The sequence below is a fragment of the Streptomyces sp. NPDC040622 genome (assembly GCF_055593965.1).
In genome coordinates this window covers 445,205-502,875 of the sequence record NZ_JBVIXD010000005.1, presented here as the reverse complement: position 1 = coordinate 502,875, position 57,671 = coordinate 445,205, and the positions used below count along the sequence as shown (strand labels likewise).

Genomic DNA, 57,671 nt, shown 5'->3' with positions numbered 1-57,671 from the left:
GTAGTCGTGGCCCCACACGCGCGGGTCGAACTTCTCCGAGGGCACCCGCCAGCCGCCCTTGGCGTCCTTGCCCTGGAAGAAGCCGGGGTCGGTGCCCGCCCCCGCCGCCTTGCCGTCGAAGAGGTTCACGTAGTCACGGGCGCGGTTGAGGAAGTACTCCGACTCCTCCTTGTAGCGCTTCTTGCCCGTCTTCTTGTAGAGGGCCTCGCCCATGCGGGAGATGCCGTAGTCGTTGAGGTAGCCCTCCAGCGCCCACGACAGGCCCTCGTGGGTCTCGCTGCTGGTGTAGCCGAGGAACGGCGAGGTCTTCATGCCCTTGCGGCCGACGCCCGAACTCGGCGGCACCACCGTCGCGTTCTTCACCGCCGCGTCGTAGGCGTCCTCGGCGTCGAACTTCACGCCCTTGACGTACGCGTCGGCGAACGCGACGTCCGAGGAGGTGCCCGTCATCAGGTCCGCGTAGCCGGGCGAGGACCAGCGCGAGGTCCAGCCGCCGTCCTTGTACTGCTGCACGAAGCCGTCGACCAGCTCGCCCGCCTTCTTCGGCGTGAGCAGCGAGTAGGCGGGCCACGTCGTGCGATACGTGTCCCAGAAGCCGTTGTTGACGTACGGCTTGCCCTCGACGATCTTCGCGCCGGTGTGGGTCGGGGTGTCCGGGCCCGTCTGCGGCGAGAAGGGCGAGGCGTACTTGTACGTCGGCTTCCCGTTCTGACCGCCGACCTTCTCGAAGCCCGAGTTGGGGTACAGGTAGAGGCGGTACAGGCTGGAGTAGAGGGACGTGCGCTGGCCCTCGCTCGCGCCCTCGACCTCCACCTTGCCGAGGATGTCGTCCCACTGCTTCTGGGCGCGGTTCTTGACGCGCTCGAAGGACGAGCCGGACGGGATCTCCTGGCCGAGGTTGGCCTTCGCCTGGTCCTGGCTGATCAGCGAGGTGGCCAGGCGCAGGTTGACCGTGCGGTCCTTGCCGGGCTTGAAGCGGAGGTAGCCGGTCACGTCACCGCCGCCACCGCCCTCCAGCTTGCCGCCCGCGGTCACGGGGGAGTCGAAGACGCCGTAGACGAACAGGCGCGTGGCCCCCGTGGACAGGCCCGACTTCACGTCCGAGAAGCCGGTCACGACGCCCTTGTCCTCGTCGAGGGTCAGACCGCCCTTCTCGGAGACGTTGTCGAAGATCACGCTCGCGTCGTCACCGGGATAGGTGAACCGCATCATCGCGGCGTGGTCGGTCGGCGTCATCTCGGCCTTCAGGCCGTTCTCGAACGTCACGCCGTAGTAGTGCGGGCGCGCCGTCTCCTTCTCGTGCTTGAAGGGCAGCGCGCGCTTGGTGCGGGACGCGGACGGGGTGTCCTTGTCGACCGACGGCATCATCTGGAACGTCTGACGGTCACCCATCCACGGGCTCGGCTCGTGGCTGGCGCTGAACGCCTGGATGGTCGGCAGGTTGTCCTCGTTGTTGCCGCGCGCGTAGTCGTACAGCCAGCTCAGGGAGCCCGCGTTGGTCACCGGCGTCCAGAAGTTGAAGCCGTGCGGGACGGCCGTGGCCGGGAAGGTGTTGCCGCGCGAGAAGCCGCCGCTGGAGTTGGTGCCGCGGGTGGTGTCGGCGTAGTCGGAGGGGTGCGCCTTCGGCTTCGCCGGGGCCTTCTCCTTCAGCGACACGTCGTCGAGCCAGCCGCGGAACTTCGCCGGGCCCTTGGGGGAGTCGTACGCCAGCAGGATCCGGTCGACCGTCTTGCCCGCGGCGACCTGGCCGACGCGGGAGGCGACGTCGTTCCACTGGTTCACGTACAGCGCCTTGGACGCGCCCTGGCCCTGCGGGTTCAGCGGGAAGCCGTGCTGGTCGACGGCCTTCAGGTCGCTGAGGTAGGTGCCGTCGGTGAAGGCGAGGTCCACGGCGACGTTCGTCGCCGCGTAGTCGAGGTCGCCCTCGGCCATCGAGGGGAAGACGCGGTAACCGAGCTCGGTGTTCCGTGCCACCTCGACGTCGACGTCGAAGACCTTGTTGTACGAGTAGCCGCGCCCGTCCGCCTGGTGGCTGCCCGCGTAGCGCAGGGCGTGCTTGCCGGTGAACCCGGCGCGGGACTTGGCGGTGGGGGAGCCGCTGGGACCGCGGTCCACCAGGCTCAGCATGTCCTCGGGCGCGGGGGCGTCCGCGCCGCCCACCGACAGCTGCACGTCGGCGAGCTGGAGGGCGTCGTCGGCGCCGTTGTTCGCGGTGACGTCCAGGCGGTAGTGCGCGTAGGCCGTGGTGCCGTCAGCGTTCTCGATGTCGTACTTCTTCGTCTTGTGGCGGCCGTCGAACGTCTCGCCCTCGCGCTCGTCGAGGACCTTCCAGTCCTTGCCGTCGGTGGAGCCCTTGAGGGTCCAGTCCTTCGGGTCGCGCTCGGCGTGGTCGTTGGCCGAGGTGAGCGCGTACGTCACGACCTTGGCGGGCTCGTCGAGGTCGAACTCGGCCCAGCCGTCCTTCGCGAACGTCAGCCACTTGCTCGTCGCCTCGCCGTCGACGAGGTTCGCCGCGACCTCGCCGGAGCCGCTGTTCTCGCCGCTCGCCCGGACCTCGGTCACGTGGTCGTTCACGCTGCCGGGCAGCCCGGAGCTGAACGCGCCGTTGACGCCGGACGCCTTCTTCTTGCCGTCGGGGCCGGTCTCGACGGTGTTCAGCCAGTCGGGCGTGGCCTCGCCCGCCTCGAAGGAGGAGGCGAACTCCTTCTCGGCGCGCGGCCCTCGCTCGGGCCCGGCGACGGCGGCCCCCTGTGCCGCCACGACGAGCGCGAGGACCAGCGTCCCGACGGCCGTGGCCGAACGGGGTCGTGGACCGGGCGGACGGTGGTGTCTGTAACGAGGTCTGCGTGCCCTGTGCGGCATCCCCGAGCCCCTCCCTGCGAGTTGGACAACGTTGTCACGGTCGCTGCGCAAGGTCTAGTAGGGCGTCAAGTGTCGAGCGGTGTCAAGGCTGTTGACGGGCTTCCTGATGGTGTAGAGGCGGCCGTGCGCGGAGGTCCTGACGGGGGTGGCGGGAATCGTGCGCGTGCTGCCGTGCCGGGCGTCGGCCGACGGTGGAGTCCGGCGCGGGGCTCCGGGGTGCCCTCGCTCTTCCGCCGACCCGTCGCCGGCCGGTCGCCTGTCCGCCGTCGGGCGCCGCGCCGGAAAGTCCATGGAAACCGCCACGAAAGTCCTCGCCTTCGTGCGGGGAGGTGCGAGAGGTTTCGAGGGGAACGTCGCAGGTCTCGCCGAGGAGAACACCGCAGGTCTCAACTCGGAAAAGCCTGCGGGGCAAACGTGTATTCGATCTTGCCCACCCGGCCGCAAGTGGACTATACCTGTCGGCGTCCGCGCAGGTAATTCCACCGGCCGCGGGCCCGGGGGCGCCGGGGCGGAAAGCACGGGGAAGCCAACTGCCTTTTCCGGCATTCGAATTCCGTCGTTCCACCGCTGTATCGCACGACCCCAGCTTCACACCACCGCGGTGCCGGGGAGGGTCCGGTTCACCGCCTGAGTCCTGGAGAAGGCGAGGACTTGAGCATGGGATCCACCAGCGTCAACCGTCGTGATGTCATGAAGAGGGCGGCCGCCGCGTCTCTGCTCGCGGTGCCGGCCGTCGGGGCGCTCAGCTCCTGCGCCAGCGGAGGCGGCGACGAGAACAAGGCCGAAAAGGGCAAGAAGTCCAAGAAGAACCCGCTCGGCGTGAAAGAGGACGCGGGTCTGACGGTCTACATCTTCAACGGCGGATACGGCGACAAGTACGCCCAGTTCGTCACGGACATGTATGCCAAGAAGTACCCGAAGGCCTCGCCGGACCAGAAGCCGACCGAGAAGATCGCCACCCAGGTCCAGCCGAAGATCGTCCGTGGCAAGCCCACGGCCGACGTCGTCAACAACTCCGGCGCCGACCAGATGAACCCGGGCAAGCTGGTGCACAACAAGCAGGTCGCCGACCTCGGTGAGGTCCTCGACGCGCCCTCGTGGGACGACCCGGACGTCACCGTGCGCGAGACCCTGGTGCCGATCGTCGAGCAGATGGGCCGCTTCGGCGGCAAGGAGTGTTATCAGCTGAACATCGCACTGACGGTGTACGGCAACTGGTACTCCAAGAAGCTCCTCGAGGACGGCCTGGACGCCGAGTACCCCAAGACGTGGGACGAGATGCTCGCGCTCTGCAAGAAGGCCAAGGCCAAGGGCATCCACGGCTGGAGCTACCCCGGAGGCCACCCGCGGTACATGTTCTTCAGCATGTACGCGATGTTCGCCCAGCGCGGCGGGCGCGACGTCACCACGGCGATGGACTACCTGGAGCCGAACGCCTGGAAGCACGACGCGGTCAAGGAGGTGTTCGAGGCCTGGGAGGAACTGGTCGCCAAGAAGTACGTGCTGACCGGCTTCGACGGCACCGAGGCGCACACCGAGATGCAGACCGCGTGGACGAAGGAGGGCAAGTGCCTCTTCGTGCCCAACGGTTCCTGGGTGGAGAACGAGGCCAAGGACACCACGCCCAAGGACTTCGCGATGACGGTGGGCGCGACGCCCTCCCTCGACTCCGGCGACAAGATGCCCTTCGGCACGCTCTACGCCCCGGCCGGTGAGCCCTTCATCATCCCGGCCAAGGCCCAGAACCGCCAGGGCGGCCTGGAGTGGATGCGGATGATGTACAGCAAGGAAGCCGCGGTCAACCTCTTCAAGGAGATCGGCTCCATGCCCGTCGTCAAGGGCGCCATCGACGGGCTCAAGCTCCCCTCGGGCGCGGCGAGCGCGCAGGCGGCGATCAAGGCGGCCGGCGAGAACGTCGTCATCCCCCAGTTCATGGACTGGTACAACGAGCTGTTCCGCGAGGACTTCAACAACATGATCCACAAGTTCATGCAGGGCCAGATCGGCGCCAAGCAGGCCATGGACACCATGCAGAAGGCCTCGGACCGGATCCAGAAGGACCCCGACATCACCAAGATCAAGAAGGCCTGATCCTCCGGCGGGTCCGGGGCCTCGCCGCCCCGGACCCGTACAAGCGAACCGAGCACGTAGGCATGTGAACGAGCGGGCGGGGCTGAGCTGTGAAGACCGACACCCGGGTGGACAATCCCCCACCTCCGAAGAAGCAGGCGGGCAGGACGCCCGCACCGGGCGCACCGAGCCTGCTGTTGTTCGTGGTCGCGGTGGTGCTGCCACCCCGCTTCACCCCCGAACGCGTCCGCTACGACCGGCGCTACCGCACGCTCGACAAGTACCGCTTCATCGTGGGCTTCCTGGCCGTGCCGCTCGCGTTCTACGCGCTGTTCGTCGTCTCGCCCTTCCTCCAGGCGATCTACTACTCGTTCACCGACTGGTCGGGCGGCCCGGTCGCGAACTTCGTCGGGTTCGACAACTACCAGAAGATGTGGAACGACGACCGCTTCTGGGACTCGCTGCAGATCAGCACGCTCCTGCTGCTCATCGCCCCGTTCGTGACGCTGGTCCTCGGCATGTTCTTCGCCTACATGATCACCTCGGGCGGCCGGCACCGCAGGGGACAGGCCATCGCGGGCGTCGCGGGCTCCTCGATCTACAAGGTCGTCTACTTCTTCCCGCAGGTCCTGTCCGTCGCGATCATCGCGGTGGTGTGGGGGCGCGTCTTCAACACCAACAGCGGCCTGATCAACGGCGGGTTGGACAAGGCCGGCATCGACGGACCCGCCTGGCTCGGCGGTGACCAGACCCTCGCCCTCATCGCGCTGCTCACCGTGATCAGCTGGAGCTTCGTCGGCTTCTACGTGGTGCTCTTCTCCGCGGCGATGGGCTCGGTCCCCAAGGAGATCTACGAGGCGTCGCTGCTCGACGGCGCGGGCCGCGCCCGCACCTTCTTCAGCGTGACGCTCCCGCTGATCTGGGACACCGTGCGCACCGGCTGGATCTACATGGGCATCCAGGCCCTGGACACCTTCGCGATCTGCCTGGTCATGGTGCCGCCGCACGTCCTGAAGGTCACCCCGGTCTTCCTCTACGAACGGTTCCGAGATGGCCAGTACGGCTACGCCACGTCCATCGGCGTCGTCCTTCTCCTCCTGAGCATGGCGTTCTCCCTGATCGTCATGCGGGTGGGGAACCGCGACCGGATCGAATACTGAGACCGCGGGAGCCACAGCATCATGACCACGACCACCACCACCGCGCCCGGCCCCGAGACGACCGCCGCGCCCCGCCGCAAGAAGGAGTCGGGCGGCACGCTCAACGTCTTCTCGCACGCCTTCCTCGTCCTGTGGGTCATCCTCGCCGCCGGACCCCTGATCTGGGTCGCGCTCACCGCGTTCCGCCCCTCGGCCGAGATCCTCAGCGACCCGATGGGCTGGCCCGCCTCCTTCCACTGGGAGAACTTCAGCAACGCCTGGAACAAGGCCAGCATCGGCCAGTACACCCTCAACTCGCTGATCATTCTCGCGGGTTCACTGACCGGCACCATGCTGCTCGGCTCGATGGCCGCCTACGTCATCGCCCGCTTCACCTTCCCCGGCAACCGCGTCATCTTCATGCTGTTCGCCGGCGGCATGATGTTCCCGGTCATCCTCGCCCTGGTCCCGCTCTTCGCGGTCATGGAGAACTTCGGTCTCCTCGACACCCGGCCCGGCCTCATGATCGCCTACATCGCGTACTCGCTGCCCTTCACGACCTTCTTCCTGACCTCCTTCTTCCGCACGCTGCCCACCGGCGTGCAGGAGGCGGCGATGGTCGACGGGGCCTCGCACACCCGCACCTTCTTCCAGATCATGCTGCCGATGGCCAAGCCCGGCCTGGTCAGCATCGGCATCTTCAACTTCCTCGGCCAGTGGAACCAGTACCTGCTCCCGCTGCTGCTCAACAACGAGGACGAGAAGAGCTACGTGCTGCCGCAGGGCCTCGCCTCGCTCGCGGTCTCCCAGGGCTACCGCGGCGACTGGGGCGCGCTCTTCGCGGGCCTGACGATCGCCATGCTCCCTGTGCTCGTCGTCTACGCGGTCTTCCAACGACAGGTACAGGCCGGTCTGACCGCGGGTGCCCTCAAGTGACCTGGTGAGGCGGGTGATTTCAGCTTGGCCACGAAAGTGGTCTAGGCCTGTCGAGGCGAATCGGGCCGTGAGTAGTGTCGGCGCCACGGCGCCGAGGGGTGCGGCTGGACGCGCTCAAGTCGACACCGATGTCGAAGGGTTGAATCAGGATGAGGAATCGAATAGTCGCCACCGGTGCGGCAACGCTGGCCATGGCGCTGGGACTCAGCGCCTGCAGCGGTGACAGCGACAGCGGCGACAGCAAGACCATCAAGCTCGTCGCCGCGGACTACGGCGACAAGGCCTCCAACGCCTCCAAGGTGTACTGGGCCGAGGTCAAGAAGGAATTCGAGAAGGCCAACAAGGGCTACAAGGTCGACGTCCAGGTCATCAACTGGAACGAGATCGACAAGTCCGTCAAGAACATGATCCAGGCAGGCAACGAGCCCGACCTGCTGCAGACCGGCGGTTATGCCGACAAGGTCGCCGACGACCTGCTCTACAAGGCGGACGAGGTGATGTCCGCGAAGACCCGCGACAACCTCATCCCGACCTTCGCCAAGGCCGGCGAGGTCGACGGCACCCAGTACGGCATTCCGTGGGTCTCCTCCAGCCGCGTGATGTTCTACAACAAGGCCGTGTTCAAGAAGGCCGGCATCAAGTCCGCGCCGAAGACCTGGGACGAACTGGCCGCCGCCGCAAAGAAGATCAAGTCCTCCAAGGCCGCCGAGACGCCCTACGCGCTGCCGCTCGGCCCCGAGGAGACCCAGGGCGAGTCGATGATGTGGGAGCTCGGCAACGGCGGTGGCTTCACCGACGCGGGCGGCAAGTACACGATCAACAGCCCGCAGAACGCGGAGACCTTCGACTGGCTCAAGACCAACCTGGTCAAGCCCGGCCTGACGTACTCCAACCCCGCCTCCACCGACCGCAAGACGGCCTTCGCGGACTTCGCGGCCGGCAAGGTCGGCATGCTCAACGGCCACCCGAGCCTCATCCAGATGGCCAAGGAGGGCAAGGTCGACTACGGCGTCGCCCCCATCCCCGGCAAGGACGGGCCGCTCAAGAGCACCCTCGGCGTGGCCGACTGGATGATGGCGTTCAAGGACGGCGGCGCGGAGAAGGAGGGCGTGAAGAAGTTCCTGGACTTCACGTACTCCAAGAAGATGCTGGCGTTCGACGAGATGTACAACCTCATGCCGGTCACCCAGGACACCCTCAAGACCATGCAGACCAACGGCAAGCACAAGGACCTGGAGCCGTTCTTCGAGGTGCTGCCGAACGCCAAGTTCTACCCGCTGGGCGACACCTCGTGGGACCTCGTCTCCGCCGAGATCAAGAAGACCGGCGGCAAGGCCGTCTCGGACGACCCGAAGCAGGTGCTCGGCGACCTCCAGAAGAAGGCGGAGTCGGCGGCGGCCGAGGCCAAGTAACTCCCGCACCTCGTCCCGCTCCGCCACGTCCTTACGTTCACAAGGAGTTCGTGTGTCGCTGAAGGCCCCTCCGTCCCCGGCCGAGCCCGGCCGGGGACGGAGCGGGCGCGCAACCAGGCCGGTGAGCCGCCGCAGCGGCATCGCCAGGCTCGGCCCGCTGCCCTGGATCGCGCCCGTCATCCTGCTGATCCTCGCCGTGGTCGTCTGGCCCGTCGTCGAGCTGATCCGCACCTCGTTCCTCAACATCTCCATCGCCGGCAAGGTGCGCGGCAGCGCCGGGACCGACAAGTTCAAGAAGCTCTTCGAGGAGAGCGACTTCAGCGCCGTCCTGATCTGGACGGTCGTGTGGACGGTCGTCGTCGTCACCGTGACGATGCTGCTCTCGCTGGCCCTGGCACAGCTCTTCAACCAGAAGTTCCCCGGCCGCCGCATCACCCGCTGGGCGCTCATCGCGCCCTGGGCGGCATCCGTCCTGATGACCGCCATCGGCTTCAAATGGATGCTGAACCAGACCGCGGGCGTGCTCAACACGCTGATGCTCGACCTCGGGCTGATCGACAGCTCCAAGGACTGGCTGGGCAAGCCGGAGACCGCGTGGCCCTGGATGATGGCCGTCGCGGTCTTCGTCTCCCTCCCCTTCACCACGTACACGCTCCTGGCGGGCCTGCAGACGATCCCGCAGGACGTCTACGAGGCCTCGCGCATCGACGGGGCGAGCCCCTGGCAGACGTACCGCCACATCACGCTCCCGATGCTGCGGCCCGCCTTCCTCGTCGGTGTCGTCATCAACCTCATCAACGTCTTCAACTCCTTCCCGATCATCTGGGCCATGACCCAGGGCGGTCCGGGCTACGACACCTCCACGTCGATGGTGTTCATGTACAAGCTCAAGGAGACCGACATCGGTGAGTCCGCGGCCATGTCGGTCGTCAACTTCCTGATGGTCGTGGTGCTCGTGCTGATCTTCCTGAAGGTCAGCCGGTGGAACGAGGAGGACTGATGGCCACCGCGACGGCGACCCGCCCCGCGCCCCGGAAGGACGGCGGGCCGAAGAAGGCCCGGCGTACGTTCCGGCCCCGCACCCTGGTCATCACGGCCTGCGCCTGGCTCCTCGCGGCGATCTTCCTCGCGCCGTACCTGGAGATGATCGTCACCGCGCTCCGGCCCAAGGAGGAGCTGCGGGACCGCACGTACCTGCCGCAGAATCTGGAGTGGGCCAACTTCATCGACGTGTGGAAGGAGTCGGACCTCGGCCAGAACCTGCAGGTGACCCTGCTGGTGGCCGGTGGCGCCACGCTCCTGGTCCTGCTCGTCTCGCTGCCGGCCGCGTACTACACGGCCCGCATGCGCTACCGGGGCCGCAAGCTCTTCCTCCTGCTCGTCCTGGTCACCCAGATGTTCCAGCCCACGGCCCTCCTGGTCGGTCTCTACCGGGAGTTCCACCAGCTGGACATGCTCAACTCGGTCTGGACCCTGATCCTCACCAACGCGGCGTTCAACCTCGCCTTCGCGGTGTGGATCCTGACGGCCTACATCAGCTCCATCCCCCCGGAGCTGGAGGAGGCCGCGATGGTGGACGGCACGAGCCGCTTCGGCGCGATGATCAAGGTGACCCTGCCACTCGCGCTGCCGGGCGTGGTCACGGCCGTGATCTTCACCTTCATCACGTCGTGGAACGAGTTCGTGATGGGCCTGACCCTGACCACGGAGCCGGACAAGCAGCCGCTGACGGTCGGCATCAACAACTTCATCGGCAACTACACGGTCCAGTGGAACTACCTGTTCGCCGCGTCCGTCGTCGCTATCGTTCCGGTCATCGTGCTGTTCGCCTTCATCGAGCGGCACGTGGTGTCGGGACTCACGGCGGGGTCGGTGAAGTAGGCACGACAGGAGCCGGGTTGCCGCGCACCGCACCGGGTCGGGCGGGGGGACGATCTTGAAGATGGTCCCCCCGTCCGGCCTGTCCGTCACCTCTTGGACGCACGAGCCCGGAACGAGTACCCCGCCGCCGATCCGCGCAGGTCACCTCACCCGGGTCACACGCGTCGTCCCGCGTCCGAACACCGTGCTCGTGGCGATCGTCGGGGCCGCTGCCGACCCGGTCGGATTTCCGTCAACGACTTGACTGCGGCAGCTCCTTCAGCGGAGTTTGGAGTTCACAACTTGTACATGGCCCGGTAGCCGTTTCCGGGGCCGGCGTCACGGGTGGCTACGGGGCGCCCGAAATAGGGCAAAGGGTGAGAGTCAATGGAGACTCCGGGGTCGCAGTCGTCTCTGCACCGGGCCAATCTCGAACGGGTCGTACGTGCCGTGCGCCTCGCCGGGTCGCTCACGCAGGCGGAGATCGCGAGGACGACGGGCCTGTCGGCCGCGACGGTCTCCAACATCGTCCGGGAACTGAAGGACGGCGGAACGGTCGAGGTCACGCCCACCTCGGCGGGCGGCAGGCGGGCCCGCAGCGTCTCGCTCAGCGGTGACGCGGGCATCGTCATCGGCGTCGACTTCGGCCATACGCACCTGCGCGTCGCCATCGGGAACCTCGCCCACCAGGTGCTGGCGGAGGAGTCCGAGCCGCTGGACGTCGACGCGTCCGCCGCGCAGGGCTTCGACCGGGCCGAGCAGCTGGTCAGCAGGCTGATCGAGGCCACGGGCGTGGACCGTACGAAGATCGCCGGCGTGGGGCTCGGCGTGCCGGGCCCCATCGACGTGGAGTCCGGCACCCTCGGCTCGACGTCCATCCTGCCGGGCTGGACCGGCACCAAGCCCGCCGAGGAGCTCCAGGGCCGCCTCGGCGTGCCCGTGCACGTGGACAACGACGCCAACCTCGGCGCGCTCGGCGAGCTGGTCTGGGGGAGCGGCCGGGGCGTCAAGGACCTCGCGTACATCAAGGTCGCCAGCGGTGTCGGCGCCGGGCTCGTGATCAGCGGGCGGATCTACCGGGGGCCCGGCGGCACCGCGGGGGAGATCGGGCACATCACGCTCGACGAGTCGGGGCCGGTCTGCCGCTGCGGCAACCGAGGGTGCCTGGAGACCTTCACCGCCGCCCGTTATGTCCTGCCGCTGCTCCGATCGAGCCACGGCACCGACCTGACCATGGAGCGCGTGGTCGGCCTCGCGCGGGACGGCGACCCGGGCTGCCGGCGCGTGATCGCCGACGTCGGGCGGCACATCGGCAGCGGCGTCGCGAATCTCTGCAACCTCCTCAACCCCTCCCGTGTCGTGCTCGGCGGAGACCTCGCGGAGGCCGGTGAGCTGGTGCTCGGGCCCATCAGGGAGTCGGTGGGGCGGTACGCGATCCCGAGCGCGGCGCGTCAACTGACCGTGCTTCCCGGGGCACTTGGCGGGCGCGCCGAGGTCCTCGGCGCGCTGGCCCTCGCGCTGAGCGAGATGGGCGATTCGACCCTTTTGGACGGAACGCTGACGGCGGGCGCACCTGCCTTCACTTAGATAACGCATGGCACCGTTGTCATCTCGTTAAGGATTTACTCCTTGACGCTGGTGTGGCGGCCGAGTTGACTTCGAGCCACCTCGGCCGCAACGACGCGGCCTCGTCAGGGAGGCACCCCACCATGAACGCAATGACGCGTCGCGTCGTCATAGGCACGGCCGCGGTTTCGATGGCACTGGCCATGACCGCGTGCGGCAAGGCCGGCGACGGCGACGACGACAAGGGCAGCGGCGGCGACAACAAGACCATCGGTCTGCTGCTCCCCGAGAACAAGACCACGCGGTACGAGACCTTCGACAAGCCGATCATGCAGGCGAAGATCAAGGAACTCTGCTCGGACTGCAACGTCAAGTACAACAACGCCGCGCAGGACATCGAGACGCAGAAGAAGCAGTTCGACGCCCTCGTCACCCAGGGCATCAAGGTCATCATCCTGGACGCGGTCGACTACAAGTCGACCAAGTCGTGGGTCAAGCAGGCCGACAAGCAGGGCGTGAAGGTCGTCGCCTACGACCGCCTCGCCGAGGGCCCGCTCTCCGCCTACGTCTCGTACGACAACGAGAAGATCGGCCGCCTGCAGGGCGGGGCCCTGGTCAAGGCCCTCGGCTCGAAGGCCGCGGACGCCAACGTTGTCATGATCAACGGCTCTCCGACCGACCCGAACGCCCCCTTCTTCAAGAAGGGCGCCCACTCGGTGCTCGACAAGAAGGTCAAGAAGATCGCGTACGAGCAGGACATCCCGGACTGGTCGCCGGACGAGGCGAGCCGCAAGATGTCCTCCGCCATCGACAAGCTCGGCAAGGACGGCATCCAGGGCGTCTACGCCGCCAATGACAGCATGGCGGGCGCCGCCATCACCGCCCTGAAGGGCCGCGGCATCAAGGTCCCTGTCGGCGGCCAGGACGCCGAACTCGCGGGCATCCAGCGCCTGCTGAACGGCACCCAGGACTACACGATCTACAAGCAGATCAAGCCGGAGGCCGAGACCACCGCCGAGATCGCCGTCCGCCTGCTCCAGGGCAAGAGCATCGACGACGTCACCGACCGGAAGGTCGACTCGCTGAGCGGCGACTTCAAGGGCATCCCCGCGAAGCTCTACGACGCCCAGGCGATCACCAAGGACGAGGTCGCCGACACGATCGTCAAGGACAAGGTCTACAAGGTCAGCGAGATCTGCACGCCCCAGTACAAGAAGGCCTGCGACGCCGCGGGTGTCAAGTAACTCCCGCTTGCGGTAAGTCCGTTCGTACGGGATGAGCCCCCGGGGGCGCGCGAGAGCGCTCCCGGGGCGCCTGTACGGGACGGACTCCGGAACCGGTTCGGTGCCCGCCCCATCAACCGCCCCGCAAACGGGGGGCGGGCGCCGGACTCGCCTTGTGGAGCACTGCTCTCCCCGGTGAGCGCCGCTTCTTCCGGCGAGTGTCGCCCTCTTTCGAGAGCGCCGCTCTCCTTCAGAAGCGCCGATCTCCTCGGTGAGCACCGCTCTGTGGGCACTGTCCTTCTGCACCACCATCCCCGCCGGTCAGGCGGCGAAGGAGATGATTCACGTGTCCGCTACGCCCGTGCTGGCGTTGCGCGGGGTCTCCAAGCGGTTCGGCGCCGTCCAGGCGCTCACGGACGTAGACCTCGAAATCCACACCGGTGAGGTGGTCGCCCTCGTCGGCGACAACGGCGCCGGCAAGTCCACGCTCGTCAAGACGATCTCGGGCGTTCACCCGATCGACGACGGCACCATCGAGTGGGAGGGCAAGGGGGTCCGCATCGGGCGCCCGCACGACGCCCAGAACCTCGGCGTGGCCACCGTCTACCAGGACCTCGCTCTCTGCGACAACCTCGATGTCGTCGCCAACCTCTTCCTGGGCAGCGAGCTGAAGACCGCTTCCGTCCTCGACGAGATCAAGATGGAGAAGCGGGCCAAGGAACTGCTCGACACCCTCTCCATCCGCATACCCAGCGTCCGCATCCCGGTCGCGGCGCTCTCCGGCGGTCAGCGCCAGGTCGTCGCCATCGCCCGTGCGCTGGTCGGCGATCCCAAGGTCGTCATCCTCGACGAGCCCACCGCCGCCCTCGGTGTCGAGCAGACCGCCCAGGTCCTCGACCTGGTGGAGCGGCTGCGCGAGCGGGGTCACGGCGTCATCCTCATCAGCCACAACATGGCCGACGTGAAGGCCGTCGCCGACCGGGTCGCGGTCCTGCGGCTCGGCCGCAACAACGGCACCTTCACGGTCGCCGACACCAGCAACGAAGAGGTCATCGCCGCTATCACCGGCGCCACGGACAACGCCGTGACCCGCCGCAAGGCGCGCTCGGCCTCGGTCACGAAGGAGGACGCGAAGTGAGCGACCTCGCCAAGAACCCGAAGCCCGTCACCGACGAGCCCGCCGGGGCCACCGTGCCCGGCCAGGCGGACAAGTCGGCGGCGCCGGTCCCGGCCGTGGACCCGCGCCTGCTCGTCCGCGAGGAGGGCCTGGCCGGCTACTGGACCGAGTTCAAGCGCAAGATGCGCGGCGGCGAGCTCGGCTCGCTGCCCGTCGTCGTCGGCCTGATCCTCATCGCGATCATCTTCCAGCTGAAGAACGAGCACTTCCTGGACGCGAGCAGCCTCGCGAACATCGCCGTCTTCACCTCCGGCCTCGGCATCATGGCCGTCGGCATCGTCTTCGTCCTGCTGCTCGGCGAGATCGACCTCTCGGTCGGCTCGGTGGCCGGCATGGGCGCGGCCGTCTGGGCCGTGCTGAACGTCACGCACGAGATGAACGACTGGCTCTCGGTGCTCATCGCCGTGCTGACCGGCATGGTCATCGGCGGTCTGCACGGCTTCTTCTTCGCCAAGATCGGCGTGCCGGCCTTCGTGGTCACCCTCGCGGGCTTCCTCGGCTGGAGCGGCGTTCAGATCTGGCTGATGGGCGGCGAGGGCAGCATCAACACGCCCGAGGGCAGTGTCGTCGAGGACCTCACCGGGCACTTCTTCGCGGAGAAGGGCGCGGCCTACGGCCTCGCGGCCGTCGCGATCATCGGGTACGCGGCCTCCCTGCTGCTGGACAGCCGTCGCCGCAAGGCCGCGGCCCTCCCGTCCCGTCCGGTCAGCGAGATCGTGCTGCGCACGGTCGTCGTCGCCGTCCTCGCGGGCGGTGCCGCCTACGAGCTGAACGAGCCCGTCGGCGCCCGCGGCCTGCCGCTGGCCCTGGTGCTCTTCCTCGCCGTCCTGGTCATCGCGGACTTCGTGGCCCGGCGCACCACCTTCGGCCGCCAGGTCTTCGCGGTCGGCGGCAACGCGGAGGCCGCCCGCCGGGCGGGCATCAACGTCGACCGCATCCGGATCACCGTCTTCGCCATCTCCGGCATGCTCGCCGCCTTCGGCGGGCTCTTCATCGCGAGCCTCTCCGGCGGCGCCACGAAGAGCCTCGGCGGCGGCAACACCCTGATGATGGTGATCGCGGCGGCGGTCATCGGCGGCACCAGCCTCTTCGGCGGGCGCGGCAAGGTCTGGTCGGCGCTGCTGGGCATGCTGGTCATCCAGTCCATCCAGCAGGGCCTGAACATGCTCGGCATGGCGAGCGAGATCCAGTTCATGATCACCGGCGCGGTGCTGCTGGCCGCGGTGGTCATCGACTCGGTTTCGCGGCGGACGCAGAAGTCGGCGGGGCGCGCGTAGCGTTTCCCTGGACCGTTCGGGCCTCGGCCCCCTGGACCGTTCGGACCGTTCGGACCGTTTGGTCCTTGGTCCCTGCGGCCGTTCGGTCTTCGGCCGCGGCAGCGTCGTGGCCGGTCGCGCAGTTCCCCGCGCCCCTCGACGGGCGCACCCAGCGCACCGGCTGGGGAACACATGTTCCCCAGCCGGTGCGCTGTTCGTGTGACCGGGAACGCACCTCCCGGGCGCGCCCGGCAGAGGCGGAACATTAGACTCGACAGACCCGGCAACGCTCGAACAGCACATCTCAGCTCTACTGCAAGGAGGCACGGGTGCCGCTGCTGACCCGCATCACGGGACCGCGCGATCTTGACCGGCTCAGCCCCGAGGAGCTGAACCAGCTGGCGGGAGAGATCCGTGGCTTCCTCGTCGACGCAGTCTCCAAGACCGGCGGCCACCTCGGCCCCAACCTGGGCGTGGTCGAGCTCACCATCGCCCTGCACCGCGTCTTCGAGTCCCCCCAGGACAAGGTCCTCTTCGACACCGGCCACCAGAGCTACGTGCACAAGCTGCTCACCGGTCGCCAGGACTTCGGGAAGCTGCGCAGCAAGGGCGGCCTCTCCGGCTACCCCTCGCGTGCCGAGTCCGAGCACGACGTGATCGAGAACAGCCACGCCTCCACGGTCCTCGGCTGGGCCGACGGCCTCGCCAAGGCCAACCAGGTGCGCGGCAAGGACGACCACGTCGTCGCGGTCATCGGTGACGGCGCGCTGACCGGCGGCATGGCCTGGGAGGCGCTGAACAACATCGCCGCCGCCAAGGACCGCCCGCTCGTCATCGTCGTCAACGACAACGAGCGCTCGTACGCCCCCACGATCGGCGGCCTCGCCGACCACCTGGCGACCCTGCGCACCACCGACGGCTACGAGCGGTTCCTGGCCCGCGGGAAGGACCTCCTGGAGCGCACGCCCGTCGTCGGCAGGCCGCTCTACGAGACCCTGCACGGCGCCAAGAAGGGCCTGAAGGACTTCATCGCCCCGCAGGGCATGTTCGAGGACCTCGGCCTGAAGTACGTCGGCCCGATCGACGGCCACGACCTGGAGGCCCTGGAGTCCGCGCTGCAGCGCGCCAAGCGCTTCGGCGGCCCCGTCATCGTGCACTGCATCACGGAGAAGGGCCGCGGCTACAAGCCCGCCCTGGAGGACGAGGCCGACCACTTCCACGCCGTCGGCGTCATCCACCCCGACACGGGCCTGCCCATCGCCGCCTCCGGCATGGACTGGACGTCCGTCTTCGGCGAGGAGATGGTCAAGCTCGGCCGGGAGCGCGAGGACATCGTCGCGATCACGGCCGCCATGCTCCAGCCGGTCGGACTGAAGAAGTTCGCCGAGGAGTTCCCCGACCGGGTCTACGACGTCGGCATCGCCGAGCAGCACGCGGCCGTCTCGGCGGCGGGCCTGGCCAGCGGCGGCCTGCACCCCGTCTTCGCCGTCTACGCGACCTTCCTGAACCGCGCCTTCGACCAGCTCCTGATGGACGTGGCCCTGCACAAGTGCGGCGTCACCTTCGTCCTGGACCGGGCGGGCGTCACCGGCACGGACGGCGCCTCGCACAACGGAATGTGGGACATGTCGATCCTGCAGTGCGTGCCGACCCTGCGGATCGCCGCACCGCGCGACGCCGACCAGGTCCGCCTGCAGCTGCGCGAGGCCGTCGAGGTCGACGACGCCCCGACCGTCGTGCGCTACTCCAAGGGCGCGGTCGGCCCGGCGGTCACGGCCGTCGGCAAGGTCGGCGGCATGGACGTGCTGCGCAAGGCGGACACCCACCGCCCCGACGTGCTCCTCGTCTCCGTCGGCGCGCTCGCCCCGATGTGCCTGGAGATCGCCGATCTGCTCGACAAGCAGGGCATCACGACGACCGTCGTCGACCCGCGCTGGGTCAAGCCGGTCGACGAGGCCCTGGCGCCGCTCGCCGAGAAGCACCGCGTCGTGGTCACCGTGGAGGACAACTCCCGGGCCGGCGGCGTCGGTTCGGCGATCGCCCAGTCCCTGCGCGACGCGGGCGTCGACGTCCCGCTGCGCGACTTCGGCATCCCGCCGCGCTTCCTCGACCACGCCTCCCGCAAGGAGATCCTGGCCGAGATCGGCCTGACCGCCCCGGACGTCGCCCGTCAGGTGACGGGCCTGGTGGCCAAGCTGGACGGCCGGTTCGAGCGCGGCACCGCCGCGGTGGACTCCGTGGAGCCCGCCCGCGACTGACGTCAACGCGCACCGCCGACGGGCCGGTCCCAGCACCCTGTACGGGTGGTGGGACCGGCCCATTCGCGTGAATGGGCCCGTCCCGGGGCTTACGGGGTACTCGGCCTCTCGATCATGTCGAGCACGACAACGTGGGAGGTACGCCCGTGAGCAGCACCCTCTTCAGGACGAAGAGCGTCGAGCAGTCCATCAAGGACACCGAGGAACCGGAGCACGCTCTCAAGAAGTCGCTGTCCGCCCTCGACCTCACGGTCTTCGGGGTCGGCGTCATCATCGGCACCGGAATCTTCGTGCTGACCGGAAAGATCGCCAAGGAGACGGCCGGGCCCTCGGTGGCCCTGGCCTTCGTCGTCGCCGGACTCGTCTGCGCGCTCGCGGCGCTCTGCTACGCCGAGTTCGCCTCGACCGTGCCGGTCGCCGGGTCCGCGTACACCTTCTCGTACGCCTCGCTCGGCGAGTTCCCGGCCTGGATCATCGGCTGGGACCTGATCCTGGAGCTCGCGCTCGGCTGTGCCGTGGTCGCCGTCGGCTGGTCCGGCTACATGCGCTCGCTGCTCGACACGGCGGGCATGCACCTGCCGCAGGCGCTCAGCGGCACGCACGGGGGGAAGTTCGGCTTCGACCTGCTGGCCGCCGTGCTGGTGCTGGTCCTGACCGCCATCCTCGTCGCCGGGATGAAGCTGTCCTCGCGGGTCACCAACGTCATCGTCGCGGTCAAGGTGACCGTGGTGCTGCTCGTCATCATCGTCGGCGCCTTCCTCATCACGGGCGCCAACTACGACCCGTTCGTCCCGCCGGCCGAGCACGTCGACGGTGGTGGCGGCATCACCGCACCCCTGGTCCAGCTGATCTTCGGCTTCACGCCCTCGCACTTCGGCGTGATGGGCATCTTCACCGCCGCGGCCGTCGTCTTCTTCGCGTTCATCGGCTTCGACATCGTCGCCACCGCCGCCGAGGAGACCCACAACCCGCAGCGCGACGTGCCCCGCGGCATCCTCGGCTCGCTCCTGGTCTGCACGATCCTGTACGTCGCCGTCTCCGTGGTCGTCACCGGCATGCAGAAGTACAGCGAGCTCTCCACGGACGCCCCGCTCGCGGACGCCTTCAAGGCCGTCGGGCACCCCTTCTGGGCGGGCGTGATCAGCTTCGGCGCGGCCGTCGGCCTCACCTCCGTCTGCATGATCCTGCTGCTCGGCCAGACCCGCGTCTTCTTCGCCATGAGCCGCGACGGGCTGCTGCCCACGACGTTCTCCAAGGTCCACCCCACGTTCGGCACCCCCTACCGCTCCACGGTCCTGCTCGGCGTGATCGTGGCGGTCGTCGCGGGCTTCACCTCCATCGACGAGCTCGCCGAATTGGTCAACATCGGCACGCTGTTCGCGTTCGTCGTCGTCGCCCTCGGCGTCATCCTGCTCCGAAAGCAGCGCCCCGACCTGCCCCGCGCCTTCCGCACCCCGCTGGTGCCCTTCGTGCCGGTCCTGTCCGTGCTCGCCTCGCTCTGGCTGATGCTGAACCTGCCGGCGGAGACCTGGCTGCGCTTCGGCGTCTGGATGGTGCTCGGCGTCGTCATCTACTTCGCCTACGGCCGCTCGCACAGCCGCCTGCACGTGCGCGACCCGCACACCGACGACGCACGGTAGTCGACCGGCTTTCGCCAGGTCTTCTTCCCCGGCCCCGTATGTCCCGATCCGATGGGGACTGCGGGGCCGGATAGCGTGCACCGTATGCCCGCCCCGCCCTCCGCATCACTACGCTCCGTACACAAGCCACAGGTGCCGGGCCCGCGCAAGGAGTACGTCCCCGACGGGGGCGTCCGGGGCCCGTACTGGGCCCGCCTGCTCCCGCTGCTCGCCGCCCTGGCGTGCGTGACCCGGCTGCCCTCCTTCCGGTGGCCGCTGTGGAACCCCGACGAGGGCTATCTCGCCGTCCAGGCACGGATGCTGGCGCACGGCGGTGAGCTCTACGACACGGTCGTCGACCGCAAGCCGCCGCTCGTGCCCTGGCTGTACGCGGGCGCCTTCGCGCTCTTCGGCGACGATTCGCTGCTCCCGCTGAAGGTCCTCGCGGTCGGCGCACAGCTCCTGACGGCGGTGCTCCTGGTCTCGGTGGCCCGGCGCCGCTGGGGGGACGGCGCGGGCCGCACCGCCGGCGTCCTGTACCTCCTGCTCTCCATCGGCCTGAACCCGGAGGACACCCAGGCGGCCGCCTTCGAGGTCTTCATGCTGCCGTGCACGGCGGCCGCCATGTGGTGCGCCGACCGTCGCAGGTGGGGCGCCGCGGGGGTGGCGGTGGCCGCGGCCTTCCTCGCCAAGCAGACCGGCGGCGCGGTCCTGCTGCCGGTCGTCCACCTGCTCCTCCGGTACGGGGCGCCGCGCCGGGACGCGGTGCGCCTGGCGGCCGGGCTCGGCGGGCCGATCCTCGCCGCGGCGCTCCTGACGACCCCCTCGGGCTTCCTGTTCTGGACGGTGACGGGCTCGGGCGCCTACGCCTCCTTCGCCGGTTCCGAACTCCACGTCCTGGTGCGGGGCTTGGTGAACGCGGCGCTCCTCGCGGTGGCCTGCGCGGGCATCATTCCGCCGGTCGTACGCGTCCTGCGCGTCGCCCGCACCGGGGCGGGGGAGCTGTGGCTCTGGCTCGCTTCCTCGGTCGCCGCGGTCCTCGTCGGCTTCCACTTCTTCGGCCACTACTACCTCCAACTCACCCCGCCGCTGGCGTTGTTGGGGGCGGGGGCGCTGCAGATCCTGCCGCACGAACGGACGGTGCGGGCGGTCGTCGCCTCCGGTTGCGCGTGCGCGGCCTTCCTCGCCTGGGGCCTGTGCGCGCCGCGCCCCGAACTCGCGCACGCCACCCGTCTGGCGCAGACGGTCCGCGCGCACACCGGCCCGCAGGACCGGGTCCTGTTCTGGGGCATACACCCCGAGGCGTACTGGCTCGCCGGCCGCCCGCCCGCGAGCCGCTACCTCACGGCCGGCCTGCTCACCAACTACAGCGGAGGGCGCAACGGCCCGCAGGTCGGCGAGAAGTACGCGGTCGAGGGCGCCTGGCCGGTCTTCCGCGAGGAACTGCGGACCCACCCGCCGGCCCTCGTGATCGACGACTCCCGGGGCGAGCCGTACGCCCCCGCCCGGGTCCCCTCGCTGCGACGGATCCTCGCGGCCGGGTACGAGCCGGTGCGGTGGGTGGAGGGAGCGGTGGTGTACGTGCGGGTGGCGGGTCGGTGAGGACGGCGCGGGACGTGGTGGGCGGGCTACGACTTCGGGCGGGCGCCCCTGTCCCACGCGCGCGTGACCTTCACCAGCTCGCCCACCACGTCCCGCGCGTGCCCCGGTTTCTCGCGGATCGCGGGCCCGAACTCGACGTGCAGGAAGGGCACGTCGTGCGCCGACGCGGTCCGCCCCTGGATGTTGGAGCGGCCTGCCAGCGGGCACGACCTGGCCCAGGCGCGGCAGACGTCGTAGCCGCGCCCGCGCAGGGCGTCCGCGAGGTCGCGGCCCTCGGCGACGGCCTCCCTGCCCCGGCCCGTGGAGGCGACGACGTCGTGGCGCGGCGCCGAGTCGTCGGCCATGCCGTGCAGTTGGAGGCCGGGCAGGCCGCGCCGGACCAGTTCGTCGCAGACGGCGTCGAACACGGTGTCCCTGCGGTGCGCGACGTCCGCCTCGTCGCCGCGTCCCGCGTCGCGGTGCGCGCCCGCCAGGACGAGGACGCCGCCGGGGGAGCGGCGCATCAGCTCCGCGCCGAGCCGCTCGGTGTTCCGGTCGGCCACCGGGTGCGGCACCTGCACGGACCAGCGGGCCGGGGCGTCGAGGTCGACGTAGACACGGCCCCAGCCGCGCGGGGCCGCCCCGCTCTCGGAGCGGTCGGCGATCTCCGCGTACCGGCGCCCCGCGCCCTCGTCGGTGACCGTGCGGACCGCCAGGTCCACGTCGGCCAGGCGCTCTTCGGCCTGCGAGCGCCGGCCGTCGAGGAGGAGGGCGAGGCCCGCGGCGACCGTGCGCCGGTCGGTGCGCGAGGGACGGCGGTATCCGCTGTCCTCGTGGAAACCGTCGGTGTAGGTGGTGATCAGCTCCGTGAGACCTTCGTCGCCCTGGTCGTCCTGGCCGCCTTCGTCGCTCCCGCCGTCGGGCGCCGAGGCGGACGATTCCCCGTCCGGCCTGGACTTCTCGCCGTCCCGGGAGGAGTCGGCCGAACACTGCGCGAGGCTGAGGACGGCGGCGGTGACGAGGCCGAGAACCCCGAGCTTTTGTGTGATCGCCGACGGCCGGGTGCGGAAGATCTTCATGATTGTATAAAGATAGCCCTGTGATGACACGTCCCTTCCGCAGGCATTTCCTGACCTGTGCAGCCTCCTCGCTCCTGTTGCTGGCAGGTACCGCCTGCGGTCCTTTCGGCGGCGACGACAAGCCCGCCGCCGACGGTGGCCCCTCGTTCACCGTCGCCGCCGCGGGCGACATCCTCATCCATCCCCAGCTCACCGAGCAGGCCCGCAAGGATGCCAAGACCACGGGCAAGGGGGAGAAGGGGCTCGACTTCCGGCCCATGATGGCCGGGATCAAGCCGGTGATCAGCAAGGCCGACCTCGGCATCTGCCACTTCGAGCCGGTGGTGGGCAAGCCCGGCGGCCCCTTCCAGAGCTACCCCGACTTCCTGGTGCCGCCGCAGATCGCCACGGCGGTCAAGGACGTCGGCTACGACCAGTGCTCGACCGCGTCCAACCACACGCTCGACCACGGTCCCGGCGGGGTCACCCGCACCCTGAACACCCTCGACAAGGCGGGCCTGCGGCACACCGGGTCGGCGCGGAGCGCGGCGGAGGCGAACAAGCCGCTCATCACCGAGGTGAAGGGCGTCAAGGTCGCGCAGATAGCCTTCGCCTTCGGGTTCAACGGCCGCGAGGTCCCCAAGAACAAGCCGTGGATCGTCAACCAGAACGACTTCGACGCGATCGCCGCCGCCGAGAAGAAGGCCCGCGGCGCGGGCGCGGAGGTCGTGATCCTGAGCATCCACTGGGGTCGTGAGAACCAGCCCAACGCCAGCGGCCCGCAGATCGGGCTCGCCCGCAAGATCGCCGAGAAGACCGGGATCAACCTGGTCATCGGCCACCACGCGCACGTCGTCCAGCCGATGGAGAAGGTCGACGGCACCTGGATCGCGTACGGACTCGGCAATCAGATCGCCCGGCACGACGTGCCCAGCGGGCTGACCGAGGAGGGCGTCGTCGGCTGGTTCGAGTTCGTCAAGCGCGGCGGGAAGTGGGACGTCGACGCCAAGTACGTCCCCACCTTCACGGACATCCCGCCGGACCCCGACGAGACCGGCGCCCTGCCGAAGGGCGCGGTCAAGGACCACCGGCTGCTCGACATCGCCGCGACGCTCAAGGACGGCAAGGACCTCAGCGAGCAGCAGCGCTCCCGCTACCGCCTGGCCTTCGAGCGCACCCAGGGCACGCTCCTGAACCGGGGTGCGGGCCACGACGGCCTTGAGCCGTTGGAGGCGCTCCCCGCCGACTGAGGCGGAGCCGTCGCCCGGCCCGGACGCGTGGGAACGCCTGTCCGAGCCGGGCGTTAAACGCGGCTTCAACGCGATCTAGCTCACATTCGCCTTACTTCGTACATCCCTCTCCCGGGGTCGCGTGTCACACCTTTCCGGAGCGCATCACTGTGTGCATCCACACCCCGCGTCACTCCAGGAGAGGAGCCCCCCTTGGCCGCTTCGCGTTCGAAGCGGCGGCACAAGGTCCGCCGAAGGACCGACATGTCACTGCTGGGCGGTATACGTCCCCCCATCGCCGTGTTGTCGGTCCTGCTCCTCGCCCTCGCGGGCATCACCGCCCTCACGCTCGGAAGAGCCGGTCAGGAGGCCGTCCCCAAGGCGGTCAAGTCGTCCCAGCAGCACTTCGCCGAGGACGGCGCCATCGCGTTGCGCGCCTCCATCGACGAGTCCGTCACCGACCTGACCCGCACCGCCGAGCTGTTCAGCGCGGGCGAGCCGGTGCCCGCCGATGCCGTCCTGGACAAGACCGGCAGCGTCTACCAGAAGTGGATGGGCACCGCGATCGTCGAGATCGCCTCGGGCAAGCTCCTCGCCGCCCGCGGCGAGAACCTGCCGCTGACCGCCATCGACCGCGGCGAGCTCGCGGACAAGGACGGTCTCGCCCCGCGCATGGTGCGCCTGGAGAACGGCGAGACCCGCCTCCTCTCCTTCGCCCTGCTCACCTGGAAGGGACAGCCGCAGCAGCTCCTGGTCGCCTCGAGCAGCCTGCGCTTCCCCGGCATCAGCCTCGGCAAGTTCCGCTCCATCGCCGTCGTCGACCAGGACGGCCACGTCCTGAGCACCGACGGCATCCCCGAGCCCGAGCAGGTCCTCACCGACCTGCAGCGCGAAGAGGTCGCCCAGTCCAACAAGCAGCTCAAGTCGTTCGCCGCGACCGCCGCCAAGAAGTCCCGCAAGCACCCGCTGATGTCCAAGGAGCCCGGCTCCGGCGGATTCCTCGGCGTCAGCGGCAACCTCACCGGCGAGCGCTACCTCGGTGAGCGCGCGGTCGCCGGGTACGCGAACCTCGCGGGCCCCGAGGCCGGCGAGTCCACCGTGGCCACCCGGCTCGGCCTCACCGTCGTCGCGATGGTCCCGGTCGCCGAGGACCCGACCGCCAAGAGCGACTCCGCCTTCGGCCTGATCGCCGCGGGCGCCCTGCTGCTCATCGGCGGCCTCACCGTCTTCCTGCTCCTGCGCACCGTGCAACGGCCGCTGATCCAGCTCTTCCTGGAGGGCCGCCGCCTCACCCGCGGCGACGTCGACCGGCCCGTCTCCGTACCCCGGTACGGGGAGGCCGCCCGCATCGGCACCGCCCTGGAGCGCCTGCGCCGCCAGCTCACCGGCGAGCCCGCGGCCCGGCAGGACAAGCCCGTCCGCCGCCGCAGGTTCGGCACCCGCACCCTGATCGCGGTCTGCGGGGTGATCCTGCTCGCCTGGTCCGCGCCGCTCCTGCTGCTGCTCAACCGGGCCGGCGACACCGTCGTCGTACCGCAGCAGATGGTCAACGACCAGCGCGAGCGCACCGACACCCTCACCGACCGGGTCCGCCGCGCCCTCAACGAGGGCCACGCCGACCTCACCTCGGTGGCCTCCCTCATGGGCGACCGCACCGAGGCCTCGGACATGGGCAAGGTCCTCGAGAGCACCCTGAACCAGCACACCCGCTACCAGTCCCTGTACGTCATGGACGCCGACGGCAAGATCCTCGCCCAGGCCGGCCACGACCCCCGCAGCCCCTCGGGCAAGGGCCCCTCGAACAAGCCCATCCGGGTCATCGACGAGGGCGGCAAGGAACCGGTGATCATCGGTACGGCCGAGGTGCCGGGCCGCGAAGGGGCCGCCGTCGTCGGTGAGCTCCGCATCGACTTCCTCAACTCGCTGCTCAGGCGCCCGGGCCTCGGCGAGGTCCGCGTGATCGACGGCGAGCGCCGGGTCATCGGCGCCAACACCGGCTACCGCGAGTTCGAGGACCTGCCGGGCGGACGCCTCAACGCCCTCGCCGAGGGCACCGGGCAGAAGGTCGGCCTCAGCCCGCGCCCGAGCGGTGTGCTCTACCGCGACGGCGACGACATCCAGATCGCGGCCGCGGCCCCGTTCGTCGGCGGCGGCGCGGCCGCCAAGCTGGGCTGGACCGTGGTCAGCTGGCAGCCCGCGTCCGGCCTCGCCATCCCCGAGTACAGCTACCAGAACCGCACGGTCCTCGCGGGCCTGCTCGGCATCACCGCCGCCGCGGCGTGCCTCGGCTGGCTGCACATCGTCGTCGTACGACCGCTGCGACACCTCGCGGACCAGGCGGAGGCGCTCGCCGACGGCGACCGCCGCACCGTCCTGTACCCGCGCCACCACGACGAGGTCGGTGCCGTCACCCGCAGCCTCGAACTCATCAGGCAGCAGCTGCCGACGGGCACGCAGCGCAAGCGGGACGGCGTGACGGCCGGCCTCGCCGGAAGGAACTGAACCCCCGTGCTCTTCCTCTACACCGTTCTCGTGGTGTGCTGCGCCGTGCTGCTCGCCGCGGGCGTCGTCGAACAGCGACGGCACTTCGCCAGCCTGGAGCACATCCCCACCCGGGTGCTGGTCAACGGCATCCGCGGCAAGTCCTCCATCACCCGCCTGTGCGCGGGCGCGCTGCGCGGCGGCGAGCTCGTCACGGTCGCCAAGACCACCGGCACCGCGGCCCGGTTCATCCACCCGGACGCCACCGAGGAGCCCGTCTACCGCAAGTTCGGCATCGCCAACGTCGTCGAGCAGATCGGCATCGTGCGGCGCGCCGCCGCCTACGACCCGGACGCCCTGGTCATCGAGTGCATGGCCGTCATGCCCGCGCTCCAGGAGATCAACCAGTCCAAGCTGATCCGCTCCACGATCGGCGTGCTCTGCAACGTCCGCGAGGACCACCTCGCCGAGATGGGCCCCACCCTGGACGACGTGGCGCGCTCGCTCTGCCGCTCCATGCCGGAGGGCGGCATCTGCGTCACGGCGGAGCAGGACCGCTTCGACATCCTCCAGGAGGAGGCCGACGCCCGTAACTGCGAGCTGATCTACGCCGACCCCGAGACGGTGAGCGACGAGGAGCTGCGCGGCTTCAGCTGGTTCACCTTCAAGGAGAACGTGGCGATCGCACTCAAGGTCGCCGAGCTCGTCGGCGTGGGCCGCGAGGTCGCCCTGCAGGGCATGTACGACGCCCCGCCGGACCCCGGCGTCCTCTCCGTCGAGCGGTACGCCACCGAGGACGGCAAGAAGGTCCGCTTCGCCAACGTCTTCGCGGCCAACGACCCCGAGTCGACGCTGATGAACATCAACCAGCTGCTCGACCTCGGCGCCATCCACCGCCCGCTCAACGTCGTCATCAACTGCCGCCCCGACCGCGTCGAACGCAACGGCCAGATGGGCGAGATCATCCCCGACCTCCAGCCGGAGAAGGTCTTCGTCATCGGCCACCCCGCCAAGTCCGCCATCGACGCCATCCCCGCCGAGTGGCGCTCCCGCGCCGTCGACCTCGGCGGCGACCGGCGCGACCCCGAGGAGTTCATGCGCGACATGCTCGCGCAGCTCGGCGCCGACTCCTCGCTCGTGGCGATCGGCAACATCCACGGCCAGGGCGAGCTGCTCCTCGAGCACCTCGCCGAACTGCCCGCCGACGAGAGCGAGGAGCCCGCCGAGGCCGTCGCGCCCGCCGGCGACCCGCTGGAGACGATGCCGCTGTACGTGCCGCGCATCGACCCCTACCAGCACTACCCGGAGGCGTACGAGACGCGGTACACGGCGCCGCTCCAGGTGCAGCAGGCGCAGATTCCCGCGCAACGCGCGCTGGAGCCGTCGTACGAGACGTACCCGCCGCAGGAGACCTACGCCTCGCACGACATGTACGCCTCCCACGACGCGTACGCCTCCCACGACACGTACGCACCGCAGCCGCAGGACGCCTACGCGCCCCAGGAGACCTACGCGTCCCCCGAGGCCGGTGCGCCGCCCCAGGACACGCAGGCCCAGCAACCCCAGCCCCCCAGGACCCGCGGCCTGTTCGAGCCGCGCGTGCCGCCCGTACCACCCGCCGCAGACGACAACCAGCAGTGGCACAGCCCAGGAGAGCCCCGTTGATTCCCTCCGTCCTCACCCCCGAGATCGCCGCGGTCGGCATCGCGCTCGGGCTGCTCTTCTCCCTGGTCTGCTATCTGACGACCAACCTCTCGCCCGGCGGCATGATCACCCCGGGCTGGCTCGCGCTGACGCTCGTCGAGGACCTGCAGCGCGCCGCGATGGTCGTCGGCGTCACCGTCCTCACGTACGTCTGCACGCTCCTCATGCAGCGCTTCGTGATCCTCTACGGCAAGCGCCTGTTCGCCGCGGTCGTGCTGACCGGCGTGGTGCTCCAGGCCACCGTGATGATCGTGCTCTCGCTCGAGTTCCCGCTGATGTACAGCAACCAGACCCTCGGCTTCATCGTGCCGGGCCTGATCGCCTACCAGCTCGTGCGCCAGCCCAAGGGCCCCACCCTGCTCGCCACGGGCTCGGTGACGCTCATGGCCTACGTCGTCCTCACCGCCGGGATCCTCCTCGGCTTCATGCCGTCCGCCTGATTCCAGGAGTCATTCATGCCGCCCAAGAAGAAGCGTCCCGCCCTGCACGCGGTGACCGTGCTCGCCCTGCTCGCCGGCAGTACGTACCTGACCGTGGAACTGCGCAAGGACGAAGAGGCCAAGGCGCCCAAGGTGCAGGCCGTCACCGACACCCCGGGGCTGAGCAGCAGCACCGGCCAGAGCGCCGGCAAGCAGAAGTGGGAGCGCCTCAAGGGCCCCGACCGCTCCGTGCTGCGCACCGAGGGCGGCAAGGTCCTCGCCACCTTCACGGACGGCGCCCGCACCGCGACGCTGACCGGCCCGAGCCGCACCTTCACCGAACCCGCCAACACCAAGTCGCGGGTCGTCACCAACGACTGGGTGCGGCTGATGCCGGAGAACTGGCGGGAGGGCGCGGAGAAGGAGAAGTGGTTCAAGGACTGGTACAAGGAGTTCTCCGGCAGCGAGGAGGACGACATCTTCGCGATGGCGTTCCAGTACGTGGAGGGCGCCCCCGTCAAGAAGGACGACGAGGGCATCGCGTACGCCGGTGACGCCAACTTCGGTCCGCTGAACCCCGAGGGCAGCGCGGGCAACGACCTGCGCCTGGAGCAGTCCGACTTCTTCGACTACCTCGGCATCCCGTACACCTTCCGCAACGGCACCACCATCCAGCCGGAGAAGGTACGGGCGCGCTCCATGGACTGCTCCGGTTTCGTCCGCACCGTCTTCGGCTACCGCGCCCGCTACCCCCTGATGGCCAACGACCAGGCCGGCGACGGCCTGCCCCGCACCGCCAACGGCATGGCGCGCGGCAAGGCGGGAACGGACGTCATCGCGCTCAAGGGCGTCAGCGCGGCGGACCGCCCCAAGTCCATCGACGTGGTGCAGCCTGGCGACCTGGTCTTCTTCAAGCTCGACGCCCGCACCAAGCAGCGCCTGGACCACGTCGGCATCTTCCTCGGCCACGACGCCGACGGCCACAAGATCTTCATCTCGAGCCGCGAGGAGGTCAACGGCCCGACGATCGGCGACAAGGGCGGCACGTCGCGCCTGGACGGCAACGGCTACTACGCCTCCACGCTGCGCAGCGCGAAGCGCCTCTGAGCGCCCGGACGGTCAGGGACGCACGGTACGGGGGCCGGCACACTCGGCCCCCACCTCGCCCACCCTGCGGCGCAGCTCACGGTCGGCGGTGATCACCAGACAGGGCCGCCCCGCGGCCTCGGCGGCCAGCTCCACGATGCGGTCGTCGCCGCTGCCGGGCGCGGAATCCACGTGCACGCCCGGCACGGACGCCACACCGCGCGCCGCTCCCTCGACGACCAGCACGAGCTCCACCGGGCCGGGGCGGTCGGGCAGCCCGTCGGCGGCGTAGGGGACCAGGGAGTCCCGCAGCCGCTCGGCGGCCCCGCGGCGGTCGCGCCACCAGCCGTCGGGCACGGATCCGACGACGTTCGCGGCATCGACGACGACCAGAGTTCTCATGCGGCAAACGTAAACTAATCGGCAAACGCTGTGCGTCCGTGATCGTGGAAGGGTTGGCGCCGAGCATGCCGTCGAGGTCCACCAGCACCGGTGCCCCGGAGACCGCCCGCTGGCTGCTGCGCGGCCACGACGGTCGCCTCACCGCATACGCCCGTGCCGAAGGAGGTCTCCTGCGCTGGACGGAGGCCCGGCCCGGCGGACCGGAGTGGGAGGGCCCCGACTTCTTCGAGGCGCCCGACCTGACCTGCCTCACCCTCGCCCAGGGGGTCGACGGGTACGTGCACTTCCTGGGCCGCAGGGAGCGGCGGGACGCGTCCGGCGACGTCGCCAAGGCCGTCGTGGAGATCGTGCACTCGATCCAGTACCAGCCGGGGCGGCCCCTCATGGACTGGCGCTCGCTCGGCAATCCGCACACCAAGCTCGTCGAGCGCGCCCCGCACCTCGGGGCGCCCGCCGCCGCGGTGGACGCCGCCGGCACCGTCCACGTCTTCGTGCGGGACGCGGTGGGCAGCGTACGGATGCGCCGCGAGGGCAAGGGCGGCAAGTGGGAGGGGTGGAAGGACTTCAAGGTCCGCGACACCCTGGACGGCATCGCGGCGCTCGCCACGTCGACCGGCCGCGTGGAGGTCCTCGCCCCCGGCGGCAAGGCCACCCTGCGCTGGGCCCAGGAGAAGCAGGGCGGCGACCTGCAGCGCGCCGACGACATCCCGCTCGCCCCGGCCCCCGGCTCGGGCACGGCCCTGGAGAGCGCCCCCGACCGCCTCACGTACTACGCGGCCGAGGCCGCGGGGGACGGCGTCCTCGCGTACCGCCCGGAGAGCGGCGCCCCCGCGATCTCCCTCGGCGGTACCCCGGGTTCCGGCCCCACGGCGGCCGTCAGGACGCCGATAGACGGTCACGACTGCACGGTCCTCGCGCACCGCGCGAGCACGGGCCGCCCCGCGCTCGCCGCGTTCCCCACCGAGGACGAGGGAGCGGGCCTGTGGTGGGCCGAGACCGGTGAACCGTGCCTGGGCGCCCCGTCGTTGGCGATCGACGCCCGGGGCCGTGTCGTCCTGGCGGCGATCGGCCTCGACGGCACGCTGCGCATCGCCCGCCAGAAGGCGGAGCCGGGCCTGGCGCTGGAGGCGTGGGTCAGGGTGTGACCGCCCCCGGACAGGGGCCCGGACAGGAATCCGGACAGGGACCTCCGACAGGAACCCCGGGCAGGAACCTCCGGACAGAACGCCAAGGGGCCGTACGGACACCTTCCGTACGGCCCCTCGGCGTTGCTGCGGGAGGCGTTACGCCGGGACGCTCGCCACGCCCTGCGCGAGGAACCGCTTCCCGTTCACCCGCTCGCTGACGCCCTCACGGTCCAGGTACGGCGTGATGCCGCCCAGGTGGAAGGGCCAGCCGGCGCCGGTGATCAGGCAGAGGTCGATGTCCTGGGCCTCGGCGACGACGTCCTCGTCGAGCATGAGCCCGATCTCCTGCGCCACGGCGTCCAGCACGCGGTCCCGCACCTGCTCCTCGGTCAGGACGACGTCGCCCTGCTTCAGGAGCGCGGCGACCTCGGGGTCCAGCTCCGGCTTTCCGGAGTCGTACACGTAGAAGCCGCGCTTGCCGGCCTTGACGACCGCCGCGAGGTTCGGGGAGACCGTGAAGCGCTCGGGGAAGGAGCGGTTGAGGGTCTCCGAGACGTGCAGGCCGATGGCCGGGCCGACCAGCTCGAGGAGGACCAGCGGCGACATCGGCAGACCGAGCGGCTCGACGGCCTTCTCGGCGACGGCGACCGGGGTGCCCTCGTCGATGACGTTCTGGATCTCGCCCATGAAGCGCGTCAGGATGCGGTTCACGACGAACGCCGGGGCGTCCTTCACGAGCACCGCGGTCTTCTTCAGCTTCTTGGCGACGCCGAAGGCCGTGGCCAGCGACGCGTCGTCGGTCTGCTCGCCGCGCACGATCTCAAGGAGCGGCAGGATCGCGACCGGGTTGAAGAAGTGGAAGCCGACGACCCGCTCGGGGTGCTTCAGCTTCGACGCCATCTCGGAGACGGAGAGCGAGGAGGTGTTGGTGGCGAGGATCGCGTGCGCCGGGGCGACGGCCTCGACCTCGGCGAACACCTGCTGCTTGACGCCGATCTCCTCGAAGACGGCCTCGATGATGAAGTCCGCGTCGGAGAAGCCCTCGGCCTTGTCCAGGACACCGGAGACCAGGCCCTTGAGGCGGTTGGCCCTGTCCTGGTTGACACGCCCCTTGAGCAGGAGCTTGTCGATCTCCTCGTGGACGTACGAGACGCCCTTGTCGACCCGCTCCTGGTCGATGTCGGTCAGGACGACCGGCACCTCGAGGCGGCGCAGGAACAGCAGCGCGAGCTGCGAGGCCATCAGACCGGCGCCGACGACGCCGACCTTGGTGACCGGGCGGGCCAGGTTCTTGTCCGGGGCGCCCGCGGGACGCTTGCCGCGCTTCTGCACGAGGTTGAACGAGTAGATGCCCGCGCGCAGTTCACCGCCCATGATGAGGTCGGCGAGCGCGGCGTCCTCGGAGTCGAAGCCCCGCTGCAGGTCGCCGTCCTTGGCGGCCTCGATGATCTCCAGGGCGCGGTAGGCGGCCGGGGCGGCGCCGTGCACCTTGGAGTCGGCGATGGCGCGGCCGCGCGCGACGGCGGCGTCCCAGCCCTCGCCGCGGTCGACCTCGGGGCGGACGACCTGGGTGGAGCCGTTGAGGACGGAGGCCGTCCAGATCAGCGACTGCTCCAGGAAGTCGGCGCCCTCGAAGAGCGCGTCGGCGATGCCGAGGTCGAAGACCTGCTTGCCCTTGAGCTGGCGGTTCTGGTTGAGCGAGTTCTCGATGATGACCGAGACGGCCTTGTCGGCGCCGATCAGGTTCGGGAGCAGCGCGCAGCCGCCCCAGCCCGGGACCAGGCCGAGGAAGACCTCGGGCAGCGAGAACGCCGGCAGCGCCTTGGAGACGGTGCGGTAGGAGCAGTGCAGGCCGACCTCGACGCCGCCGCCCATCGCGGCACCGTTGTAGTAGGCGAAGGTCGGCACGGCGAGGCCGGACAGCCGCTTGAAGACCTCGTGGCCGCCCTTGCCGATGGCGAGCGCGTCGTCGTGCTTCTTCAGCAGCTCGACGCCCTTGAGGTCGGCGCCAACGGCGAAGATGAACGGCTTGCCGGTGATGCCGACGCCGACGATCGCGCCCTCGGCCGCCTCCTTCTCGACCTGGTCGATCGCGGCGTTCAGGTTCGCGAGCGAGCCCGGGCCGAAGGTGGTCGGCTTGGTGTGGTCGAAGCCGTTGTCCAGCGTGATGAGCGCGAAGCGCCCGGCACCGCGGGGGAGGTCGAGGTGGCGTACGTGCGCCTGCGTGACGACCTCGTCGGGGAACAGCTCGGCCGCACCCTTCAGAAGCTCGGTGGTCGTGGTGCTCACTTCTCGCCTCCGGCGTCCTTGTGGTGGGGGTTCTCCCAGATGACCGTGGCGCCCATGCCGAAGCCGACGCACATGGTCGTGAGGCCGTAACGGACCTCGGGCTGCTCCTCGAACTGCCGCGCCAGCTGCGTCATCAGGCGTACGCCGGACGAGGCGAGCGGGTGGCCGTACGCGATGGCGCCGCCGTACTGGTTGACGCGGGCGTCGTCGTCGGCGATGCCGTAGTGCTCCAGGAAGGCGAGCACCTGCACGGCGAAGGCCTCGTTGATCTCGAAGAGACCGATGTCGGAGATGGACAGGCCCGCCTGGGCGAGCGCCTTCTCCGTGGCCGGGATCGGGCCGTAGCCCATGACCTCCGGCTCGACTCCCGCGAAGGAGTACGACACGAGCCGCATCTTGACCGGCAGCCCGTTCTCCCGCGCGAACTCCTCGGAGGCGATGAGGGAGGCGGTGGCGCCGTCGTTGAGGCCGGCGGCGTTGCCCGCGGTGACGCGGCCGTGCGTACGGAAGGGCGTCTTGAGGCCCGCGAGGCTCTCCAGGGTGGTGCCCGGGCGCATCGGCTCGTCGGCGGTGGCCAGACCCCAGCCGGTCTCACCCGCCTCCTCGTTGGTGCGCCTTACGGAGATCGGCACGAGGTCGGCCTGGATCTTGCCGTCGGCGTACGCCTTGGCGGCCTTCTCCTGCGAGCGCACGGCGTACTCGTCGGCGCGCAGCTTGGTGATGCTCGGGTAGCGGTCGTGCAGGTTCTCGGCGGTCATGCCCATGAACAGGGCGGACTCGTCGACGAGCTTCTCGCTCACGAACCGCGGGTTGGGGTCGACGCCCTCACCCATGGGGTGGCGGCCCATGTGCTCGACACCACCGGCGACGGCGATGTCGTACGCACCGAAGGCGACGCTGCCCGCGACCGAGGTCACGGCGGTCAGGGCGCCGGCGCACATGCGGTCGATGGAGTAGCCGGGCACGGACTGCGGGAGCCCGGCGAGGATGCCGGCGGTGCGGCCGATCGTCAGACCCTGGTCGCCGATCTGCGTGGTCGCGGCGATGGCGACCTCGTCGATCTTGGCGGGGTCGAGGTCAGGGTTCCGGCGCAGCAGCTCCCGGATGGCCTTCACGACGAGGTCATCGGCACGGGTCTCGTGGTAGATGCCCTTCGGGCCCGCCTTGCCGAACGGGGTGCGGACGCCGTCCACGAAGACGACGTCCCTGACGGTACGAGGCACGATGGCTCTCCTCCAGGGTGTGGGTGCGCCACACCTGCGGCGCGCTTCCTCGGTCCACCCTACTTGCCGGTAACTACACGGCCAAGGGTCGCCGGGCGCCGCCTCGGCGAGGCGAACGTCACACTTCGTGGTGGGCGGGGGTGTGGGGCCCCCGGGGGCCGGTCGGGGCCGCTCCTTGACCCGCCGCTGCGCGGCGGATGCCTCCCTCCCACACGGTTGCCCCGCACCGGTCAGTGCCGCAGGGGCCGGTGGCGCGGGGTGGCCGGGTGGGCGGGGAAGAGCCGCCGCGCAGCGGCGGCTCAGGGCACGGTCGCGGACGCCCCCGTCAGGAAAGAGCGGCCGTCAGCACCGGCGTGACCTGGGTGATCTGCCAGGCGCGGGCCCCGTGCCCGGCCAGCGCCGCCGCGACCGACTCCTCGTCCACCGGGGCCGGCGGCTCCCAGCAGACGCGCCGGACCGTGTCCGGAGTGATCAGGTTCTCCTGCGGCATGTTCAGCTGCTCGGCGAGCGTGGAGACCGCGGCCCGCGCCGCGGAGAGCCGCGCCGCGGCGGCCGGGTCGCGGTCCGCCCAGGAGCGCGGCGGCGGCGGACCGCTCACCGTCTGCCCGGGCTGCGGAAGCTCCGCGTCGGGCAGCGCCTTGGCGCGGTCGACGGCGGCCTGCCACTGCTCGAGCTGGCGCCGCCCCATGCGGTGCCCGAAGCCCGTCAGCCCGGCGAGCGCGTGCACGTTGGGCGGCAGGGAGAGCGCCGCCTCGACGATCGCGCCGTCGCTGAGCACCTTGCCGGGGGAGACGTCGCGGCGCTGCGCGATCCGGTCGCGGGCGGTCCACAGCTCCCGTACGACGGCCATCTGCCGGCGCCTGCGCACCTTGTGCATGCCGGAGGTGCGGCGCCAGGGGTCCTTGCGGGGCGGGGCGGGCGGCGCGGTGGCGATCGCGTCGAACTCCTCGCGGGCCCACTCCAGCTTGCCCTGCCGGTCGAGCTCCTTCTCCAGGGCGTCGCGCAGGTCGACGAGGAGCTCCACGTCGAGCGCCGCGTACCGCAGCCAGGGCTCGGGGAGCGGCCGCGTGGACCAGTCGACGGCGGAGTGCCCCTTCTCCAGTACGAAGCCGAGCACGCTCTCGACCATCGCGCCGAGGCCCACGCGCGGGAATCCGGCGAGCCGGCCCGCGAGCTCGGTGTCGAAGATCCGCGCCGGCACCATGCCTATCTCCCGCAGGCACGGCAGATCCTGGGTGGCGGCGTGCAGGACCCACTCCGTGTCGCCGATGGCCTCGCCGAGGCCGGACAGGTCCGGGCAGGCGACGGGGTCGACGAGCGCGGTGCCCGCGCCTTCGCGGCGGAGCTGGACGAGATAGGCGCGCTGGCCGTACCGGTAGCCGGAGGCGCGTTCGGCGTCGACGGCGACGGGTCCGGTCCCCGCGGCGAAGGCGGCGACCGTCGCGGCGAGGGACTCCTCGTCGGCGATCACCGGCGGAATGCCGTCACGCGGCTCGAGCAGGGGGATCGGCAGCCCTTCGGGTGCGAGGCCGTCGTCGTCCGGAGGGCCGCCTCCGGTGGTTCGCAGTGAGCTGTCTGCTGCGGTCTCTTGGGCGTCGGTCACCTGTCAAGGGTATCTGTGTATGGACGGCGCCCGTCGACGGAACGTTCCGTCGACGGGCGCGCGGGGGGTGTAAATCAGTCAGTGGATGATGCCGGTACGCAGAGCGACCGCCACCATCCCGGCCCGGTCACCCGTGCCGAGCTTGCGCGCGATCCGGGCGAGGTGGCTCTTCACGGTCAGGGCGGACAGGCCCATCGAGACGCCGATGGCCTTGTTGGACTGGCCCTCCGCGACCAGACGCAGCACCTCGACCTCGCGGCCCGAGAGCTCTCGGTAGCCACCGGGATGGCTCGGGGTGCCCGGAGGGCGGCGGTGCATGCGGGCGGCGGCCGAACCGATCGGGGCGGCGCCGGGACGGGTGGGGAGTCCGACGTTCGTACGGGTGCCGGTGACGACGTAGCCCTTGACGCCGCCCGCGAGGGCGTTGCGCACGGCACCGATGTCGTCGGCGGCGGAGAGGGCGAGGCCGTTGGGCCAGCCCGCGGCACGGGTTTCGGAGAGGAGCGTCAGGCCGGAGCCGTCGGGGAGGTGGACGTCTGCGACGCAGATGTCACGGGGGTTGCCGATGCGGGGACGAGCCTCCGCGATCGACGAGGCCTCGATGACGTCACGTACACCGAGCGCCCACAGGTGGCGGGTGACGGTGGAACGGACGCGGGGGTCGGCCACGACGACCATGGCGGTCGGCTTGTTCGGGCGGTAGGCGACCAGGCTTGCGGGCTGCTCGAGGAGAACGGACACCAGGCCTCCTGGGTGGGGGGACGGGACCGGCTCGGGGATGTCCCGGGACGAACCGTGCTTTCAAGGTCACAAACCTCTTCGGCAGCAATCCCGGCCGCCTTTAGGGAATGATCACGATTTGGTGAGCAATAATTGGGGCAATTCGGACGCGCGCTCGATCATCCGAAGATCAAACCGAACACGCCCACTTCCGGGTGACCCCGCGGCGGCAAACGCACGGAACAAGCCCTTCCGGCCGTCCCGGCGGGCACGTACGCGCGGCAGATGCGGCGGCGGACGGGGTCACGGCGCGCAAGACGAACCCCGCGGCACGCGGCCACGGGGCGGAGGGGGGAGCGCTCGGGCGAGCACGCGGGAAGAGGGAGGGGGATCAGGGGGAGAGCGGGCCCCTTCGCTGGGGCAGTGACACGACGGACCCGTCGCCGGGCCCGGCGGGCGGCAGCCCCGCGATCTGGCAGAGCAGATCGCACCACGCCGCGAGATGTGCCCCCGTGTCCGGCACTCCGCCCCGGTCCTCCCGGGGGGTCCACGAGGCCCGGATCTCGATCTGCGAGGCGGGCGGCCGTTCCGAGAGGCCTCCGAAGTAGTGCGAGCCCGCCCGGGTCACCGTGCCGCTCGCCTCGCCCGCGGCGAGCCCGCGCGCGTGCAGTGCCCCGGTCAGCCACGACCAGCACACCTCCGGCAGCAGCGGGTCCGCCGCCATCTCCGGTTCGAGCTCCGCCCGCACCAGCGTGACGAGGCGGAAGGTGCCCTGCCAGGCGTCGTGCCCGGACGGATCGTGGAGCAGCACCAGACGCCCGTCCGCGAGGTCCTCCTCGCCGTCCACGACCGCCGCCTCCAGCGCGTACGCGTGCGGCGCGAGCCGCTGCGGCGGCCGCGTCGGGTCGATCTCGATCTCCGGCCGCAGCCGTGCCCCCCGCAGCGCGTCGACCGCCTTGCGGAAGGGCAACGGAGCCGAATCCGCCACCTTCCCCTCCGAACTCTCCATCTCGCCAGCGCCGTCCGACCGTTGTCCCTGAGCCGCAGCCATGCGGGGAAGGTTAAGGGGAACGGCGCCTTCGCGCAGGGAGAGACACCCGTCAGGGGGTCGCCCGTCGGCCCCGGACCCGCCGGATCGGGCCGCACGGGACGCCCGCGACAGGGACCGCGCGGCCCGTGCGAGACTTTCCGCGTGAGTGCCAATGACAGCCGTGGCCCCGAGGGCCGGCAGAACACAGCGACGTACGACTCCCCCTTCATGAAGGCGTGCAGGCGCGAGGCCGTGCCGCACACGCCGGTCTGGTTCATGCGGCAGGCGGGGCGCTCACTTCCCGAGTACCGCAAGGTGCGCGAGGGCACGGCCATGCTGGAGTCCTGCATGCGGCCCGACCTCGTCACCGAGATCACGCTGCAGCCGGTGCGCCGCCACAACGTCGACGCCGCCATCTACTTCAGCGACATCGTCGTCCCGCTCAAGGCGATCGGCATCGACCTCGACATCAAGCCGGGCGTCGGGCCCGTCGTCGAGAACCCCATCCGCTCGCGCGCCGACCTCGCCCAGCTGCGCGACCTCACGCCGGACGACGTCCACTACGTCAGCGAGGCGATCGGGATGCTCACCGGCGAGCTCGGCTCCACGCCGCTCATCGGGTTCGCCGGCGCGCCTTTCACCCTCGCGAGCTACCTCGTCGAGGGCGGCCCGAGCCGCAACCACGAGCACACCAAGGCGCTCATGTACGGCGACCCGCAGCTCTGGGCCGACCTGCTCGACCGCCTCTCGGACATCACCGCCGCCTTCCTCAAGGTGCAGATCGAGGCCGGCGCGAGCGCCGTGCAGCTCTTCGACTCGTGGGTGGGCGCCCTGTCGCCCGCCGACTACCGCCGCTCGGTGATGCCCGCGTCGACGAAGGTCTTCGACGCCGTCGCCGCGTACGGCGTGCCCCGCATCCACTTCGGCGTCGGCACCGGCGAGCTGCTCGGGCTGATGGGCGAGGCGGGCGCCGACGTCGTGGGCGTCGACTGGCGCGTGCCGCTCGACGAGGCCGCGCGCCGCGTCGGGCCCGGCAAGGCGCTGCAGGGCAACATCGACCCGGCCGTCCTCTTCTCCACGCGCGAGGCCGTCGAGGCGAAGACCGACGAGGTGCTCGCCGCCGCGAAGGACCTGGAGGGCCACATCTTCAACCTCGGGCACGGCGTCCTGCCGAGCACCGACCCCGAGGCGCTGACCCGCCTCGTGGAGTACGTCCACACGCGTACGGCCGTCTGAACGGCGCCCGTCCAAAAGATGACCGAAAAGGGTCCCTGCCCGTAAGAGCAGGGACCCTTCTCCGTGCGGACCCCGACGGGGGCCGGGCCCGCGGTCGGTGGCGCCGGTGCCCTTCGTACTCGAAGGCCTTCAGGAGCGGCCCGAGCACACCGGGGCGGCGGATGTCGAGCCGGCGCTCCCCTTTCCGGCCGTCAGCTTTCCGGCCGTCAGCGCGGCTTCCCCACGGCCCGCGCTGCGGGTTGCGGAGCGCCGTCCGACGCCCAGAGCGCGGCGAGCGACTCCCGCAGGGTGAACCGAGGCCGCCAGTCCAGCTCCCACTCCGCGGCGGTGACATCGGCACACAGCCACGGCACCGGCGTCGAGCGGCCCACCGTGCCGGGCGCCTCCTCGACGCGCCCGGTGAAACCCGCCGCACCGACCAGGCCGTGTGCCAGGTCGCGGACCGGGACGGCTTGGCCGCTGCCGATGTTGAGCAGCCGCGGCAGCCGCCCCGGCAGCGCGAGCGACTGGGCCACGGCCTGCGCCACGTCACGCATGTCGACGAAGTCCCGGTGCGCGGACAGGTCGCCGACCCGCACCGTGCCGTGCGGCGTCCGCGCGACCGCACGGCCCAGTTCGGCGGTGAGGCGGCCCGGCAGGCCCGCGGGGGGCGCCCCGGGGCCCACCGGGTTCGTCACCCGCAGCACGATCGCGTCGAGTTCGGAGCCGACGACCGCGAGGGTGCCCGCCAGCTTCGTCGCCGCGTACGGGGTGATCGGGCGGGCGGGGGAGTCCTCCAGGGTCCGCTCGCCGATGGCGGTCCGCCCGTACTCGGCCGCCGAGCCGAGGTGCACCAGGCGCGCGGTCGGCACGGCCGCGGCCATGGCTTCGCAGAGGGCGGCGGGACCGCGTGCGTTGACCTCGGCGAGGGTCAGGGCGCCGCCGCCGGTCGCACCCGCGCAGTTGACCACCGCGTCGGGCGCCGCGCGCGTCAGCTGCTCGGCGAGGGCGGTCGCGGTGATGGTGGCGAGGTCGATGCGGATGGCGTCCACGGGGGCGCGGCCGGCGTGGAGCAGCCTTGCGCCCGGCAGGGCGCGCAGCCGCTCCGAGACGTGCCTGCCCAGGTATCCGGTGGAGCCCAGGACGAGGATGCGCACGGCCGCGTCACGCTCCCCGGAGGAGGAGCGGGCGGGGCGTGGTGCGTTGCGTCGCTCGTGCGGTGTGATGCATGCGGTGTGTGGTCCCCTCCACAGTCGGGCCGTGGGGGTGACGTCCCCACCCCCACCCCACGGCCCGCCCCCCCCAACGGCGCGTTCGCACGTCGCCGTGTGTGTCCGCGCCACTCTGACGTGTCACATGGTGCGGTCTGGCGGGGGGAGCTGTGCCGGTTCTGTGAAAGCTGGCGGAAAAGAGATCAAGCTCGATTAAGGGGGCGCGATGAGAGGCGCGAAGGGCGCGAGGCGCCCCCGGAGGAAAGAATTCCGCTGGAGCGTGGCCGCTCAGCGGGGTCGCGCAGGCCCGCCGAGACGTTGAATGCCGGATACATGTGTCGGCCGTGGGCGCGCTCCCGCGGGCCATGGAGAGGGAAGGCCGTGAACCATCCGAATCAGCCAGGCCGAACGCGCGTCGCCGGCACCGCACTTCGGTAGCAAGCGCGTTCTGACCTGCACGGCGAGCGCGTTCCTTGCCGAGGGGCGCCGAGGGGGAGGCATGAATCGGGGCGCGTTCGGGTCGTATTCGGAGCGCGTGGGGGCGCACGAGGGGCGCTTGGGGAGGGGGTGCGGCCGGCACCCACCCCTCTGCACCCACCCCTCTGCACCCACCCCCACCCTCACCCCCGCGCTCCCTCCGGCTCCCTCAGCCCCGGTCCGCCCGCACCGCCGCCACCGCCTTGCGCGCCGCCACCAGGACCGGGTCCCACACCGGCGAGAACGGTGGCGCGTACCCCAGGTCGAGCGTCGTCATCTGTTCCACCGTCATCCGCGCCGTCAGCGCCACCGCCGCCACGTCGACCCGCTTGCCCGCGCCCTCGCGGCCCACGATCTGGACGCCCAGGAGCCGCCCGGTGCGCCGCTCGGCGAGCATCTTCACCGTCATCAGGGCCGCCCCCGGGTAGTAACCGGCCCTGCTCGTCGACTCGATGGTCACCGTCACGAACTGCAGCCCGGCCGCCCGCGCGTCCTTCTCGCGCAGCCCTGTGCGGGCGATCTCCAGGTCGCAGACCTTGCTGACGGCCGTGCCGACGACGCCCGGGAACGTCCCGTACCCCCCGCCCACGTTCGAGCCGATGATCTGCCCGTGCTTGTTGGCGTGCGTGCCGAGCGCGACGTGTCGCTCGCGCCCCGACACCAGGTCGAGGACCTCCACGCAGTCGCCGCCCGCCCAGACGACCCCGCCCGCCTCCGCTCCGCGCACCCGCATCGCCAGGTCGGTCAACAGCCCGCCGTGCTCGCCCAGCGGCAGCCCCGCCTCGCGCGCGAGCCCGGTCTCGGGGCGCACGCCGATGCCGAGCACCACCACGTCCGCCGGGTACTCGGCGCCCTCCGTGACCACCGCCCGGACCCGTCCGTCATCGCCCGTGAGGATCTTCGTGACCTCGGCGTCGTTCACCATCGTGATGCCCATGCCGGTCATCGCGTCGTGCACGAGCCTGCCCATGTCCGGGTCGAGCGTGGACATGGGCTCCTTGCCCCGGCTGACCACCGTGACCTCGTACCCGCGGTTGATCAGCGCCTCGGCCATCTCGACCCCGATGTAGCCCGCGCCGATGACGACGGCCCTGCGGCCCCGCGTCGCGGCCAGGGTGTCGAGCAGCGACTGGCCGTCGTCGAGGGTCTGCACGCCGTGCACGCCGGGGGCGTCGATGCCGGGCAGCGGCGGCCGCACGGGCCGGGCGCCGGTGGCGATGACGAGCTTGTCGTACGACGTCCAGTACTCCTCGCCCGCCTCCAGATCACGGGCCAGGACGCGGCGGCCCGCGACGTCGAGCCGCACCACCTCCGTGCGCGTCCGCAGATCGATCGCGCGCTCGCGGTGCTGCTCGGGCGTCCGCGCGATCAGGTCGTCCCGCTCCTCGACGTCGCCGCCCACCCAGTAGGGGATGCCGCAGGCGGAGTACGAGGTGAAGTGGCCGCGTTCGAACGCGACGATCTCCAGCTCGTCGGGGCCCCTGAGCCTGCGTGCCTGCGACGCGGCCGACATGCCCGCCGCGTCGCCCCCGATGACCACCAGTCGCTCTCGTGTGCTGCTCATGGGGACACGCTACGGCGCACGGCCGTGCGCATCCTCCCGCGCTAGTCCTCCCCGTCCCGCCCGGCCGCCGAGCCGCGCGCCAGCCGGGGGCGTACCACCCGCAGCCAGAGCACCAGGAGCAGCGCGGCCACCGCCGCGAACGGCAGTGCCGCGGCGAGGACGATCGCGACCCAGCGCAGCGCCGTCACGAACGCGTCCCAGCCGCCCCCGAGCGCGTCCCCGAAGGACGGATCGTCGTCCTTGGCGTCCTTCCCGCCCTTCGCCGCGCTCTCGGCGAGCGAAAGGGTGATCGTCGCCATGCCCGTACGGTCCTTGAGGGAGGACTGCTGGGCGAGCAGCGCCTCCAGGTCGGACTGACGGGTGCTCAACTCCCCTTCCAGGGCGACCACATCGCTGAGCTTCGTCGCCTTGTCCATCAGCTCCCGCACCCGCGCCACACTCGCCCGCTGCGACGTGATCCGGCTCTCCACGTCGACCACCTGGTCGGTGACGTCCTGCGCCTTGGCCTCGCGGCCGACGAGCTCGCCGGTGCCTTCGAGCGCGTCGAGGACTTCGGCGTACTTGTCCCGCGGGACGCGCAGCACGACGCGGGAACGCTCGCGCCCCCGGTCGTCCCGGGAGGTGTTCTCGTCGCCGACCATCCCGCCCGCGTCCTCGGCGGCCGCGCGAGCCTCGTCGAGCGCCTTCGGCACGTCCTCGACGCGCACGGTGAGCTTCGCGGTGCGGATGATGTGCGTGGCGGCCGGCCCTGGCGGCTTGCGCCGGCCGGTACCGCCGTCACCGCCGTCACCGCCGGCACCGCCGTCACCGGGCTTGTCGGCACGCCCGCCGCCCGCGCCCTTCTGGTCCTCGGCGGCGGAGAGGCCCGCCGCCTTGCCGCCGCCGTCGCCCGAGTCGCCGCCCGCGGTGCACCCCGTGAGGGCGAGCGCGACCGCCAGCAGGACGCCGGAGAGGGCCCGGACCGTGCGGTGCCGGGACGCGGGGTGGGTGGACCTGCGGGACGCGCGCATCGGAGTACCCCCGAGTGACGTGGTGGCTGGTGCTCCTTCGACGCCGGAGAGGGGCGAAACGATGGTTGCCGACCGGTCCCGATGCGGTCACGGTCGGGACTCGCCGGTCTGAGAGAGTGGGGGCATGCGCGAAACGGACACACGTACGGGGAACGGCCACGCCGTCGTCATCGGGGGCGGGATCGCCGGACTGGCCGCCGCGCACCGCCTGCTCGCCACCGCGCCGGGGACGCGGGTGACCGTGCTGGAGGCCTCCGGCAGGCTCGGCGGCAAGCTGCACGCCGACGAGATCGCCGGGGTCCGCGTCGACCTCGGCGCCGAGTCGTTGCTCGCCCGCCGCCCCGAGGCGCTCGCCCTCGCCCGCGAGAGCGGCCTCGGCGACCTGCTGCAGCCGCCCGCCACCGCGACGGCCGCCCTCTGGACCCGAGGCGCCCTGCGCCCCATGCCCAAGGGCCACGTCATGGGCGTGCCCGGCGACGCGTCCGCCCTCGCGGGCGTCCTCTCCGAAGCGGGCCTGCGCCGCATCGAGCAGGACCGCGAACTGCCGCCCACCGAGGTCGGCGACGACGTGGCGGTCGGCGAGTACGTCGCCGCGCGCCTGGGCCGCGAGGTCGTCGACCGCCTCGTGGAACCGCTGCTCGGCGGGGTGTACGCGGGGGACGCGTACCGCATCTCGATGCGCTCGGCCGTCCCGCAGCTCCTCGAGGCGGCCCGCACGCACGCCTCCCTCACCGAGGGCGTCCGCGCCCTCCAGGCCCGCGCCGCGGCGAACCAGCGGACCGGTCCCGTCTTCATGGGCATCGACGGCGGCGTCGGCCGACTCCCGCTCGCCGTCGCGGAGTCGGTACGCGCGCGTGGCGCCGAGATCCTGACGGACACACCGGTCACCGAGGTGCGGCGGACCCCCGACGGCTGGCGCGTGGTCACGGAGAGCACCGTCCACGAGGCCGACGCCGTCGTCGTCGCGCTGCCCGCGCCCGCCGCCGCGAAGCTCCTGGACGCCGAGTCGCCCGCCGCGGCCGCCGAGCTGCGCACCGTCGAGTACGCCTCCATGGCGCTGACGACCCTCGCATACCGCCGCGACGAGATCGACCTCCCCGAAGGCAGCGGTTTCCTCGTGCCCCCCGTCGACGGGCACACCATCAAGGCGTCCACCTTCGCCAGCCGCAAGTGGGGCTGGATCGGCCGGCAGGACCCGGACCTGCTGGTGCTGCGCACGTCGGTGGGACGGTACGGCGAGACGGCGGTCCTGGAGCGGGACGACGCCGAGCTCGTCGACCTCTCCCGGCGCGACCTGCGCGCGGCCACCGGCCTGACCGCCACCCCCGTCGCGACCCGCGTCACCCGCTGGAACGACGGCCTCCCGCAGTACCCGGTGGGCCACCACGCGCGCGTGGCCCGCATCCGCGCCCATGTCGCCGGGCTGCCCGGCCTCGTGGTCTGCGGGGCGGCCTACGACGGCGTGGGCATCCCGGCCTGCGTCGCGAGCGCCAACGCCGCCGTCGACCAGCTGGCCGGAGACCTCGCGGGTGTGCAGGAGCTCACCCGCAACCCGGTGCAGAGCCTGCACGGCGGCGGAGGAGAATAGCCGCATGAGTGACGACGCCCCCGCCAAGACCCCCAACGCCGGCAAGAAGGCCAAGGACCTCAACGAGGTCATCCGCTACACCTTGTGGTCCGTCTTCAAGCTGCGCGACGTGCTGCCCGAGAACCGCGCGGGCTACGCCGAAGAGGTCCAGGACCTGTTCGACCAGCTCGCCGCCAAGGACATCACCGTCCGCGGCACGTACGACGTGTCGGGGCTCCGCGCCGACGCGGACGTCATGATCTGGTGGCACGCCGAGACCGCGGACGAGCTGCAGGAGGCCTACAACCTCTTCCGCCGCACCAAGCTGGGCCGTGCCCTGGAGCCGGTCTGGTCGAACATGGCGCTGCACCGCCCCGCCGAGTTCAACAAGTCGCACATCCCGGCGTTCCTCGCCGACGAGACGCCCCGCAACTACGTCTCGGTCTACCCCTTCGTGCGCTCCTACGACTGGTACCTGCTGCCCGACGAGGACCGCCGCCGCATGCTCAAGGACCACGGCATGATGGCCCGCGGCTACCCCGACGTGCGCGCCAACACGGTCGCCTCGTTCTCCCTCGGCGACTACGAGTGGCTCCTCGCCTTCGAGGCCGACGAGCTCTACCGCATCGTGGACCTCATGCGTCACCTGCGCGCCTCCGAGGCCCGCATGCACGTCCGCGAAGAGGTGCCGTTCTACACCGGCCGCCGCAAGTCCGTGGCCGAGCTCGTGGCGGGTCTTGCCTAGGTAATTCGGTTGCCGCGTCCGTCCGGTGCGGGTTTCATCGAGAGGTCGAAGCCAAGGACAGAGAGACGGTGAATGTATGCCCAGGGCCCTGCGGAACAGCTCGGAGTCATCCCCTTCCGCACAGCTCAGGAGTCATCCTCACCATGTCCCGCAACACCTCACGGCGGGCCCGCACTGAAGCGCGCGCCCAGTCCTTCCGCTGCCTCCAGTGCGGTCTCGACGTCTCGATGACCGCCCCCGGCACCGACCACCGCAATCACTGTCCCAACTGCCTGTGGAGCCGTCACCTCGACGACACCCCCGGCGACCGGGACGCGGACTGCGGAGCCCGGATGGAACCCCTCGCCATCTCCGTACGGGGAGACGGCGAGTGGGTTCTCGTCCACCGCTGCACCCACTGCGGCGTCCTGCACGCCAACCGCACGGCGGGCGACGACAACGCCCTGCCGCTGACCCGGCTCGCGGTGCGTCCGCTGGCCCAGCCGCCGTTCCCGCTGGAGCGGCTCGGCGCACTGTGAGCGGCCGCCCGGGGAGCGCCTAGCGCTCCCTGGGCAGCTCCGCCGCCCGCACGCCCGACGACGGCTCGGGCTCCTTGTGCGGTGCGCACGCCGCGTGCCGCACCGGGAGCCTGCCCTCCAGGAGATACGCGTCCAGGTGCTTGTTGACGCACGTGTTGGGGCCGCCCGCGATGCCGTGCGTGCCCGCGCCCTCCTCGGTCACCAGAACCGAGTCCGACAGCCTGTGGTGCAGCTCCCGAGCCCCCTCGTAGGGGGTCGCCGCGTCGCGCTCGGCGGCCAGGATCAGCGTCGGGGGCAGCGCGCCCGGCGCCGTGCGCACGTCGACCGGCTGCTGCCGGGGCGCCGGCCAGTAGGCGCACGGCAGGTTCATCCAGGCGTTGTCCCAGGTCTCGAAGGGGGCCACACGCGCGAGATGTGAGTTGTCGCGGTCCCAGGTCTCGAAGTCGGTGGGCCAGGGCGCGTCGTTGCACTCCACGGCCGTGTAGACGGCGTTGCCGTTCTCGTTCTCGGCGGCCGCGCGCGGCTCCGGCGAGGCCTGCTCGATCAGCGGCTTCGGGTCGCCCTTCAGGTACGCGGACAGCGCGGAGGCGCGCCGCGGCCAGTAGTCGTCGTAGTAGCCGGCCTGGAGGAACGCCGACTGCAACTGCCCCGGGCCGACCTTGCCGCCCGCCGGCTTGTGGGCCAGCTCGGCGCGCACCTTCTCGTAGCTGCGCAGCACCTTCGCGGGCGTCGTGCCCAGGTGGTACGTCCTGTCGTGCTTGGCCACCCAGGTGCGGAAGTCCGTCCACCGCCGCTCGAAGGCCGCCGACTGGTCGAGGTTGTTGGCGTACCAGATCTGCGCCGGGTCGGGGTTGACCGCCGAGTCGAAGACCATGCGGCGCACGTGCGAGGGGAACAGCGTCGCGTACACGGCCCCGAAGTACGTGCCGTACGAGGCGCCCATGAACGTCAGCTTCTTCTCGCCGAGCGCCGCCCGCAGCACCTCCAGGTCCCGCGCGTTGTTCAGCGTCGTGTAGTGGCGCAGTCCGGGATTGCGGGCCGCGCACCCGCGCGCGTACGACTTCGCCTGCGCGATGCGCTCCTTCTTGTACGAGGCGTCGGGGTGGGTCGGCGCCTGGGTCGGCGCCTTGCCGAACCGCTTGGGGTCCTGGCAGGAGAGCGGTGCCGAACGGCCGACCCCGCGCGGCGCGTAGCCGACCAGGTCGTACGCCGCCGCGATGCGCTTCCACTCGGGCAGGACGCCCACCATCGGGAAGTAGGTGCCGGACGCGCCGGGCCCGCCCGGGTTGAAGACCAGCGCGCCCTGCCGCGCGACTGCCTTATCTGCTTTGTTCGCCTTGTCCGGCGACTTCTTCGTGGCCCGCGTGCGGCTGACGGTCAGTTTGATGCGCTTGCCGTCGGGGCTCGCGTAGTCGAGCGGCACGGAGACCGTGCCGCACCGGACGGACGGGGGGAGGCTCTCGGCCTTGGCGCAGGTGCCCCAGCGGATCCCGGCGGCCTCGGCGCGCTGGGCGGCGACGGCGGTGCCGCGTGCCTCGGGGGAGGGCGGGGCGCCGCTCACGCTTCCCGCGGGGGCGGCGACGAGGGCGGTCAGGACCAGGGATCCGGCGGTTCCGTAGCGGGCTGCTGCTGCTCTCATCGCGCTTGTCTACCCCTTTTGATCGGCCATGGGTTGTTTGTTCGGCCGTGCGTTCCGAGCGATGCTCGGATAAAAGGGATGATTCGTGTGGTATTTGGCGAAGTAAAGCACCGGCCCGCCGGTGTCGGCCCTAATGACCCCGGCTGGCCGCGTCCCGGCGGGAGCGATGGGCGAAGGCGGCCCGCAGTCCGGGGTCGCCGGTCGCGCGGACCCCGCGCACGGCCACGGCCGTGAGCCCGTCGCCGCGCGAGGGCAGCGCGCCGAGCAGCCGCTGACCCGCCGGGGACGCCCACCGCGTGTACGGGTGGACCTCGACGCGGGCGATGATCAGGCAGCCCGCGCACAGCAGCAGCGGCAGCACGAACCAGATCGCGACCGGCGACTGCCCGCCGGCCGTCCGGTCCTGCGCCGGCATCAGCACCGCGAGGGTCCCGAGGGCGAGCACCGCAACGGTCGCGGCCCGCACCTGGCGCACCGCCGCCGCGACACCCGAGGAAACGCCATCGGGAACCGCGAGGCCCGCCGCGACGAGCCCGTCGGCGAGCGCCCGCACCGGATCGGCGCCGGCCGCGCCCACGCGTATCGGCGCTATCCGCGACTGACCCGCGGGGCCGATCGCGCCGAGCACCGAACGCTCCATGTCGTCGCGGCCCACCGGGTCGACGACGGTCGCCCAGCCGGTGTGCGCGATCAGCAGCCGCCGCGCCCCCGCCATCGCGACGAGCGTCACGTCGGCGACGCGGGAGGGGCCGCCGGACAGGAACGCCGCCTCGTAGAGGGTGAGTTCGCGCCCGCGGGGCACGGAGTCCTCCTGGGTGTCGGCGCGGCTCGTGGCGAGACACAGCCGCCCGCAGGACAGGCCGGCCGCGGCGCAGGCGAGGAGGAGCAGAGGGACCCAGAACATGGCGGTTTTCTATGCGAAGGCGCCGCGTCGCGCCATCACTTATTCACTATGTGGACACGGGGTGACGGGTAGGTAACGTTCCGTTTTTCCGGGCGGGCGTCGAGCGGTCACTTTCCTTCGTCCTTCCCGGGCTCGGGCGCGGGCTTCGGCCGGGAGGCCGCCGGGGGCAGCGGGAACGTGGGCGACGGGGTGACCGGTGTGGCCGAGCGGGGGGAAACCGTCGGGCCCGGCGGGGGCGGCGAGTTGGTGACCGGGCCCGCCGGGCCCAAGGACGCGGCGTCCCTCGCGAGGCCGTCGAAGTCGACGAGACCCGTGCCCTCAAGGACCTTGATGTGGTCGAGGACGGTCGTGTTGGCGTCGTCGGCCAGGGCGCGCACCAGCGAGTTGCGGGTGTTCGCGCGCACCTCGGCCACCACGGAGAACACCTTGCCGTGCGCGCGGCGCAGGATGTTCGCGAACTTCTGGTTGTACGCCTCCCCGCGGGCCCCGCTGAGCTCCGCGAGCCAGCCGCGCTGCTGGGGGTTCGGCTGGCTCGGCAGTTCGAGACCGAGCCGGGTCGCCACCTCGCGTACGCGCGCGTCCAGGAACGTGTGGCCCTCGACGAGGTGCTCGCCCGCGGTCCGTACGGCCTTGGTGGTGCCGCGCTCCTCCGCCTGCTGCCCCGCGGGCAGCTCCCACAGGCCCGCGAGCCGCACCTTGGTGACGAAGTCCCGGTCCAGGGCGGACAGCGGTCCGAAGTCGGTCGACACGCTCTCGGAGTCGAGCCGGTCGAGCGCGGTGCCCGAGCGGTCCTCGTAGGACCAGAGGGGGAAGATCAGCGCGGCCAGGGTCGCGACGAGGCCCGCGACGATGAGGCCGGTGCCGTTGATGGTTCTCAAGCGCATGGTGCCTCCTGTTGCGGCACCGCACGTTAGTGCGCCCCGGGAGGGGCGCGGCCCGATACGGACGGGAGTACGTCAACCGCCGTACCGGCGGCGTCGGGTGACTGGCGCGGCGCGCGCCCTCAGAAGGAGGAGGGCGGGCTGCTCGGCATGGCCCGGCGCCTCCGCAGAAGGAGCCACCTCGCCGCCCCTCCTCAGGAGGAGCCGCCCCCTCCACCACCGCACGAGGAGCCGCCGCCCCCGCCCCCGCAGGACGAGCCGCCCCCACCTCCGCAGGAGGAACCGCCACCCCCGCCGCCCGAGCACGAGGAACCCCCGCCGCTCGAACACGCCGAGCCACCCCCGGCGCACGAGGACCCCCCGCCACCCCCGCCACCCCCGCCGCCCGAGCACGCGAAGCCGCCGCCCCCGGCTCCACCGCCGGACCCGCACCAACTGGGCGTGCCACTTGCCCCGTTCCACGGATTCGGGTCCTGGTACGGAGGGAGGTAGGGGCCCGACGTCGTGGGGACGGGGATCCGGTGGACCCGGGCGGCCGTGACCAGCTGGCCGCGCAGGTCGGGGTGGGCCGCCGCGAGGCCGCGCGTCGCCACCAGGTGGGCCGCGCCCGTGATGTGGCCGGAGGAGGTGACGTACTCGCGCAGGGCGTAGCGGCCTGCGACGGTGAGCTGTTTCGAGGTGACCGCGAGGCAGATCAGACCGCTCAGCACGCCGAAGAGCAGCGCGGGCAGCAGGGCGAGGACGTCGTCGACCGGCGAGTCGGGGACGACGGGCTCCGCGGTGTAGACGCTGGAGTGGGTGTGGCTCGCCACGATCAGCATCGCGGCCGCGATGAACCCGAAGAGGCTCAGGAGGAACTGGACCCCGGCCCAGCGCCGCCACTTCCGCTGCCGCCCCGGACGCACGAGCAGACCGCGCCCGGCCAGCGCCTCGCCGGTCTCCTGCACGGGTGCGCTGCGCATCACGGCGCCCCGCAGCCAGTGCAGCGCACCCGTGGGCGCGGCGGCATGGGCGTCGATGACGGCCTGCTCGCCGGCGTTCCTCGCGGTGGGCCGGACGATGCCGACGACGCCGGGCCCCGCGACGACGAGCCGGCCGTCCTCGTGCAGGCCCGCGATCAGCGCGTCGGCGGCCCGGGCGGGGCCGCCGGAGAGGAACGCGGCCTCCAGGGTGCCCCGTACGTAGACGCCGTGCTCGGCGTCGAACGGTGGCCGGGGCTGGTGGGGGGACCTGGTGCGGCGGGCCGCCGTCACGCCCCGGATCAGCTCGGCGGCGGACAGCGAGACCACGAGCGTGTACACGATCACCACGACGTTCATGGCGTCACCGCCTCGTCAGGACGCGCCGGGTGGCCTGCAGGAGCCTGGCGGCGGGCCGCCGGGAGAGGGGTGCGGGGCCCGAGCGCTCCAGCCACCAGTCGCTCAACCGGCGCCGGACGCCGGCGTCCTCGGGTGCGCCGGCCAGCAGCAGGTGCTCGGCGAAGTGCAGCGCGTCGTGCCGGTAGCCGCCGGTCATGGGCCGGTTCCTGGCGTACGCGAGGAAGCCGGCGCGGTACGCCGTGCCGAGGATCTCCGGCAGTTCGGGCGCGACCTTAGCGACGACGTCCGCCCGCTTGGCCGCCAGGGCGCGGCTCTGCACCTTCAGGCGCGTGTGGTCGAACCCCTCGGGCGCCGGGGTGCCCGCGACGAGCGCGGAGAGCAGCGCGGTCTGGGCGAGCGCGGTGCGCTGCCGGGCGGCGGGGGAGGCGGGCGGTACCTCCCGCCCGACGCCGGGGGCGCCGGGGTGCGGCTCCCCGGATGTCTTCACGGTCGCCCGGATGGCGTCCAGTTCCCGCTCCAGTTCGGCCGGCTCGGGGAAGTTCTCGTCCCGCTCCAGCAGCACCCCCGGCGGGGACACGCGGGCCGCGAGGTCGGCGAGGATCGCGAGAACGGGCTCGGGGACCGGGTGTGCGTGGCTGTCGTGCCAGACGCCGTCCCGCTCGAAGCCGCCCGCCACGTGGACGTACGCGATGGCCTCGACGGGCAGTTCGTCCAGGGCCTTCGCCGGGTCCTCCCCTCGGTTGACGTGGTTCGTGTGGAGGTTGGCGACGTCGATGAGGAGTCGTACGCCCGTACGCTCGACGAGCTCGTACAGGAACTGCCCTTCCGTCATCTCCTCGCCGGGCCAGGCGACCAGCGCCGCGATGTTCTCGACGGCGAGCGGCACGGGCAGCGCGTCCTGCGCGACGCGGACGTTCTCGCAGAGCACGTCGAGCGCGTCGCGGGTGCGCGGCACGGGCAGCAGGTGCCCGGCCTCCAGCGGCTGCGTCGCGGTGAGGGCGCCGCCCGCGCGCACGAACGCGATGTGCTCGGTGACGAGCGGCGAGCCGAGCGCCGTCGCCCGCTCGGCGAGTGCGGTCAGGCGCCCCTCGTCGGGGCGGTCCGCGCCGCCGAGGCCGAGGGAGACACCGTGCGGCACGACGGTCACGCCCCGCTCGCGCAGCCGCAGCAGCGAGTCGGGCAGGTGCCCCGGACAGAGGTTCTCCGCGACCGCCTCGACCCAGTCGATGCCGGGCATCGCCTCCACGGCGTCCGCGATCTCGGGCCGCCAGCCGATGCCGGTCCCCAGTCGCGCCTCCGCACGCTCCATGCCGCTCCCCCTTCGTCCCCCGGACCCCGGGCCCCGGACACCGGTCCCCCCGGTCCGGTCCTGCCGGGTCACCCGGCTTCCGTCTCCAGGACCATGACCGGAGCGGGCGCGGGCGAACCCCGGGAAGGAGACGTTCAGAGCTACATTTGAGGTTCCGGCCGTGCGGTGTCGACCTCGCCGGGCGGCGCGGGCGAGGGGCGCGAGGTGGTGGACACGTCGCCGCTCGGCCCGGCGGGCGAGGGCTTCGGCACGGCCCCGGACGGCGGGGGCGGACCGGTGGGGCTGGCGGTCGCGGTCGACGCGGCGCCGTTCGCGATCCCGTCGAAGTCGACGAGCCCGGTGGCCTCCAGCATCGTGATGTGGTCGAGGACGGTCTGGTTGGAGTCCGTGGCGAGCTGGCGGACCAGGGAGTTGCGGGTGCTGTCGCGGACCTGGGCGATCACGCTGAAGACCTTGCCGTGCGAGACGCGCAGCAGGTTCGCGAACGTGTGCTGGTACGTCTCGCCGCTCGCGGCCGTCAGCTCCGCGAGCCAGCCCCGCTGCTGGGCGTTGGGCTGGTTGGGCAGCTCCACGCCGAGCTGCCCGGCGACCGCGCGGACCCGCCGGTCGAGGTCGGTGTGGCCGACGATGAGGTGGTCACCCGCCTCCTTGACGGCCTCGGTCGGCGCCCGTTCCACGGCCTGCTGCCCCGCCGGTATCTCCCACAGCCCGGCGAGCCGCACCTTCACGAGCAGGTCCCGGTCGGCCGCCGAGAGCGGCCCCCACCGGGTGGCCACGGATCCGGCGGCCAGGTTGGCGGGCCCGGTGCCGGAGCGGTCGGCGTAGGACCACACGGGGAACGCGATCGCGCCCAGCGTGGCGACGAGTGCCGCGATGATCAGAGCCGTGCCGTTGACGCGCCGCAAGGTGCCTCCCGTGTGCTCCCGAGTCGCCGGTGGTACGGGGGAGTACGGAAGATACGGGCGGGGCGTTCAGGCGCGCGAGATGTCGTACGGGAAGTGTGCGGGCGTACGCCCCAGGAGGGTCAGCGTCTCCTCCAGGGGCGAGGCGCCGTCCGGCGCGGGCTGCGGCGGCGCGAACGCGGCGCCGGGACCTCGGCTCCCGGGATCCGCGGGCACGCGCCGGGCGACGGCGAGCGCGGCGGCGGTCACGTCGTCGGGGAACGTGACGGGCACGCCGAGCGTGGCCGCTGCGTCCCAGGCGTGCACCACGTAGTCGACGAGGTGGAACCCGACGGCGACCCGTCCGGGAAAGCTCCCGCCGGTCCCGGGCAGCGCGAACCGCCGCTCCGCGCCTGCCTCTTCGTACTCGGCCTCGTACTCGGCGAAGGCGGCGACGACGTGCCGCACGGACTCCGCGTAGCGCGTCAGGGGGTCGCGGCCGAGGTCGTGCTCGATCCAGTACGTCCGGTCGTCGCCCGCACCGCGCGCGGCGGCCGCGAAGCCGTGGTGCTGCGCGGTCATGTGGGCGACGAGCCGGCGCAGGTCCCAGCCCGCGCAGGGGGTGGGACGCGCCCAGTCCGCCGCGTCGCGGGCGGCGGACAGGACGTCCAGCGAGGTGCGGACGGCGGTGCGGTCCAGGGCGACGAGACCGGTCATGGCGTTCCTGCTTCCTTGAGGAAGGCGGCGGCGGCCGCCCAGGTGCTGTCCGGCGTGAACGAGCCGGCGGTCCAGGTCGTGGCGCGCATCGTGCCGCGCCCCCGGTGCGCGCGGACGGTCAGCAGGTGGTCGGGGCGTGCCACGAAGGCCCGCAGCGCGGCTTCGTCCGTCCAGACGGAGACGGACCCCGACCGTCTGCGCGACGGATCGACCCACAGCCACATGCCGACGGCACCGGGTGTCCGCGGCCAGCCGCGCCGCAGGCGCAGGCCCGCCGAGGCGATGGAGAGCAGCTGCGCGTGCCGCAGGGCGGTGAAGTCGGTGACGCTGACCAGCACGGGATCCGAGGGGTACGGCTCGGGCCCGGCTCGCCAGCGCGTGCGCATGAGAGGGGAAGGCATGGGAGGAGCATAAAACTAAACGAACGGTCGTGCTGTTATTTTCCCGGAACGAGTCAGGAGCGGCCCGGCCGCCCGAGGGGGCGGCACGCGGGCAGTGGGTTCAAGCGGTTCGGGGAAGGCGGCTCAGGGGAGCTGGGCGACCAGGCCGGGGTCGGTCGCCGCCGCGCGCAGACGCGTCGTGATGCCCGCGCCCGCCCTGCGGTACGCCAGCGCCGTGCCGTGCAGCACCGAGTGCGCGTTGGCCGTCTCCATCAGGGCGATGAACTCGAAGGCGAGCTGCCCGACATCCGTGTCCGCCCGCAGTTCACCCGCGTCACGCGCATCGCCGAGGCAGCGCTCGACCTGCGCGGTCCAGCCCTCGTCGGCGCGCACCAGTGCGTCGTGCACGGCGCCTTCACGGGCGTCGTACTCGGCGATCACCCCGTAGAAGAAGCAGCCGCCGGGGAAGATCCGCCGCTCCGAGTACTCCAGCCAGCCCGCGCACAGCCGCCACACCCGCCCGACGCCGGGCGGCTCCTGAAGGGCCGGCTCCACCACCGCGTCGAGGAAGATGCGCCCGGCGGCCCTGACCGTCGCCAGCTGCAGCTCCTCCTTCGACCCGAAGAGGGCGAACACCCCGCTCTTGCTGAGCTCCAGCTCGGTGGCGATGCGCCCGAGGGACAGGGCGTCGAGCCCTTCGACGGAGGCGATGTCGACGGTGCGGCGCAGCACCAGGCGGCGCGTCTGGTTGCCGCGCTCGACCCGCCCGTCGAGCCGCTCGCCGCCCGCGGTCACGGACGTGCTCCGCGCATCGCGCTTCTCACCTGCTGTGGTCCTCCGTCTGGTCCGATGCTGTGGATCGTACGGCCATGACGGCGCTCGCCGGGCCGCCGGGCGACGGCCGCCCGGCGAGCGTGGGCCGCGGAGGTCAATTGTTGCGCGCGTAGAAGGCCAGCCCGCGCCGCCACCACGCGAGCCCCGACCAGAGCAGGGCGGCCGCCACGGCGGGGAAGGCGAACACCAGGGCTGGTGAGAAGGGTGCCGTGTCGGCGTGACCCGTCAGCCAGGCCGCGGGGTAGAAGCCGGCGAAGGCGATGGGCACGGCGAAGGTGAAGGCCCCCTGGAGCACCCAGGGGAACAGCCCCAGCGGGTAGTTGCCGAAGGTGCCCGCCGCGCTGTCCAGCCACCTGCGTACAGGGTGCGCAGGACGTCCTCGACCCCGGTGCCGTCGAAGACCACCGAGCGTACGGCGTGTGCGGACAGCAACTCGTCGGTGACCTCGCGCTGTTCGACACCGGAGTACGGGCGCAGCTGCACGGTCGCGCCGTCGGTGGACACCACCTCGGCGGTCCGCAGGCTCAGCGGTCCGGGCGGCGTCTCGAACTCCACCACGACCGTGCGCCCGTGGTGTGCCGCCGCGGCGAGTTCGCCGCGCTCGCCGTCGAAGACGACGTGCCCCTGGTCGATGACGACCAGGCGGCGGCAGAGCGCCTCCACCTCCACCATGTCGTGGGTGGTGAGCACGACCGTGTGGTCACCGGTGCGTGCCAGGTCGCCGAGCAGCTTCCGCACTTGATCCTCGGCGCAGGGCCGGGTGGTCGGCGACGACCGTGCAGGAGCCCGGGGCGATCTCGGTGAAGCCCGCGTCGCGGACCACGGGCAGGCCGCCCGCGGTCAGTTCGTGCCAGTGGGCCGTCCCCGCGGTGCGCACGGAGAGCGGGAAGCCTGCTTCGCGCCAGGCGGTGCGGTCCTCGTCCGAGAGCTCCCACCAGGCCAGCTGGGCGCCGTGGCCCGCCTGGGCCATCGCCTTGCCCGCCGACATGTCGACCTCGGGGCTCATCCACAGGACGGCGTGCGTCGGGTCGGCGTCGGCCGGGGGCTCGGGGTCGTCCAGGTCCGTGCCCGACACCTGCAGGCGTGCCAGGTCCTTGGGCCAGCCGTCCAGGGGGACCGGCGGGAAGACGCGGACCTCAGCCGATTTGCCGGTGACCGTGATGCCGGGCAGTGCCTCGGCCCTGCGCCACTCGGCGCCGCGGGCCCGGCGCACCACCTTGCGGATGCGGGCGTCCTGCCAGTCGCGCATCGCCTGTGCCCACGCGCCGTCGCCGACGGACCGTTCGTCGCTCAGCATCACCAGGACGGCGCGGGCCGCGGTCTCCAGGGCGTCGGTGCGGGCCGGGGGAGCGGCGCGCTCCATGCGGGCGACCAGCGGCAGCACGAACTGCGGTGCCTCGTCGCGCGAGGTGGTCTCATGCCGGAACGGGCTGTCCTGCGCGTCCGGCACGTCGGGGGTGGTCGTCTCGTCGCTGCTCACGCTCGCCAGTCTGCCAGCCTGCCGGGCGGAAGATCGGCCCCGGCTGCTCCCCGGGCGGGCCCCGGGCGGCCGTGCGCGAGGATGACCCGCATGGAACGTGATCTCGCGGTGCGGCTCGACGGAGTGGGCCGCCGTTACGGCATGCGCGGCGCGTGGGTGCTGCGCGATGTCGACCTCGGCATACGGACGGGCTCGCTGGTGCGGATCGAAGGCGCCAACGGCACTGGGAAATCAACCCTGTTGAGGATCGTCGCCGGTATCGACGCGCCCTCCGCGGGGCGCGTGAGCGGGCGCCCGCGCACGGCGTTCGTCCCCGAAAGGTTCCCCGCCGCACTGCCGTTCACCGCGATCGGCTACCTCACACACCTCGGCCGCGTCCACGGCCTCGCACGGGACGCGGCGGGGCGGCGCGCCACGGAGTGGCTGGAGCGCTTCGGCGCCGCCGGATACGCGCGGACCCCGCTGTCGGAACTCTCCAAGGGCAGCAGCCAGAAGGTCGCCGTGGCGCAGGCGCTGCTGGCCGACCCCGAACTCCTCGTCCTCGACGAGGCATGGACGGGCCTGGACGCACCCGCCCGCGCCGAACTCGACCGCGCGGTGGCCGAGCGCACGGCGGCGGGCGGCTCCGTGGTCTTCGTCGACCACGACCCCCGCCGCCTCCTGGGGGTGGCCGACGAGAGGTACGCGGTGGTCGGCACGGCGCTGAAGCGCCTTACGCAGGAGGGCACTTCGGGGCCGGAGCCGGGGTCGGAGGCGAGGGGTGGGCCGGCCGTCCTCATCGAGGTGCGGGGGCCACGGGGCGCGGAGCTCCCGGATTCGGTGGCTGCGACGGTCACGGCGGCCACGGCGGCCACGGCGGCCACGGCGGCCACGGCGGTGTCATCGGTGCCATCGGTCTCCGACGGCATCACGCGACTCTCGGTCCCGGAGCCCCACTCGGACCGGGTCCTGAGGGAACTCCTGACCGCACGGCCGCCGTGGCACGTGGTGTCGGTGTCGGTGTCGGTGTCGGGGGCCGTGACGGGGCCGGGGTCCGTGGCTGGATCCGTGTCGGTGGGGAGCGCGGCGCAGGCGCCGGGCGAGGAGGAGCTGTGATGCGTGCCCTGTTGAGCTACCAGGGCGCCCTGCTGGTGCGCTCCCAGCGCTGGCTCCCGCCCGTCATCCTGTACGCCGTGTTCCTCGCCGTCGGCGTCCAGTCCGGGCAGCCCGTCCTGGACTCTCTCGCGTACGCCGCCGCGGCCCTGCTGCCCGTGGCCGCCTGGCTCGTACGGATCTGCGTGACCAACGAGCCGCCCGCGGCCCGCAGTTGTGCCGCGGCGGCCGCCGGTCCCGGGCGGGCCCACCTCGCCTCGCTGCTCGCCGCGTTCCTCGCGTCGGCGGTGCTCGGCGGGGCGGCGGTCCTCGTCGTGACGGTCATCAGCAGGGCGGCGAGCACCGATGCACGGCTGCCGGTGCCGCGGCTCGGGGCGGGTGCGGCCGGTCTGCTCGCGATGCTGGTCAGCGCGTTGCTCGGCACCGCGATGGGGGCCCTCGCCAACTGGCCCCTGCTGCGCTCCGCCGGGCGCGCCGTCCCCGTGATGCTGCTCGGCGCGCTGCTCCTGCTCGTCACCACGGGCTCCCCGGCGAAGTCGGTCCTCACCGATCTGACCGCCGGGTCGAGGGAGGGCACGGTGCCGTTGTCGCTGGGCGC

The 57,671-nt window shown here is 71.5% G+C and carries 48 protein-coding genes (2 of these 48 running past the window's edge); 25 read left to right on the top strand and 23 right to left on the bottom strand.

Annotated elements, in window-relative coordinates; all coding sequences use genetic code 11:
- Nucleotides 1-2,862, bottom strand: the 5' portion of a protein-coding gene (locus tag ACZ592_RS16920; protein WP_471582309.1) for a GH92 family glycosyl hydrolase. The gene continues 1,044 nt to the left of window position 1, outside the view; 2,862 of the gene's 3,906 nt are visible here — the first part of the coding sequence; it begins with the start codon at nucleotides 2,860-2,862; the stop codon falls past the left edge of the window.
- Between the two features lie 657 nt (nucleotides 2,863-3,519).
- Between ACZ592_RS16920 and ngcE the strand changes: the two genes are divergently transcribed.
- The 13 genes from ngcE to ACZ592_RS16855 all read left to right on the top strand — a co-directional run bounded on the left by ngcE (nucleotide 3,520) and on the right by ACZ592_RS16855 (nucleotide 20,980).
- A complete protein-coding gene (gene ngcE / locus ACZ592_RS16915) occupies nucleotides 3,520-4,953 on the top strand; it encodes an N-acetylglucosamine/diacetylchitobiose ABC transporter substrate-binding protein (protein ID WP_471582308.1) in 1,434 nt (477 codons plus the stop codon).
- Nucleotides 4,954-5,150: 197 nt separating this feature from the next.
- A complete protein-coding gene (locus ACZ592_RS16910; protein ID WP_471582472.1) occupies nucleotides 5,151-6,092 on the top strand; it encodes a carbohydrate ABC transporter permease in 942 nt (313 codons plus the stop codon).
- A gap of 21 nt (nucleotides 6,093-6,113) precedes the next feature.
- Nucleotides 6,114-7,007, top strand: coding sequence for a carbohydrate ABC transporter permease (locus ACZ592_RS16905; RefSeq protein WP_471582307.1), 894 nt, complete (start codon nucleotides 6,114-6,116; stop codon nucleotides 7,005-7,007).
- Nucleotides 7,008-7,156: 149 nt separating this feature from the next.
- Complete coding sequence (locus ACZ592_RS16900) at nucleotides 7,157-8,419, top strand: extracellular solute-binding protein (protein WP_471582306.1); 1,263 nt, start codon at nucleotides 7,157-7,159, stop codon at nucleotides 8,417-8,419.
- A gap of 52 nt (nucleotides 8,420-8,471) precedes the next feature.
- On the top strand, nucleotides 8,472-9,419 hold the full coding sequence (locus tag ACZ592_RS16895) for a carbohydrate ABC transporter permease (protein ID WP_471582305.1): 948 nt from the start codon (nucleotides 8,472-8,474) through the stop codon (nucleotides 9,417-9,419).
- Nucleotides 9,419-10,300 (top strand): carbohydrate ABC transporter permease, encoded by an 882-nt coding sequence (locus ACZ592_RS16890; RefSeq protein ID WP_471582304.1) that lies wholly within the window; start codon nucleotides 9,419-9,421, stop codon nucleotides 10,298-10,300. Before ACZ592_RS16895 ends, ACZ592_RS16890 begins: the two co-directional genes overlap by 1 nt.
- Before the next feature lie 366 nt (nucleotides 10,301-10,666).
- Nucleotides 10,667-11,866: an ROK family transcriptional regulator gene (locus tag ACZ592_RS16885; protein ID WP_471582303.1), complete on the top strand. Its 1,200-nt coding sequence runs from the start codon at nucleotides 10,667-10,669 to the stop codon at nucleotides 11,864-11,866.
- Between the two features lie 122 nt (nucleotides 11,867-11,988).
- On the top strand, nucleotides 11,989-13,089 hold the full coding sequence (locus ACZ592_RS16880; protein WP_471582302.1) for a substrate-binding domain-containing protein: 1,101 nt from the start codon (nucleotides 11,989-11,991) through the stop codon (nucleotides 13,087-13,089).
- A gap of 316 nt (nucleotides 13,090-13,405) precedes the next feature.
- Entirely contained in the window at nucleotides 13,406-14,206 is an 801-nt protein-coding gene (locus tag ACZ592_RS16875) for an ATP-binding cassette domain-containing protein (RefSeq protein WP_471582471.1), read from the top strand.
- Nucleotides 14,203-15,522 carry a sugar ABC transporter permease gene (locus ACZ592_RS16870; protein WP_471582301.1) on the top strand — a complete coding sequence of 440 codons (1,320 nt, stop codon included), beginning with the start codon at nucleotides 14,203-14,205 and terminating at the stop codon, nucleotides 15,520-15,522. Before ACZ592_RS16875 ends, ACZ592_RS16870 begins: the two co-directional genes overlap by 4 nt.
- 308 nt (nucleotides 15,523-15,830) lie before the next feature.
- Nucleotides 15,831-17,759, top strand: coding sequence for a 1-deoxy-D-xylulose-5-phosphate synthase (dxs, locus tag ACZ592_RS16865; protein ID WP_471582300.1), 1,929 nt, complete (start codon nucleotides 15,831-15,833; stop codon nucleotides 17,757-17,759).
- Between the two features lie 71 nt (nucleotides 17,760-17,830).
- Complete coding sequence (locus ACZ592_RS16860; RefSeq protein ID WP_471582299.1) at nucleotides 17,831-19,399, top strand: amino acid permease; 1,569 nt, start codon at nucleotides 17,831-17,833, stop codon at nucleotides 19,397-19,399.
- A gap of 84 nt (nucleotides 19,400-19,483) precedes the next feature.
- The gene (locus ACZ592_RS16855) at nucleotides 19,484-20,980 is read left to right on the top strand and encodes an ArnT family glycosyltransferase (RefSeq protein ID WP_471582298.1); all 1,497 of its coding nucleotides are present in this window, start codon (nucleotides 19,484-19,486) and stop codon (nucleotides 20,978-20,980) included.
- A gap of 26 nt (nucleotides 20,981-21,006) precedes the next feature.
- On the opposite strand, the gene ACZ592_RS16850 is transcribed toward ACZ592_RS16855, so the two are convergent.
- Nucleotides 21,007-22,038 carry a hypothetical protein gene (locus ACZ592_RS16850; RefSeq protein WP_471582297.1) on the bottom strand — a complete coding sequence of 344 codons (1,032 nt, stop codon included), beginning with the start codon at nucleotides 22,036-22,038 and terminating at the stop codon, nucleotides 21,007-21,009.
- A 23-nt stretch (nucleotides 22,039-22,061) separates the two neighbouring features.
- On the opposite strand from ACZ592_RS16850, the gene ACZ592_RS16845 reads away from it, so the two are divergent.
- The 5 genes from ACZ592_RS16845 to ACZ592_RS16825 all read left to right on the top strand — a co-directional run bounded on the left by ACZ592_RS16845 (nucleotide 22,062) and on the right by ACZ592_RS16825 (nucleotide 28,957).
- Nucleotides 22,062-23,267: a CapA family protein gene (locus ACZ592_RS16845; protein ID WP_471582296.1), complete on the top strand. Its 1,206-nt coding sequence runs from the start codon at nucleotides 22,062-22,064 to the stop codon at nucleotides 23,265-23,267.
- A 243-nt stretch (nucleotides 23,268-23,510) separates the two neighbouring features.
- Nucleotides 23,511-25,748, top strand: coding sequence for a cache domain-containing protein (locus tag ACZ592_RS16840; protein ID WP_471582470.1), 2,238 nt, complete (start codon nucleotides 23,511-23,513; stop codon nucleotides 25,746-25,748).
- Between the two features lie 6 nt (nucleotides 25,749-25,754).
- Entirely contained in the window at nucleotides 25,755-27,392 is a 1,638-nt protein-coding gene (gene pgsB, locus ACZ592_RS16835; RefSeq protein WP_471582295.1) for a poly-gamma-glutamate synthase PgsB, read from the top strand.
- On the top strand, nucleotides 27,389-27,871 hold the full coding sequence (locus ACZ592_RS16830) for a poly-gamma-glutamate biosynthesis protein PgsC/CapC (protein ID WP_055564848.1): 483 nt from the start codon (nucleotides 27,389-27,391) through the stop codon (nucleotides 27,869-27,871). Before pgsB ends, ACZ592_RS16830 begins: the two co-directional genes overlap by 4 nt.
- Nucleotides 27,872-27,886: 15 nt before the next feature.
- Nucleotides 27,887-28,957, top strand: a complete 1,071-nt coding sequence (locus ACZ592_RS16825; RefSeq protein ID WP_471582294.1) for a C40 family peptidase — start codon at nucleotides 27,887-27,889, stop codon at nucleotides 28,955-28,957.
- 12 nt (nucleotides 28,958-28,969) lie between these two features.
- Here the strand turns inward: ACZ592_RS16825 and ACZ592_RS16820 are convergent, their stop codons facing one another.
- Entirely contained in the window at nucleotides 28,970-29,338 is a 369-nt protein-coding gene (locus ACZ592_RS16820) for an NTP pyrophosphohydrolase (protein ID WP_471582293.1), read from the bottom strand.
- Between the two features lie 65 nt (nucleotides 29,339-29,403).
- Here ACZ592_RS16820 and ACZ592_RS16815 point away from each other — a divergent pair, with 65 nt between their 5' ends.
- Nucleotides 29,404-30,483: a PLL family lectin gene (locus tag ACZ592_RS16815; protein ID WP_471582292.1), complete on the top strand. Its 1,080-nt coding sequence runs from the start codon at nucleotides 29,404-29,406 to the stop codon at nucleotides 30,481-30,483.
- A 138-nt stretch (nucleotides 30,484-30,621) separates the two neighbouring features.
- On the opposite strand, the gene ACZ592_RS16810 is transcribed toward ACZ592_RS16815, so the two are convergent.
- The 5 genes from ACZ592_RS16810 to ACZ592_RS16790 all read right to left on the bottom strand — a co-directional run bounded on the left by ACZ592_RS16810 (nucleotide 30,622) and on the right by ACZ592_RS16790 (nucleotide 37,351).
- Nucleotides 30,622-32,754, bottom strand: a complete 2,133-nt coding sequence (locus ACZ592_RS16810) for a 3-hydroxyacyl-CoA dehydrogenase NAD-binding domain-containing protein (RefSeq protein ID WP_471582291.1) — start codon at nucleotides 32,752-32,754, stop codon at nucleotides 30,622-30,624.
- Nucleotides 32,751-33,977: a thiolase family protein gene (locus ACZ592_RS16805; RefSeq protein ID WP_471582290.1), complete on the bottom strand. Its 1,227-nt coding sequence runs from the start codon at nucleotides 33,975-33,977 to the stop codon at nucleotides 32,751-32,753. The genes ACZ592_RS16810 and ACZ592_RS16805 overlap by 4 nt, the downstream gene beginning before the upstream one ends.
- 325 nt (nucleotides 33,978-34,302) lie before the next feature.
- The gene (locus ACZ592_RS16800; RefSeq protein WP_471582289.1) at nucleotides 34,303-35,580 is read right to left on the bottom strand and encodes an HRDC domain-containing protein; all 1,278 of its coding nucleotides are present in this window, start codon (nucleotides 35,578-35,580) and stop codon (nucleotides 34,303-34,305) included.
- 78 nt (nucleotides 35,581-35,658) lie between these two features.
- Entirely contained in the window at nucleotides 35,659-36,321 is a 663-nt protein-coding gene (locus ACZ592_RS16795; RefSeq protein WP_016643199.1) for a response regulator transcription factor, read from the bottom strand.
- Nucleotides 36,322-36,691: 370 nt separating this feature from the next.
- Nucleotides 36,692-37,351, bottom strand: coding sequence for a DUF3000 domain-containing protein (locus ACZ592_RS16790; RefSeq protein ID WP_471582288.1), 660 nt, complete (start codon nucleotides 37,349-37,351; stop codon nucleotides 36,692-36,694).
- 141 nt (nucleotides 37,352-37,492) lie between these two features.
- Between ACZ592_RS16790 and hemE the strand changes: the two genes are divergently transcribed.
- A complete protein-coding gene (hemE, locus tag ACZ592_RS16785; RefSeq protein WP_471582287.1) occupies nucleotides 37,493-38,566 on the top strand; it encodes a uroporphyrinogen decarboxylase in 1,074 nt (357 codons plus the stop codon).
- 206 nt (nucleotides 38,567-38,772) lie between these two features.
- Here hemE and ACZ592_RS16780 read toward each other — a convergent pair whose 3' ends face one another.
- From ACZ592_RS16780 to ACZ592_RS16770, 3 genes are all read right to left on the bottom strand, one after another.
- The gene (locus ACZ592_RS16780) at nucleotides 38,773-39,702 is read right to left on the bottom strand and encodes an NAD-dependent epimerase/dehydratase family protein (protein WP_471582286.1); all 930 of its coding nucleotides are present in this window, start codon (nucleotides 39,700-39,702) and stop codon (nucleotides 38,773-38,775) included.
- 700 nt (nucleotides 39,703-40,402) lie between these two features.
- On the bottom strand, nucleotides 40,403-41,797 hold the full coding sequence (locus ACZ592_RS16775) for an FAD-dependent oxidoreductase (RefSeq protein ID WP_471582285.1): 1,395 nt from the start codon (nucleotides 41,795-41,797) through the stop codon (nucleotides 40,403-40,405).
- 41 nt (nucleotides 41,798-41,838) lie between these two features.
- Entirely contained in the window at nucleotides 41,839-42,807 is a 969-nt protein-coding gene (locus ACZ592_RS16770) for a DUF4349 domain-containing protein (RefSeq protein ID WP_471582284.1), read from the bottom strand.
- Between the two features lie 124 nt (nucleotides 42,808-42,931).
- On the opposite strand from ACZ592_RS16770, the gene hemG reads away from it, so the two are divergent.
- From hemG to ACZ592_RS16755, 3 genes are all read left to right on the top strand, one after another.
- Entirely contained in the window at nucleotides 42,932-44,395 is a 1,464-nt protein-coding gene (gene hemG / locus ACZ592_RS16765) for a protoporphyrinogen oxidase (protein ID WP_471582283.1), read from the top strand.
- Between the two features lie 4 nt (nucleotides 44,396-44,399).
- The gene (gene hemQ, locus ACZ592_RS16760) at nucleotides 44,400-45,119 is read left to right on the top strand and encodes a hydrogen peroxide-dependent heme synthase (protein WP_055568157.1); all 720 of its coding nucleotides are present in this window, start codon (nucleotides 44,400-44,402) and stop codon (nucleotides 45,117-45,119) included.
- Between the two features lie 143 nt (nucleotides 45,120-45,262).
- Nucleotides 45,263-45,637 carry an RNHCP domain-containing protein gene (locus ACZ592_RS16755; RefSeq protein ID WP_150215590.1) on the top strand — a complete coding sequence of 125 codons (375 nt, stop codon included), beginning with the start codon at nucleotides 45,263-45,265 and terminating at the stop codon, nucleotides 45,635-45,637.
- Nucleotides 45,638-45,656: 19 nt separating this feature from the next.
- Here ACZ592_RS16755 and ACZ592_RS16750 read toward each other — a convergent pair whose 3' ends face one another.
- The 12 genes from ACZ592_RS16750 to ACZ592_RS16695 all read right to left on the bottom strand — a co-directional run bounded on the left by ACZ592_RS16750 (nucleotide 45,657) and on the right by ACZ592_RS16695 (nucleotide 55,981).
- Nucleotides 45,657-47,276 carry an alpha/beta hydrolase gene (locus ACZ592_RS16750; RefSeq protein ID WP_471582282.1) on the bottom strand — a complete coding sequence of 540 codons (1,620 nt, stop codon included), beginning with the start codon at nucleotides 47,274-47,276 and terminating at the stop codon, nucleotides 45,657-45,659.
- A gap of 130 nt (nucleotides 47,277-47,406) precedes the next feature.
- Nucleotides 47,407-48,180 (bottom strand): TIGR04222 domain-containing membrane protein, encoded by a 774-nt coding sequence (locus ACZ592_RS16745; RefSeq protein WP_471582281.1) that lies wholly within the window; start codon nucleotides 48,178-48,180, stop codon nucleotides 47,407-47,409.
- A gap of 107 nt (nucleotides 48,181-48,287) precedes the next feature.
- Nucleotides 48,288-49,064 (bottom strand): DUF4142 domain-containing protein, encoded by a 777-nt coding sequence (locus tag ACZ592_RS16740; protein ID WP_471582280.1) that lies wholly within the window; start codon nucleotides 49,062-49,064, stop codon nucleotides 48,288-48,290.
- A gap of 191 nt (nucleotides 49,065-49,255) precedes the next feature.
- Nucleotides 49,256-50,380 (bottom strand): TIGR04222 domain-containing membrane protein, encoded by a 1,125-nt coding sequence (locus ACZ592_RS16735; protein ID WP_471582279.1) that lies wholly within the window; start codon nucleotides 50,378-50,380, stop codon nucleotides 49,256-49,258.
- A gap of 4 nt (nucleotides 50,381-50,384) precedes the next feature.
- Entirely contained in the window at nucleotides 50,385-51,689 is a 1,305-nt protein-coding gene (locus ACZ592_RS16730; protein WP_471582278.1) for an MbnB/TglH/ChrH family RiPP precursor modification enzyme, read from the bottom strand.
- 140 nt (nucleotides 51,690-51,829) lie between these two features.
- Entirely contained in the window at nucleotides 51,830-52,594 is a 765-nt protein-coding gene (locus tag ACZ592_RS16725) for a DUF4142 domain-containing protein (RefSeq protein WP_471582277.1), read from the bottom strand.
- 66 nt (nucleotides 52,595-52,660) lie between these two features.
- A complete protein-coding gene (locus tag ACZ592_RS16720; protein WP_471582276.1) occupies nucleotides 52,661-53,287 on the bottom strand; it encodes a TIGR03086 family metal-binding protein in 627 nt (208 codons plus the stop codon).
- On the bottom strand, nucleotides 53,284-53,688 hold the full coding sequence (locus ACZ592_RS16715) for a hypothetical protein (protein WP_471582275.1): 405 nt from the start codon (nucleotides 53,686-53,688) through the stop codon (nucleotides 53,284-53,286). The genes ACZ592_RS16720 and ACZ592_RS16715 overlap by 4 nt, the downstream gene beginning before the upstream one ends.
- A gap of 123 nt (nucleotides 53,689-53,811) precedes the next feature.
- The gene (locus ACZ592_RS16710; protein WP_471582274.1) at nucleotides 53,812-54,462 is read right to left on the bottom strand and encodes a TetR/AcrR family transcriptional regulator; all 651 of its coding nucleotides are present in this window, start codon (nucleotides 54,460-54,462) and stop codon (nucleotides 53,812-53,814) included.
- A 133-nt stretch (nucleotides 54,463-54,595) separates the two neighbouring features.
- Complete coding sequence (locus ACZ592_RS16705; protein ID WP_471582273.1) at nucleotides 54,596-54,796, bottom strand: ABC-2 family transporter protein; 201 nt, start codon at nucleotides 54,794-54,796, stop codon at nucleotides 54,596-54,598.
- Nucleotides 54,727-55,239 (bottom strand): hypothetical protein, encoded by a 513-nt coding sequence (locus tag ACZ592_RS16700; protein ID WP_471582272.1) that lies wholly within the window; start codon nucleotides 55,237-55,239, stop codon nucleotides 54,727-54,729. Before ACZ592_RS16700 ends, ACZ592_RS16705 begins: the two co-directional genes overlap by 70 nt.
- Nucleotides 55,202-55,981 (bottom strand): peptidyl-tRNA hydrolase, encoded by a 780-nt coding sequence (locus ACZ592_RS16695; RefSeq protein WP_471582271.1) that lies wholly within the window; start codon nucleotides 55,979-55,981, stop codon nucleotides 55,202-55,204. Before ACZ592_RS16695 ends, ACZ592_RS16700 begins: the two co-directional genes overlap by 38 nt.
- 90 nt (nucleotides 55,982-56,071) lie before the next feature.
- Between ACZ592_RS16695 and ACZ592_RS16690 the strand changes: the two genes are divergently transcribed.
- Complete coding sequence (locus ACZ592_RS16690; protein ID WP_471582270.1) at nucleotides 56,072-57,076, top strand: ABC transporter ATP-binding protein; 1,005 nt, start codon at nucleotides 56,072-56,074, stop codon at nucleotides 57,074-57,076.
- Nucleotides 57,076-57,671 carry the 5' portion of an ABC transporter gene (locus ACZ592_RS16685; protein WP_471582269.1) on the top strand. It continues 73 nt past the right edge of the window, so 596 of the gene's 669 nt are visible here — the first part of the coding sequence; it begins with the start codon at nucleotides 57,076-57,078; the stop codon falls past the right edge of the window. The genes ACZ592_RS16690 and ACZ592_RS16685 overlap by 1 nt, the downstream gene beginning before the upstream one ends.

Excerpts from the sequence above, each read along its gene's own strand:
- ACZ592_RS16790 (WP_471582288.1), bottom strand. The coding sequence starts at position 37,351 with ATGGCTGCGGCTCAGGGACAACGGTCGGACGGCGCTGGCGAGATGGAG.
- ACZ592_RS16745 (WP_471582281.1), bottom strand. The coding sequence starts at position 48,180 with ATGTTCTGGGTCCCTCTGCTCCTCCTCGCCTGCGCCGCGGCCGGCCTG.
- ACZ592_RS16770 (WP_471582284.1), bottom strand. The coding sequence starts at position 42,807 with ATGCGCGCGTCCCGCAGGTCCACCCACCCCGCGTCCCGGCACCGCACG.
- ACZ592_RS16845 (WP_471582296.1), top strand. The coding sequence starts at position 22,062 with ATGACACGTCCCTTCCGCAGGCATTTCCTGACCTGTGCAGCCTCCTCG.
- ACZ592_RS16690 (WP_471582270.1), top strand. The coding sequence starts at position 56,072 with ATGGAACGTGATCTCGCGGTGCGGCTCGACGGAGTGGGCCGCCGTTAC.
- ACZ592_RS16875 (WP_471582471.1), top strand. The coding sequence starts at position 13,406 with ATGATTCACGTGTCCGCTACGCCCGTGCTGGCGTTGCGCGGGGTCTCC.
- ngcE (WP_471582308.1), top strand. The coding sequence starts at position 3,520 with ATGGGATCCACCAGCGTCAACCGTCGTGATGTCATGAAGAGGGCGGCC.
- hemQ (WP_055568157.1), top strand. The coding sequence starts at position 44,400 with ATGAGTGACGACGCCCCCGCCAAGACCCCCAACGCCGGCAAGAAGGCC.
- ACZ592_RS16730 (WP_471582278.1), bottom strand. The coding sequence starts at position 51,689 with ATGGAGCGTGCGGAGGCGCGACTGGGGACCGGCATCGGCTGGCGGCCC.
- ACZ592_RS16840 (WP_471582470.1), top strand. The coding sequence starts at position 23,511 with ATGTCACTGCTGGGCGGTATACGTCCCCCCATCGCCGTGTTGTCGGTC.
- ACZ592_RS16720 (WP_471582276.1), bottom strand. The coding sequence starts at position 53,287 with ATGACCGGTCTCGTCGCCCTGGACCGCACCGCCGTCCGCACCTCGCTG.
- ACZ592_RS16855 (WP_471582298.1), top strand. The coding sequence starts at position 19,484 with ATGCCCGCCCCGCCCTCCGCATCACTACGCTCCGTACACAAGCCACAG.
- ACZ592_RS16735 (WP_471582279.1), bottom strand. The coding sequence starts at position 50,380 with ATGAACGTCGTGGTGATCGTGTACACGCTCGTGGTCTCGCTGTCCGCC.
- ACZ592_RS16825 (WP_471582294.1), top strand. The coding sequence starts at position 27,887 with ATGCCGCCCAAGAAGAAGCGTCCCGCCCTGCACGCGGTGACCGTGCTC.
- ACZ592_RS16850 (WP_471582297.1), bottom strand. The coding sequence starts at position 22,038 with ATGAAGATCTTCCGCACCCGGCCGTCGGCGATCACACAAAAGCTCGGG.
- ACZ592_RS16815 (WP_471582292.1), top strand. The coding sequence starts at position 29,404 with ATGCCGTCGAGGTCCACCAGCACCGGTGCCCCGGAGACCGCCCGCTGG.
- ACZ592_RS16905 (WP_471582307.1), top strand. The coding sequence starts at position 6,114 with ATGACCACGACCACCACCACCGCGCCCGGCCCCGAGACGACCGCCGCG.
- ACZ592_RS16890 (WP_471582304.1), top strand. The coding sequence starts at position 9,419 with ATGGCCACCGCGACGGCGACCCGCCCCGCGCCCCGGAAGGACGGCGGG.
- ACZ592_RS16820 (WP_471582293.1), bottom strand. The coding sequence starts at position 29,338 with ATGAGAACTCTGGTCGTCGTCGATGCCGCGAACGTCGTCGGATCCGTG.
- ACZ592_RS16755 (WP_150215590.1), top strand. The coding sequence starts at position 45,263 with ATGTCCCGCAACACCTCACGGCGGGCCCGCACTGAAGCGCGCGCCCAG.
- ACZ592_RS16900 (WP_471582306.1), top strand. The coding sequence starts at position 7,157 with ATGAGGAATCGAATAGTCGCCACCGGTGCGGCAACGCTGGCCATGGCG.
- ACZ592_RS16715 (WP_471582275.1), bottom strand. The coding sequence starts at position 53,688 with ATGCCTTCCCCTCTCATGCGCACGCGCTGGCGAGCCGGGCCCGAGCCG.
- ACZ592_RS16775 (WP_471582285.1), bottom strand. The coding sequence starts at position 41,797 with ATGAGCAGCACACGAGAGCGACTGGTGGTCATCGGGGGCGACGCGGCG.
- ACZ592_RS16885 (WP_471582303.1), top strand. The coding sequence starts at position 10,667 with ATGGAGACTCCGGGGTCGCAGTCGTCTCTGCACCGGGCCAATCTCGAA.
- ACZ592_RS16740 (WP_471582280.1), bottom strand. The coding sequence starts at position 49,064 with ATGCGCTTGAGAACCATCAACGGCACCGGCCTCATCGTCGCGGGCCTC.
- ACZ592_RS16860 (WP_471582299.1), top strand. The coding sequence starts at position 17,831 with ATGGGCCCGTCCCGGGGCTTACGGGGTACTCGGCCTCTCGATCATGTC.
- hemG (WP_471582283.1), top strand. The coding sequence starts at position 42,932 with ATGCGCGAAACGGACACACGTACGGGGAACGGCCACGCCGTCGTCATC.
- ACZ592_RS16880 (WP_471582302.1), top strand. The coding sequence starts at position 11,989 with ATGAACGCAATGACGCGTCGCGTCGTCATAGGCACGGCCGCGGTTTCG.
- ACZ592_RS16750 (WP_471582282.1), bottom strand. The coding sequence starts at position 47,276 with ATGAGAGCAGCAGCAGCCCGCTACGGAACCGCCGGATCCCTGGTCCTG.